Source organism: Prochlorococcus sp. MIT 1303 (assembly GCF_001631965.1).
Taxonomy (GTDB): domain Bacteria; phylum Cyanobacteriota; class Cyanobacteriia; order PCC-6307; family Cyanobiaceae; genus Prochlorococcus; species Prochlorococcus marinus_D.
Window position 1 is genome coordinate 1 of the sequence record NZ_LVHK01000029.1, and the last position, 50,404, is coordinate 50,404.

The window sequence follows — 50,404 nt, forward strand, 5'->3', positions numbered from 1 at the left end:
TTCTTTTATCAATCAATCCACGATCACAGTGATGGGAAACTACTGGTCTACTTTTTCCCCAGGGCCAGGATTGTCTCTTTTTTGAGTAGATTAGTTTTATTAGCCTTAATAAAAAAGGCTTCTTCCTGAGCAGAAGAAACCTTGGATTGAGCTTGTTTGTCTTCGTTTAGAGTGGTTCTCGTGAAAACTATTTCAGAATAGGTTTACCAGCAGTTTTCTCCTTCGCCGATCGGGACGCAAATATTTGATTTCTTTGCCTTTTTGGCAGCTTTCTTTGCCTCTTCATCAGGTTTGCTTTCAGCATCGATGTCTTGATCAGTGGTCCACTCTTTCAGTCCTCCCATATCACCTTCACCGCCTTCGCCAGCGTGACTAAGATTTGGCTGAAGTGCGTTTGCCGCAAGCAGTGCAGAAGCTGCAAGAAATATTGCTACAGGAGACTTTTTACTCATGCTTTGCAGATAAGCGTATCTACATACATTTTGACTCCCCTACTCAACCATTGCTTGGCGATTCGATACTTGGCCTAGTATCAAATGATTCAGTCTTCAGTTGCCGAGGCGCCTGAGCAGGTTGGTGTACGCCTGAAAGATCAAGTCCAGTTCTGGTGAACGGCCATGTTCGGCAAGAAGGGCGCGGGCACCAGCATTGAGGCCAAACAGAATGGTGCGGTCTTCATTGCTGCTGATATAGCTCTGGATCCAGCCAACACAAACCAGCCGCTCACCAGCAGTGACTGTTTCCACTGCATGCAGGCTTGTGCTGGGATAAATGATCACCTGGCCAGCCGGCAGCTTCACTTGCTTGCTGTCTTGCAAGGTTTGAATGCACAGAGCCCCTCCCTCGTAGCTTTCGGGTTCGCTGAGAAATAGCGTGAAGGAGAGGTCGCTACGCCCTGAGCTCATGTAGGCATTGTCGACATGCATTCCATAGCCCTGGCCAATACCGGATCGGCTGAACATCACTCCGTGGATGTGCCTTGGCAAGACAAAGCTCTTCACAAGCGGATCTGATTCAAGCTTCTCAATCACCAACTGACTGTTTTCTTTGGCGGTTTTTGAGTTGCGATCCAGCTGGAGGTTGTTCTTGACTTCGGCTGCTTGATATCCCGCTGTTTTACGTCCGTCCTGCCATGAGGTTTCGTCAGCCAAGAGAGTTTCACGCAATTGGCTCACAGTTGCCTCATCAAGCAATGGATGGGTCAGGGGCTCCATAGAGATTGCTGGGTAAATCCCACAATAACCAATACCTCGACGTTATAAAAGTCTGGATGACTCGTATAAATAAAACTGTAAACTTCCTAATCTTCGCTTTACTTCTAATTCTTCTATGCGAGACAAACTTTATCCCAATCCCTTAGTGAATGAACGGTGGGAGTTTCGAATAGTTAATACAGAAGGACTGACTGTTTTGTCTTAGAGGTTCAAATCCTTTATTTCACTATTCCTTATACCCAAACCAATACCTATAACTATATGAAGATTAAGAAAAGTAGTACTAACCAAAAAGAATAACTCAAAGTCAATCAAACAACAAGTTATCTAATGCCTCCTTGCCAGAAACCCTCCCAGGAGGAAATGAACAGGTGGAAGGAGAGTGAACAACTATCAATACTACCTGTTCTTCAACCAACACCTAAGGAACTACTTCAACACCAAGAGGTACAGAAACCCAAACAAGTAGTTAAATCAAAACCCACGACCAATCTATCTCCTATACACAAACACGGAACACTCCCTCTGCCTACACCGACTCCAAAGAATTCAAAGAAGGATCTAAAGAAACAGATGATGGAAATGAAGGAGTGCTTGGATAAGGTTCGGATTCAATATGCTTATCGATCTTTATTATCCGTCCTGTTGTTCTGGAGATAAAACCACACCAATATGCTCCCGACGATGAAAATACTTACAACAGTTGTATTACCCGAGAGAATAGTAAACATAGATTACTCAGGCCTCTTGTTATCAAACGTTTCAACCTCTCCTTCAGTTGAATCATAGTATCGGACTTCATCATATTCTTCTGTTATTAACTCCATGTCGAAACCTTTGTAATCGTCATCGTTAACGTATTTATTAAACACACGGATACCTTCCTCCAGGTTTTCAATCTTCTCGTGGTTTGTAGGAGGGTGTCCAGGAGTATCGTAGACATTCAGTAAGTAACTCATAAGTTAGTTAGGGTCATAATGACGAATGACTTTGTTGGTTCCATCCTCAACTAACTCTATAACCTCATCATTGAATTCATCGTCATCAACATAGAAGTGAAACATCTCCTCTCCCTTCTCTAAAGACAACTCAGTTTTTAGTTTCGTAGGAAGAGCATCTATGTAATACAACAAGTGGTAAGTCATATAAGGTGGTTGTTTATCAGTCCTGTAATTTGCCCTACTTTTCCACACTTGGATTGACCATCACCCTCCACCTCAAAACTTCTTTGTGCTTCTCTTTTCCTCTTTCAACAGACCAGCTGTAACTACAACCACAAAGAAAGAAGGCAATCGGAGTAATTCCTAAGGTCTCCCATTTGTAACTAAAAAAGAATAAAACAAGGAGCAGAATGAACCACATCAATAACTTATTTATCCTAAGTTCCAATTCTAAATCTCTCAACTTCTTCATTTTTTCAGTCGGAACTGGTCGTAGAGGTGGTTCTTTCATCAGTCATCTCCTGATGTTGGCTGTTCAATAGTCCAAGCTACCGTTTGAATAAGTCGTTGTCTTTCCTCCTCCTCAACGGTTTTCGTCCTTTCTAGGGGTAGAAAACACCAGTCCAAGTTGGTTTACGGACTCTGTGTGACGAGTGAAACGTTTTTCTTCTACGAGAGGACATTGGTAGAGTGGAGAATGAACCGATTGATTCCCCCTTGAACTTAACAAGATCAGATAGAGAAGGAATTTTTATGGGTCTATTGGTTGTTTTGATTGTCACCCAAATCCCAACATCACTAAAAGACCATAAGATAAATGTTTGTAGAGATACAATAGAGACATATAATCAATCACTTTATAAGAAATACAAAGAGAGGAAGTATAGTAAAAGAGATTATCAAGAGGTCTATAACTGTCGAGACCTTCTAGGTCTTGAATCTGATAATGTGTTGTTATATAGAACCCGTGAGGGGTAGGAATGAAGTGTCCGAATCATTCTCATTCCCTTTACATTATTCAGTTGATAGAGGGGTAATTGTTTCAGAGTTCTCGAAGATGTAGTTCTCTACTGTCTTGGTCTCTTAGTGGTTAGCAATTAGGTTTAAATACTCTTGAAGTTGTCTAATCATTCATAGAGGTTTCTTTCAGAAAAAAATAAAATAAATCTCTGAAAGTTCTTATCGTATGTAGTCCGACCAATTTTACCCCGTATTACCACCTTCGGATGTTGGATAGACTGTAGAAAAGGGTACATACACCTACTTTCCACTTGATTGTTCCAACCCTATTAAGTAACTGTTCTAACTACACCTCCACATCCCTTCCGAATACTGGTTTGTTAGTAGTTGTCTGTAAGGTTCCTACAGGTACAACCTGACTGTGGACCTTTTCAGTCATCATCCTGATAGGTATTAATTCTAGTTTTCTTATTTCGATTCGTCGCGATCCGCCGCATAGATTTTCCTTCGATCCTTCACCAACTCAGACCAGGACTGAATTCTTCCCTGAGCGGTTCTAACGTACCACTGTTCCAACTATGTTCTAGTCCCATAAATAACCATTTCCCTTAGTTCTATTGCAGATGATAAGAATTGCTGATGAAGTCCCCTCATCAGCGCGTTGGCTCTCCCGGGCCGTGGGTGCATCATTTGTTACCGCGGCTGGTATTGAATGCGCAAGGAGGCTTTCAGTGCTCTCAATAGGGTGAGGCTTGCAACGTTAATGGTTTGTTGGCAATGGGTTTGAAGGCGCGTCTTACGTATTCAGGCTTGGCGGCCATTCTCGCCCTTAGCACTGGATTCAGTCAAAACGGTGTTGCGAATGCTCGAGAAGTACGTGTTTATTCAGGTCGGCACTACAACACTGATCGTCAAATTTATAAGAAATTTTCTGAGCAAACAGGGATCAAGGTTCGGCTGATCGAATCTTCTGGTATTTCATTGTTAGAGCGTCTTAAACGAGAGGGGGCAAACTCTCAGGCAGATGTGATCATCCTTGTTGATGCGGCACGCATTAGTAATGCAGCAAAAGAGGGGCTTTTGCAACCTTCGCGTTCAACAAAATTGGATAGCGAAGTGCCTAGTGCCTATCGCGATCCGCAAGGTCGTTGGTATGGACTGACCCGTCGCGTGCGGGTGATTGTTGCCAATCCATCGAAGGTGAACGTTGGCAGTATTCGCAGTTATGCCGATCTGGCTAGCCCCTCACTTAAAGGGAAGGTGTGTCTACGCAAGCGCAACAACGTCTACAACCAATCTTTAGTCGCTGATCAGCTTGTGTTGCGCGGTGAGACGGCAACCAAGAGTTGGTTGCAGGGAATGATCTCTAACGTTTCCCAGCCTTACTTTGGCGGAGATGTCTCCCTGGCTCGTGCCGTTTCACAAGGCATCTGTGGTGTTGGCATCGTTAATCACTACTATGTTGCGCGGATGCGTGCTGGTGTGAGCGGATCGAAAGACAAGGCTCTTGCTAATAAGATCACGGTTATCACACCTGATCCCGCCCACGTCAACGTGAGTGCTGGTGGGTTGGCTAGGTATGCAAAGAATAAGAAGGAGGCGATTCAGCTGCTTGAATTTCTTGCTTCACCCGATGGCAGTCAAGGCATGGCTGGCCCCACCTATGAACATCCGTTGAATGGCTATGGCACGTCGTTAGAACTCAAAAAGTTCGGCACTTTCCGCCCCGATCGGGTCACGATTAGCCAGCTCGGAGCGAATAATGCCAAGGCGATTCAGTTGATGGCTCAATCCGGTTGGAAATAGGGTTTTAGGCTTGTGGGTTCAGGGCTAGAGCCTTTCTTAGGGAGATCCTTTGTAAGGCTCTCCCTCGAACCCTGCAGACTGCGAAGCGCAGAGAGGGGAATTCTCGAGATAGTCGTTTGAGTTTGTTTGCGAGGGTTTTCTTCGCCTTTGCTTGTTGCAGGCTTGGCCCTTACAGCACTAGTGCTTGGTGCCCAGCCCTTTCCTTCTCAAGCAATGGTTGTCGTTGCTGTGGTGTTGCTGATCACGGCTCGTTTCTGGCTGATTCGTCTCGGCATTACCCAAAGCAGGGCTACAGCATTGGCGTTGATGTTGCCATTGTTGTTGGCATGGGCTTGCTGGTGGGGGCAGCCGAGGCCTGGACCTTTGGACCCTGTGCGTTTGTTGGCGAGTGCCGGTTCTTTTGATCGTTCCTCGCGCCTACCGCTTCGAAGCAGCCTCGAAGGCCGGCTGCTGAGTGATAGCCGATTGCTTCGTGATAACAGGTTTGTGGCTGATAGTTGTCGTGCCTTGTTGGCCGTGGATCGGCTTAATGGCTTGTCGCGCCATGGCCGCAGTGAAGTTCAGCTACGACCTTGCCCTCAGCTTTTGCAGCAGGGTTGGCGAATCCGTGTGCATGGTCAGTTGCGCGCTCCGGCTCTAGGGCCTCATTCGCTACTGCCTGGGCCAGCGGAGCGGCTTCAGCAGCAAGGAAGTTGGAGCCAATTCTGGGGTGATCAGGTTGAGGTGTTGCAACGTCCCTGGACGCCCATCGCCGATGCTCGTCGTGTGGTCGCCATGCGCTTACAACAACTGGCAGGTCCACGTTCGGGAGGATTGCTGGCGGCTTTGGTGTTGGGTCGTGCCCAAGTTGATCTGCCGCTTGATTTGGTTAAGGCGTTCCGCGTTGCTGGCCTTTCCCATGCCTTGGCGGCCTCAGGCTTTCATCTTTCTGTGCTGTTGGGAGCGTCGCTGGGGATCGCTCGGTTGCTGCCAAGGCCCTTTCGTTTGACGTTTGCTGCAACGGCACTGATCAGCTTTTTGATGCTGGCCGGACCACAACCGTCGGTTGTGAGAGCTGTGTTGATGGGTAGCACGGTGTTGTTGATCAACGAAGGCGGAGGCCGCAGTCGTCCTCTAGGGGTGTTGCTAGCGACGTTGGTGCTGATGTTGTTGGTGAATCCCGCCTGGGCGCGATCGATTGGTTTTCAATTGAGTGCGGCAGCTACTGCCGGATTGGTCGTCACAGCAGGGCCCCTAGAGCGGGCTCTATCCAAGCGTCTACCTACATGGCTTCGAGGGTTGGCACCGGCGCTGGCTGTTCCTTTGGCCGCAATCGTCTGGACGCTGCCACTACAGATTGTTCATTTTGGATCCACTCCTGTCTATGCCCTAGTGGCGAATCTGCTGGCTGCTCCTTTGTTGGTGCTGCTCACCCTCTCAGCGATGGCGTTGGCCTGGTTGTGTTTGCTCTTGCCTGCTGGCTGGTTGACTCCATTGCTGCACTGGATCAGTTGGCCGATCCAGCAGTTGGCTGGGTTATTGATTGCTCTGGTGCGTTGGATCTGCACTTGGCCAATGGCGCAGTTGTTCACCGGTCATCCCCAGCCTTGGTTGGTGCTGTTGTTGGTGTTGGGATTGCTGCCTTGGTTGGTAACGGGATTGCGTCACTGGCGTCACTGGGGAGTGGTTGCGTTGTTGTTTTGTTCGTTATCGCAGGCTGTTGTACAGATGGGCGATGGACTCGTGGTGGTGCATCAACGCAGTCGTCAATGGTTACTAGCTAGGCATCGTGGGCGGGCGGTTTTGGTTAGTACGCATGGAGATGGTCGTAGCTGTTGGCAGGCTCGTCGGCTGAGTGAAGCGTTTGGGCATGCTCGTCTTGATTGGGCGATGGTCTTGGATCCGGTTGCCAGTGAGGCGGCGTCCTGTTGGCGAAATCTGGCCCATACCGTGCTGGCTGAGCATCAGGGTGTGATGCCTTTGCAGGTTGGACAGCGGTTAGTCAGTCCTGGCCTGGAGGTGAGACCAATCGCTGCAGCAGAGCAGAGTTTGCAGTTGCGAGCTGGTCGTTTGCGTTGGCATCTGCTGCCAACGCGTCAGGCCTATTGGAGTTGGCGCGATCGTCAGGGTTTGGATGGCGTGGAGCGTCAACCTTTAGTCAAATCAGAGGATTTGACAGGTGTATGGCTTGGCTTTGTCCCAACCTCTCTTGAGCGGCGATGGTTGCTACAACACACTGCAGGGCGGCTTTGGGTCAGTGGTAGAGCCAGCGGCTCCTTCAGCATGGTGGCCTCAGCGTTTTAAAGTTGCCTTGCGTCTTTACGGGCGTCTGGAGAGGTGGCTGAGTGGTCGAAAGCGAACGACTCGAAATCGTTTGACGGGCAACCGTCCGTGGGTTCGAATCCCACCCTCTCCGTTTTTAGTTTGTGCTGCCGGGACCTGACAGGTCTCAGAGTGCTTTAATAGCAAGAGATCTAAGGCATGACGCTGTCCTGAGAAGTCCTCGACGAACCTCTCCGGAGCGCTTGGTTTGTTGGTGGATATGTTGGTGGATATTGTGGTTGTGTTGGTGGATGAAATATGTGTTGGTGGATTTCGTGAGATGGGTCTGACAGAAAGGGAAGTCAGGTCACTATCAGTCAAGTCAAAGAGGTACAGCAGGTCCGTGGGAGACTCCCTATATGTATTGGTAGAACCTGTAAAAGGCAGTGGTGGTAAGAGTTTTGTAGGAAAAATGCGTTCTAATGGCAAGCAAATTGATGTTCGTATCGGCGTTTTTGGCAAAGGTCCAGGGCAGTGGACTCTCAAAGCAGCAAGAGATGAATGGTTTCGTTTGCGGAGTTGGTATAGAGAGACAGGCAGAGATCCAAGAGAATTGCAAAAGGATGAGAAAAGGCAATTAGCAAAACAATCTTTTGATCAAACACTTACTGAGTTGGTTGATTCTTATTTGATTGCATGTAAGACGAAATACAAACAGTCAGAGACCACCATTAGGGACAAGAAAAATAAGTTGTCCAATGAAATCATCCCTGCTTTAGGTGGAAGTACTCCTGTTAGTCGTTTGGGATGGGATGAGAAATCAAAAGGTAGGACTGGCAGAGAAGCGGTCTTTGAGATCACTGACTCCATAGAGAAGAGGGGGTCTCTGAATCAGGCAAGGAAGGTGCTTGGGGTGATGAGGCACCTCTTTGACTACGCCATAGAACGGGGATGGATGGAGAGAGGTCAAAACCCTGCAGTGCAAGCAAGGAGTGTTGGTGCAGGGCATGAGGTCCAACACAACCCTTGTTTGTCGTGGGATGAGTTGCCGCAGTTATTGGATGACTTAAACCGCAATAAGGGGAATGGGTCACAGGTGGTTCTTGCTGCGATCAAGTTGGATTTAATGACTTTCTTGCGTGTTGGGTCACTGGTTCCAATGCGTTGGGATGAAGTGGATTACGCAGCAAACCTATGGACTGTGCCTGGAACCAGGATGAAGAGCGGCAAGAATCATTGGGTTCCTCTTACTGATCCAATCAAGGATCTGCTGGCACATCTGAGGAGAATCAATGGTGACCAGGAGTATGTGTTCTGGAGTCCAAGGGGTAGAAGCAAACCCCATATCCACGAGTCAGCATTGAACCAACACCTCAAAGTGCGCCTTGGTTATGGAGGAAGGCAAACCGCTCATGGACTTCGTTCTTTGCCACTAACAGCAGGGCAGGAAGTCCTTAAGTTCTCTGCTGAGGTCATTCAACGGCAGATGGACCATGCCGTTGGGGACAAGGTTCGTCAGGCATACGACAAGTCCCAACTTCTTGATGAGAGGTGGAAGTTCATGCGTGCCTGGTGTGATGCGCTACTTGATCAAGGACTTGAGGTCTAAAAGAAGCGTCAGGCAGTTCTAACGGCAGAGGAACCCTTCTTGCACCTGCTCTTAATTGGCAACCAGTCTTCTGAGTAGGTACTGGTCCATCTCGCCTTACGCCACTCATCAAACATCTGAGTGCCTCCATAACGCTTGATTAGGTCATGGAGCACAACACCATTGAGAGTGCATCCATCCACGGGACATGCCAGCACATAGGTGTCCTTACTGCGTGCATAACCCATCACTGCCTTGTGCTTCTTGCAGTTGGGGCACTGAACCCTGAAGGTTTCTTTACTGTTGAAATTATCTTTTCTTTTGATTCCACCTAACCTTGATGCCATTTCAATGAAGAATGGATATTCAATATTGAGATCAGTTTTAAACTCATAACCCATAAGATTATCTCTCTACTTGCTATTATAACTTAACACAATATCAACAATTAGTCAATAACTTGTATAGATAGAGTGGGTATGAAATTTTGGACTTCTTGAGTTCGCTAAGTTCACTTTAGTGTTCTCAAAGTCATCTTAAGGAGTAGAGACGACTTTAAAGGTATTTATAAATATAAGTACGCTTACTACCTAAGACTGCTTTCTAGCGATAAAGCATCAATTGACAATCAAGATCATCTTTACTTTATTTACAAGAACTATGCAAGCAATTCAAGAACCAAAGCAACTAATCAAATCAGTTTCCTATAAGAGAACAGAACACAAGGTACTAAAGATGGAAAAAGAACTACAAGATTATTATGGATATGACTACAGTGGATTACATAAGACTCTTGTAAGAGATGCTTTCGCAAAGATCAGAATGATTTAAAAAGGAACAATAATGAACACAATCAAACTATCAGCAGTCCATTATCAGATGCTATTAGAACTATCAAAGAAGAAGCACATTAAACCAGTTGATTACCTAGAAGAGTTAATACAAGAGGTTTTCAATAGAAAGTAGATGAGTAATCCAATAGTGGGTTTATAAGGTTCCATAAATCTAATCTATATGCGGACCAGATCGACCTTTGAATACACTTCGGATTAAAATTTTTCTGAGGTAAAAAAATGGTCTATCAAGGTCGCACATGAATAGTAAAATGGTTGTCTAGTTATCATAATAAAAAGGAGCAGAACAGTTGGCATCACTAGTTCAGTGTGTGTACTAAAAGGCAAGGGCGAGGTCCTCCCGTGTTATATTCTTTATCTTCGAAACGAAGAGAGTAGTCCGATCTGACTGCATCTCATTGATTGATTTGTATGGCGAACGCAAACCGCCTAATTAACCCCTGGAACTATCAGGGAAATTGCGTTACGAGCCCTTCGATTTACTTTTTCTATGTGTTCAGTTGTTTCTCCTGCTCCACTACTTAATCGTGTACAGTTAAAAGCAATTTTGCGTATCAATAGCGAACCCACTTTTCAAGATCTACTGCGAACTGAACAGATTCCTGCTCCTTCTGGTCGTTATAAGCGTACTCATCTGTGGACTTCTTCTGAAATTTATTCAATTGCAGAGAGCGATCTTGCAAATAGGTTTTCTATTACCACGGAAGTGAAGGTTGATGTCCGTATTGATGCTACTGACAAATAAAAAGACAAGGATTAAAATTACTACTCTTTAATTTGCTTTAAGACCATTACAGCACCATCGATTATTCGGTGGTGCTTTTTCCTCACTCTTCTACTTCTCAGTTGTTCTTATAACTCCAGAAAATCTATAAAGCGATCAACCCCACAAGCGCTTTGCCTACCAGAAGCACAAATACACCTTCTGCAAAAAGCAACCAGGCAATCGTGGAGTTGTTCAGACCCAACTTCCTATAACGATCCAACGTTGAGTCATGCACTTGTCGGATACGAGCAAGCATTTACTGTGCTCCTATAACTTTGACTTGATTTCCATCTTCACTTAATTGTATCCAATTCTTTAGATCCTCCTCGGCATAGGTTTCTATTCTTTTTGCATATACAGCATCTGCGTCTAAATCTTCAATCATTTCATAACCAAAAAAATCCAATAATTCTTCTTGGCTCTTAAAGCATCGATCACTCCATTCGTAATTTTTATTACCCTTAGCATACTCATATTCATAACATTCATAGAAATAAGCAGTCTCATAATTTGCCACTAAAGCAAACTCATTTTTCTTTTTTTCAGTCAGTTTGTCGTAGACACCCCAACCAATGATCAAGACTGGCATTACTTCTTACTTCTGTTCTTGTAGACAATCCATCCCACAATCGCAGTAAATAGAACTGCATCAACTACTAAATGCCAAGCAAAGAAGTCCATAGTTAAGACACTGGGTTTATTAAGACAAACTGTTTATCCATCCAAAGAAACTCCATCCACCCATTCAGGTTTAAACCCAATCAGTTCAGTCACACCTTCCTCCCAACCATCAGGAAAATACTTCTCGTAGTACAGATCAATTTTTTCTCTCATCAGTAGTCCCCCATCTAGACAATTGGATTTTGTGCGATCACTTTTGCCGTTGGGTTTCGAGCAAGAGCAGTCTTCTTGGCACCCTCAAATTTGGAGACTACTACAATCTCCTTAAGAGTTTGACCGCCTTGATAGAGGGTGACTTCAACTTTCATCACACTTGCCCTCTATATTTCTTGAACTCATCTAAGTCACTTGTAACTATGCTCTTGTAATCATCAGGGAACCTTGCCTTCATTATCTCTGGAATTGCCAAGCAATCTGGATAGGGATTATGCAAATAAAAAATAACTTCCTTCTCTTCCTTCAAAACAATGTAATCAGATAACCCCCCTATGTTTTTTTTAGTCATACTGCCACGACCTCTTGCTCCACGATGATCCTTCTGATGGTGGAGAGAGCAAGACCTGTTTGCTCTCTTATAGATCTGTAAGAGCACCCTTCCTTTCTTAGGCGTAGGACCAGACCTTCTTTGACTCGACTGGTCTTAGGTCTACCTCCCAAGTTCCCGCCACTGTCTTTGCGGTGTTGGATGCTCTCAATGGTTCTCTCTCTGGTCAGTGAGCGCTCTACTTCTGCAAGACCCGAGAGCAGACCAATGAGCACAGGAGCGAATTTCCCAAGTCCTCTGGTGTTGATCAAACCATCCAGGGTTCTGATATGGATGCCACTCTGCTGCAGGTCATGGATGCGATTGACCACCTCGACCTGGGTCCTGCCTAAACGATCCATCTTTGTGACCACCAACTCATCACCTTTATCGAGTGCACTGAGTGCTGCCATCAGTTGAGCTCGTTCTTTCTCTTTGACTGTTGTGCTGATCGTTTCTTGGAAAACCACGCAGCATCCTTCTTTTTTCAGATCAGCAACCTGACCTTCAGTGGTTTGCCCTGAGGTACTGACGCGGGCATAACCAATCGATTTGTAGTTGGGTTTATCCATGAATGATGGTCTCTCGAACTTGCGCTTTTGGAATTTGCCCATGCGTGTTCCAAAAAGAGGGGTGTTTCACCTGTATTTCTACCTTAGCAACCAGAACGCCTTAATGGAACACATGTGAGATTGATTTTGCTTGACTTTGAGAGATGACCACTTCTTTGCCACAATGATCGTTAACCGATCGTTTATTGGAACACAAGAAATAGGCACTACTGCTCATACCCCTACTCAATCTCCGTGCTTAGACCTGTATTAGGAGTCCGAGGACGTAGAGACCCTGAAAACTAGTCCTGGACTTGAGGGCATCCAACGCGGGTGCCCTTCTTCATGTCTTGCAGTTACTGACGGAGGGGAGAGAAAGAACGCCTACCTACCCTTAAAGGCAGCAGCACCAAGCAGATGTCCCGCAGAAGAACTGCTCTTGCTGCTGCCCTGTCATTGCTGCCACTGGGACAACCACTTCTCCTAGGCACCGTTGGCATCACAACAGCAACCACAGCAGTTCTTCTTCTGACCCAGAGGAATGGCAGTGCATGGATGACGGCACTCTCAAACCCTCGCGATCAGGAGCGGTGTGCATGACCTGTAACCACTTCCGCTATGCCGTTGGGAAGCAATGCCAGACCTTATTGACCTTGTCCTATCCATCAACGCCTGATTCCTCAAGGAGAGCACCTCAACAGCAAATGCCCTCAATGGATCATGAGAAGGGAACTGGAGGTTGGATGGGCGCCTGAGGTTGCTTAGATCGCCCAAGAACCATTCAGAGGGGCACAGGGCGACTGGTTGACTCAAAGCGCTGCCTCCTGAATTTTCTGATTCATCCAATCCTGCAGGGCATGCTTGGTCCAAACAACCTGTTGAGGTCCAATCTGGATTTGCCTTGGGAATTTCTTTTCGGCGATCATCTTGTAAATCGTCGACTTGGAGAGCGATGCCATCTCTTTTACTTGATTCAATCGCGGAAATTTTATTTCATAAGTCATTAGATAGATATCCTAATCCTCCTTCTTATTATATCGCATATTGCTAGATTTAACAACTTTCGTTATAGATAAATGTATGGTGGAAGTGTTGGTGGATATTGCTTATCGATCTTGCTAAGTGGTCCCGATTGGTTTGCTGCAGTGTATATTCCATTCAGATCGACGGACACCCTCGCCGTCGCTTGATTCTTCGTCTCTGGTGCAAAATATGAAAATTGCTCGAGGTATTTCAAAATGAATAAATTGCGTAAGTTTTTCCTGATTGCATTTTGGGTAGGAGCATTTGTTGTTCTGGTTTACCTCATACAGACATATGGCATTGAGCCGCTTCGTAATGCGGTGGAAAGTATGGGCATCTGGGCTCCTTTGGGGATAATGCTACTTCGAGGGATTAGTATCATTTTACCTGCCTTACCTAGTTCTGCATATTCACTTTTAGCAGGTTCTCTATTGGGGTTTAAAACAGGATACGTAACAATTGTTTTAGCCGATCTTATCTTTTGTCAAGCAGCATTTTTTATCGCTAGAAACTATGGAAGAGAGCCTGTTCGCCGCTTGGTTGGAGTGAAAGCAATGAAGAGAATCGAAGGCTTCAATCAAAATCAACTGGAGGGAAACTTTTTCCTGATGACCGGACTCTTAATGACTGGACTTTTTGATTTCCTGAGTTACGCCATTGGCATAGGTGGAACACGTTGGCGTCTTTTTACTCCAGCATTAATTGTAAGTCTCTTGATTAGTGATTCCATCATTGTCGCTGTCGGTGCTGGAGTAAGTCAGGGGGCGGGTTTGATGCTTGGAGCTGCTCTGCTTGGGATGTTTGTACTTGCTAGTGTTGCTGGTCTGACTAAGAAGAAGGTCTCTAGTACTAATCAATAGGATTCAAAATAGTCTTGTTTCCACTATTTTTCTGAAATCAGTCTTTAGTGAAAGAGGCTTGGCAGAGATGTTTCAATGTGCATGGATTTTTGAACCACTTTGAGCCAATTCTCACCATAGATCCCCCCTTTGTTCTCTCGTCTCCCTCAGTGCGAGGATGCTCTCTCAACTTTTTGGCCTTTCAGGAGTGTTTGCTAGAGATCGGCACTGCCAAAAGGTTTTGATTGCTGCTGGGCTCTTAGCTTTTGTTCCAGCCGAGGTTTGTTCTGCGTATGTCAGGAGATTCTGGCAAAAGCTTTTATCAGGCCAAAAATGGCCTAAATGGAATTACTTGATTTCTGCTGACCTTCCTGTGACAGGCAAAGAAAAGTCCACTAATAAAGGGGTCTCTAGCCTGGTTCAGGGAATCCAGCAACGCTTTCAAGCCTTTGTCACTAAGCCAAAGGGGGCGTCCAAGGCCACGCCCCAGGCTTCTGCTAAGCAGCCCAGCAGGACCGAGGATAAGGTCCAGGATCTCAGCCATGTTTCACTGCAGCCCAAAGACTCAAAGTGGGCACGCTGCAGCTGGAGCATCAGCAAAGCCGATCAGCAACGGGCAAAAAAATCAAAGGCAAAAGCCTTATGTCTGCGGCTGGTCGATCTGTACAGCCACGCCGATTCCTTGATCAGTAGGCATGCCATCAAAGAAATTCTTGTCGATAGCGAGGCACATGAGTGGTTCCTTCCTGTGCCGATGGGTGGCCGTGACTATCTCCTTGAGCTGGGCTATCAGCTTCCTAAGGGAGGTTGGCTTTCACTAGCGTTTTCAGAACCGGTCTATGTGCCGCAGAGCGATTCTTCTGAGCAGAGTTCTGATCGCTCATATAGCTCTTTCCGCCATGAGCAAGACTTCGCCTCCCAACCTTTTTCTCCAACTTCGTCTGTTGCTGAAGTTGCTGATTTTGGTGATGACGGAATGCACGAGCAGATGTATCAGCGTGCAATTTCAAATCTTCCCAACCCCAGCTTTGGCATTGGCTCGGAGACTCTTCAGGGCGATGGTCTTTCCGATCGCACCAGGCGGTTGAGTAGTGACTCTGGCTCTGGATGGATGGACAGTGGTCGTGGACAGTTTTTACGTCGTCGCCGTGAATCTCAGCAGAATGATCCCGATAATGCCTCTGATTCTGATTGGTTCTGAGCGGTTGGTGAGCACTTCGCTCATTGTTTGCTTCTGACCTGTACTTGTTAATTGGTTGGTTCATATAGACCAGCGATAGGTGTATGAGTTGATGAATCGCTAATGAGGGTTAGTCACGCGGTGTGCCGTAACCTCCACCGCCTGGAGTGCAGATCAGCAACGCCTCTCCGGCTTCGATATTGATTGTTGCGCATCCTTTGAGGGGCTCTCTTTTTCCATTGACGTGTTCAAGTTGGTTTGCTCCTAACGCCCCCGGCAGGCCGCCTGATAGCCCGAATGGTGCAATCCGTCTGGATCCAGAGAGAATCGACGCTGTCATTGGCGCTAGGAAGCGAAATTGTCGCAACAGCCCATCACCACCACGCCATCGCCCAAGGCCGCCACTACCGTGCCTTAACGCAAAGAGCTCCAGCCGTACTGGATAGCGCTGTTCAAGGATCTCTGGATCCGTGAGGCGGGAATTGGTCATATGCGTCTGTATGCCATCAGCACCATCAAACCCTTTGCCAGCACCGCTGCCGCCGCCAACCGTTTCGTAATACTGATGGTCGCTGTCGCCGAAGCTGAGATTATTCATCGTGCCCTGGCTTGCTGCCATAACCCCTAGGGCAGCGAACAATAGATTGCAGAGTGCTTGTGAGGTTTCCACATTTCCTGCAACGACTGCTGCAGGTGGGTGCGGGTTGAGCAAGCAGCCATTAGGAACGATCAGTTCAAGCGGTTCAAAGCAACCGGCGTTGAGTGGGATCGTCTCCTTCACTAAACAGCGGAAGACATAAAGCACCGCTGCTTTTGTTACGGCCAGAGGAGCTTGGAAATTGTCAGAGCCCTGGGCTGAGGTGCCAGTGAAATCAACCTTTGCTTTGCGCTGATGCTTATCAATTGAGATCTTCAGGCAAAGCTTTGCGCCATTGTCGAGCTCTACTGAGAAGGCGCGATTGTTCAATGTTTGGATCACCTTGCGCACCGCTTCGGCCGCATTGGCCTGTACATAGGCCATGTATCTGTTGACTTGTCGATCACCTGTTCTGGCGACAAGAGCCGTCAGCTCTTGAACGCCTAACTGGTTGGCGGCGACTTGCGCTTGTAGATCGGCGAGCAATTCGGCTGGGTTTCGTGGCGGCATGTTGCCGCTGTGAAGCCTTTGCTCCCAGCTCTTGCGGTCGTGGTGACCATCGATCACAAAAGACACGTTACGGAGAAGAAGCCCTTCGTCTTTGATGCTGCGACTAAAGGGCGGCATCGAACCGGGCGTGAGTCCACCCACATCGGCATGATGCGCACGACAGGCGACGAAATAGGTTGGTTTGTCGCTTGTGGTGAACACAGGTGTGATCGCTGTGATGTCTGGCAGATGGGTGCCGCCGTGGAAGGGGTCGTTGCTGAGTACTGTCTCGCCTGGGCGCAGTGGTCCGCGTTCGCCAGCGGTAATCTGTGCGAGAAGATCGGCGACTGATTCACCCATCGAGCCAAGGTGAACCGGAATGTGAGGGGCATTGGCGACGAGTGCACCCTGATGATCGAATAAGGCGCAAGAGAAATCTAGTCGTTCGCGGATGTTCACTGAACGACTGGTTTGACGTAGTCGTTCCCCCATCTGTTCGGCGATGGCCATGAAGCGATGATGGAATAACTCCAGCAATACTGGATCTGGCGTTTGCTTGACGAGTGCTACAGGGTGTTTGGTAATCATTGAATCTGCAGCGATGGCATCGAGTACAAGAGCTCCTTGTTGATCCACGCTTGCTCGCCAACCGGGCTCTAGCACGATGCAACCTGTAGCTTCTAAAATCAACGCTGGCCCTTCTAGTACAGACTCTGCTATCAGACGATCGCGATGATGGAGGGGCACCTGCTGCCAGCCAAGATCTGGCCAATGCACCTCAGCATGTTGATGCTCGCCCCGTGGTGGAGGCGTATGCAGTTGGACGTCACCTCGTCTTGATCGGCTTTGATCGCTTGGGGATGCGGGGGCTACTACTGCGACTTCGAGCCTTTCCACCACTAAAGGCTGATTGTGAGGAGGGATATAGCTAAAGCGCTTTCGATGAGCGTGATCGAAGGCTTTCAACAAATCCGTGATGCAAGTTGTTGGCTTCAGAGAGAGCATCAAGCCTTGTTCGCTGGATGCGTAGCGCAGTTCTATGCGGGCCCAACGCTTTGGTGGAGCTGAATCAAAAGCACTTGCAAGGTCTCCTGATTCCTGTAGGAGTTGTTCTGCTTGCGTTTGTTCCAGCTTGATGAGCTGCTGAAGTTTGTCCAATAGGTCTTCGTTAAGGGGTTCACGCACAGACCTTTCGCGTAATTGACGTTGACGGGCATGGCCCATCCCATGGGCTGAGAGCACACCCGCTAAGGGGTGAAGCAGCACTCGCTTCAGTCCTAGCTGAGCTGCTAGCCGGCAGGCATGTTGCCCACTGGCCCCTCCGAAGGCCACAAGCACGCCTCCACGGATGTCATGACCGCGTAGTAACGAGACCTGTTTGATTGCATCAGCCATGCGTTCGATAGCGATTGCTAAGGCACCTTCTGCGCTGTCTTCTGGTGTGCTGCCGATCGTCTCCGCTAGCTGCCTAAAGCGCTTTTGCACAACTGATAAGTCTGGGGGCTGGTTAGCCGATGGGCCGAATAGCGCTGGAAATTCGTTCACCTGTAGGCGACCCAGCAAGAGATTGGCGTCCGTGATCGTCAGTGGACCGCCACGGCGGTAACAGGCTGGTCCGGGGTCAGCACCAGCTGAGCGAGGCCCAACCTGTAGCCGTTCGCCATCACTGCTGATGATTGAGCCACCCCCTGCTGCCACGGTGTGGATTGGTAACCTCTGCGCCATTAAGCGCTGGCCAGCCACCTCTGTTTCAGGGCTGCGTTGCCAGTCTTCCTCCTGTTGCCCGGCAGGAACATGAAACACATCGGTGGAGGTTCCGCCCATGTCGAAGCCCAGTAGAGGTTGTTGGGCGAGGCCTGATGCTCGTGCTGCGGCGACAGCACCAACCATCCCCCCTGCCGGTCCGGAGAGAATTGTGTCTTTAGCGAGTAACCATTTAGGTGTCAGCAATGCACCGCTTGAGCCCATCATGCGTAGACGTGTTGACGGTCCGAGCTCCTTGCGGACTTGGTTTAGATACTTGAAAAGTACTGGTGAAACAGTCGCTTCCACCAGGGTGGTTTGTCCTCTGGGCACCAGGCGTGGCAGGGGGCAAACCTGATGGGAGCAAACCACGGAGTTAAATCCCAGCTGATTTAACCAGTCCTGCAAGTGCAGTTCGTGTTCGGGGTTGCGGTAGGCATGTAGGAGAGCAATGGCGCAGCTTCTCAAGCCTGCCTTGGCATGCCGCCGCACTTCATCTTCGAGGGCTGCATCGAAGCTGATCGGTTCGATCTCTTGCCCCTTGGCATTGAGGCGGCCTGGCACCTCGATCACGGCTCGTGCCAGGAAGGGCGTGCGGTGGATCTGTAGAGCAAATAATTCAGGCCGATGCTGATCGCCGATGCGGAGCAGATCTCTGAAACCACGATTGCAGAAGAGAAGAACCGCTTCTCCTGCATTTTCAAGCAAGGCATTGGTGGCCACGGTGGTGCCGAGGCGCACTTCTTCAATCAAGCCGATGGGAATTGGTTGTCCTGCTTTGAGCTCCAACACCTCCCGGATCGCTCTGACGGCTGGATCACCAGGTTGGTCTGGCTGTTCCGAGAGCACCTTGCGGACAATGCATTCTCCAGCGGGATTGATTCCGACAAGATCTGTGAAGGTTCCGCCGCGATCGATCCAGAACTGCCAAGGCATGCAATTGAGCCAGTGGCTTGGCGGAGAATCGTGCCTCCATTATCGAGCCTTGCGGGAGTTGCTTACTAGGCCTGGCGCTCAGGAGTGAAACAGAAGCACAAGGCCTTGGCTAACTTGGTGGAATTCTCTCTCTTCGCGACTTAGGTCCAAACCGACTTGAAGAGCTTCTTTTAGTGCATCTTCAAAGGGGGGGGTGAGTGGGGCATTTTGTTGTCTACATAAAGCTGCAATGCCCACGGGAGTGGCATGCCAGCGAAAGCGCCCAGTTTCACCAATCGCAGGTTGATTGAGGGCATCTTCAAGGAGGGAATTGATCGGCATGCTTCAAGTGGGCTTAACCCAGCTTCGGAACGCAGCACTCTTGCTGCAATCGGCTGAGAGACTTCGTGATGAACTGAGGATCAATCCGCTTTGGCTGGCAAGGCCCCAGAAGACTTGCCCAAACGGATTGCTTTGGTGCATGAGTGGTTCACGCCCCGTGCCGTGGGGGGTGCTGAGCAGGTCGTGCAATCTATCGATGCTCTGTTGATCAGATTGGGCTGTCAACCAGACTTGGCAGCTCTGGTTGATGGAGAAAGCCTTAGGCCAGGAAGCTGGCTGGAAGGTCGCGCCATTCAGACCAGTCCGATTCAACATCTCCCTTGGGGAGTGAGCCATGTGCAGCAATACCTGCCCTTATTGCCCCTTGCGATTGAGCAGTTAGATGTGGGTGATTACCCCTTGGTCATCATCAGCCATCTTATGGGCAAGGGGGTACTCACCTCTCCTGAGCAGCTCCATGTGAGCTACGTGCACACTCCCGTCCGTTATGCATGGGACAGATGCATGCCTATTTGCGTCGCTCGGCCTTGGCACAAAGCGGTTTAGGGCCGTTGATCCGTTGGTAATTGCCTTTTCTCAGGTAGTGGGATCAGCTCAGTGGTGCGCGCGTGAATCATCTGTTGGCCAATTCCCGCTTTACAGCGCGGCGGATTGCTTGCTTCTGGGGGCGTGAAGCGGAGGTGGTGCATCCACCAGTGAATGTGGATCGCTTCCGCTGGGATCAGCCTCGCAATGATGTGTACCTCTGTGTTTGTCGCCTCGTCCCTTACAAGCGAGTGGATCTTGTGATTGAGGCCTTCAATCGATTGCGCTTGCCACTGTTGGTGGTTGGCGATGGACCGGAGCGGACATTCCTAGAAGAGTTGGCAGGTCCCACAGTGCAGTTGATAGCTCGTCAAACCCAGGCGCAGGTTGAGGCCTTGATGGCAAGTTGCCGAGCCTTCGTTTATGCCGCTTTGGAGGACTTTGGAATTGCACCAGTGGAAGCCATGGCAGCGGGTGCTCCAGTGATTGGCTTGGGGAGGGGTGGCTTACTCGATACCGTGCGTTGTGCGGCGGCGGGAAGGCCTTACTCAACAGGGGTCTTGTTCCCTGAACAGACAGTCGCATCAGTCGCGCAGGCGGTTGCCTGGTTTGAGGAACGTCAGCTTTGGCAGCAGTTGACCCCTGAAGTCGTACGCCTTTGCGCAGAACAATTCCGTCCGGAAGCTTTTGCGTCGCGTTTTGAGACTGCACTGCGTCAGGCCTGGCAATAACATCAGCAGGCCTGTGCCGTTGCTGCGAGTGACCCTGTGGAGCTTTTAGCGTTTCGATCCTGATCTTGAGTAGAAGAGCAGCTTGGAGAGATCTTGAGATTGGCCTCCAGGCGGTTTGTGTTTCATGGGGGTAGCAGAGCCTTGGGCCGAGGGGCTTCTCGTCGTCATCTTGAGGTGCTTGCAGCCCCAGCCTCAACATTGCCTGCGAATGCATTGATTGGGCAGCAGAGTCGCTTGGGGAGATCGATTAAACGATCTGGAGATGTGGTGTTTTCCCTTGCTGTCATCAGCCTCGGCTCTCCGGTCTTTCTCCTTTTGGCGTTGCTGGTCAAACTCAGCTCACCTGGGCCTGTTTTTTATGTGCAGCGACGGGTAGGTCGTGATTATCGACGCTTTGGCTGTATCAAGTTCCGCACGATGAGAGCAGATGCCGACGACATCCTTGCAAATTTGCTTGTTAAATCTGCTTCGATGAGGGCTGAGTTTGAGCGTGATTTTAAGCTTCGTAAGGATCCTCGGATCACACCAATTGGTCGATTTTTGCGTCGTTCCAGTCTTGATGAACTGCCTCAGTTTTTGAATGTGCTGCGGGGTGAAATGAGTTTGGTTGGTCCCAGACCAATCGTTGATAAAGAACTTGAACGCTATGGGGAGTTTATGCATGAAGTTGCATCTGTACGCCCTGGGCTGACTGGTCTGTGGCAGGTGAGTGGTCGCAACAATCTCAGCTATGCCAAGCGGGTTCGCCTTGACCTTGCTTATGCCCGGGGGCGCTCATTCATGTTGGACTTAGCGATCATTCTGCGCACCTTTGGTGTGCTGTTGCTGCCTATGGATCGCGGTGCCTACTGAGGCGAAGGGGTCAGTCTCTTGCCCAGCGCTGGTTGCAACGAGCTGAACACTTCATCTCGCTTTCCGGATAGCTGTAACCAGCCTTACGAGCGTTCTTCTCCACTTCGGCGGGATTGGAACCGCTGAAGGTTCTGGTGGTTTTTGCCTGAGCAGGGATCTGCACCGACAGCAGCAGCAGAGCTGTGGCGGTGATGGTGATCATTCGCATTGGCTTGCTTAGAGCAGAACCAGCGCAATCATGATCCAGACCAGTTCAAGCCAACTGGTGAGTGCCAGGATGCGCTGCAGAGCATCTGGGTCTGCCGGCGGTTGATCGATTGCTAGCAAGGGTTTGTCCACCCATCGGTTGCCGTATCGGTTGCGTCCGCCCATTCGCACCCCGGCACAGTGGGCATAGATCGCTTCGGACCGTCCGGCGTTGGGTGAGTGATCCAATGCTCCGTCCTGTTCCGCTGCCATCACCAGAGCAGGTAACTGGCGCCAAGGCTTGCTGATTAGAGGAAGGGTGAGCATCACCAGGCGGCAAGGGAGCCAGGTGAGGAGATCATCGAGTCGTGCTCCGGCAGTGCCCAGCCATTGCAGCGTTCCCTGCCGATAGCCCAGCATCGAATCAAGGGTGCTGGAGGCCTTGAAGCTCCAGGCCAGGGCTAGAGGGCCTGGCCATGTATTGGAGACATGCCAGAGGCCAGCACCGATCAGCATCCAAAACAGCGGTGCAAACACGCCATCCACGGCGTTTTCGGCTGCGCTTTCAGCGGTAGCCCGCAGAATCTCCTGCTCATTCAACTGGGTTACATCGCGTCCCACGATCCAGCTCAGCTGCAAACGGGCGATAGACAGGTCTCCTCCAGCGTCTGTGGGCAGCGCCGTCAACACCTTCAAGATGCTGTGGCGGAGGCTGCCGGCGGCGAGGGCACTGGCCAGAGCGATCACCAGCAGGGGGATCCCGAGCCAGGCTGGGGCGATGCCCTCCTGCAGGGCGAGGCGTTCGATCGCCCAACCCAGTGCACCGCTGCCGCTGATCAGCACAGCTGTGATCAGAACGCCGCTAACACGCAGCAGCAAGGGGCGATTTCCGGCGATCGCTTCGGCAAGATGACGCAGATGTTTGATCACAGATCCCATCAACTCAACGGGATGTGGACACCAGCGCGGATCACCGATCAGCAGGTCGAGACCTGCTGCAGTGATGACTAGCAGAATGGCCAGGTTCAGGCTGTTTTCAACCAGCTGAACATGGCGCGGAGACCTTTGCCGACCTGCTCAATTGGATGGGCGGCATCGCGATCGCGAATCTTCTTCATTTCAGGTTTGCCTGATTCGCATTCGGCGACAAAGTTTTTAGCAAAGGTGCCGTCTTGGATGTCAGCGAGGATGCGCTTCATCTCAGCCTTGGTATCAGCGTTGATCAGTCTTGGCCCACTCACGTAGTCGCCGTATTCGGCAGTGTTGGAGATTGAATCACGCATGGCAGTGAGGCCGCCCTTCACCATCAGATCCACGATTAACTTCACCTCGTGAAGGCACTCGAAGTAGGCCAGCTCAGGCTGGTAGCCAGCTTCTACAAGGGTTTCAAAGCCTGCTTTGACGAGCTCTGAGAGCCCGCCACAGAGCACGGCTTGTTCTCCGAACAAGTCGGTTTCGGTTTCTTCCTTGAAGTTGGTTTCGAGGATGCCCGCTCGGGTGCCGCCGATGCCCTTGGCGTAGGCCATGGCCAGTGCACGTGCTTGGCCGGAGGCATCTTGTTCAATTGCGAATAGGGCTGGGACGCCCTGCCCATTCTGATATTCCCAGCGCACGGTATGGCCGGGTCCCTTGGGAGCAATCATTACCACGTCGACATCAGCTGGCGGCTGAATCAGCTCAAAGCGGATGTTGAAGCCGTGAGCGAAGCTCAACACTTTCCCTGAACTCAGATGAGGGGCGATCTCTTTTGCATAAACATCTTTTTGGAATTCATCCGGTAGTAGCACCATGATCCAGTCCGCTTTGGCGGCGGCTTCAGCGACGCTGAGCACTTCCAGTCCATCGGTGCGGGCTTTCTCGGCGGAGCGGCTGCCTTCATATAGGCCCACTACCACATCTACGCCGCTGTCCTTGAGGTTGAGGGCATGGGCATGGCCCTGGGAGCCATAGCCAATGATGGCGACGGTCTTGCCGTTCAGTAGGCCGAGATCGGCATCGGAGTCGTAGAAGAGCTGGGCCATCCTGGCTGGATTGCGTTCAGGGCAAGGTCAGAGCTTACGCAAGGGCCCTATGGATTTGGCTGAAGGCCCAATAGTCCTTCTCGGTTGTCAGTGCCATCAACGCATCAAGCTTCGTTCGGGTGGGCAATCACACGATCGATGAGGCCATAGTCTTTGGCCTCGGCTGCACTTAAGAAGTAGTCGCGGTCGGTGTCTTTTTCGATTTTTTCAAAGGTCTGACCTGTCAGCTCTGCCATGGAGTGGTTGAGCATGTCTTTGATTCGCAGAATCTCACGGGCTTCGATTTCGATGTCGCTGGCTTGTCGTTGGTTGGTTCCACCCAGCGGTTGGTGGATCATGATTCGGCTGTGGGGCAAGGCGAGTCTTTTCCCTTTGGTTCCTGCAGTGAGAAGGAAGGCGCCCATCGAAGCTGCCAAGCCAACGCAGATTGTTACGACATCACTTTTGACGTATTTCATCGTGTCGTAGATCGCCAGGCCAGCAGTGACTGATCCACCTGGGGAGTTGATGTACAGGTAGATCGGTTTTGTGCTGTCTTCAGAATCTAGGTAGAGCATCTGGGCTACCAAGCTGTTGGCAACACCATCACTGACTTCCTGCCCAAGGAACAAGATCCTTTCCACCCCAAGGCGGGTATAGATGTCGACCCAGCGCTCCATCTGGCTGCCGGGCAGACGGTAGGGAACGCTTGGGGTACCAATCGGCATGGTGAAAAAAGAAAGGAAGAAATCAGAACTGGATTAGGAATGATCTGAGATTGAGCCTGGAAGGGTTTAGTCCAGGGTTGCAGTGGATCGTTCAGTTCAGTGACTCTGAACTGGATAGCTCTTTACGGCTGCTGAGAATCCGATCGATGATGCCGTATTCGACAGCGTCCCCAGGGGTGAGATAACTCATCCGATCAGAATCCTTTGATAACTGCTCAATACTGCGGCCTGTATTGCTGGAAAGAATTTTGAGCATGGCTTGCTTGTTATGCAGCACTTCCTTTGCACGGATCTGAATGTCGGTGGCTTGACCTTGGGCACCACTGCGAGGTTGGTGTAGCACGATTGAGGCGTGGGGAAGGGCGGCCCTGTGGCCTTTGGTGCCTGCCGAGAGAATCACCGCTGCCGTGCCCATTGCTTGGCCGATGCAGATGGTGTGGACAGGGGGTTTGACGTAACGCAGGGTGTCACAGATCGCAAAAGCTTCGGTTTCAAAGCCGACGGCATCACCCGTATACCAGCTGGTACCAGTGGAGTTGATATAGAAGTAAATGGGTTTTTCTGGGTTGTCGAACTCCAGATAGAGAAGTTGGGCAATGATCAGTTCGGTCACATCCATGCCCAGCTGCCGCTTGGCATCGTCGTCGGAGAACAGGGGCAGTCCTAGGTAGACAATGCGTTCCTTGAGAAGTAGCGATGGCAAATCCGGAGGCGGTGTACGCATCACTGTTGATTCGCCGTAGTAGGGAGCGGACACCGTCATCTGCAGCACATCTTTGGCGGAGTTTGGAGACTAGCGAGGGTTGGCCGGTGGGCGCTCGCTGGTCTTACTTGATTTGCGGGTTGGCTGATTTTTCTCGAACCGACCAAAGACCATCCTGCCGGTAGGGGTTTGCAGCGCTCCAGTGATCACAACGGGTAGCCGCTGTCCAATGGCCTCTCTGCCGCCCTCCACCACTACCATCGTGCCGTCTTCTAGATAGCCCACCCCCTGGTTGTCTTCCTTGCCCTGTTTGACGATCTTGAGCTTCAGTTCGTCGCCGGGTTGTACGTCAGGTCGCAGGGCGATCACGATTTCGCTGAGGTTGATGGCTTTGAGGTCTTTGACCTTGGCGACTTGGGCGAGGTTGTAATCGGCAGTGATCAAGATTCCGCCTGTATCGGCGGTGAGTTTGAGCAGTCGCTCGTCAGTGCCGGATCCCTCATATCGGGTGCTGTTTAAAACCAGCCGCCTTCCATAGCTTTCGCGTAATTCAGTGAGCAACTTCAAACCGCGTCGACCTTTGGCTCGTTTTTCGGCATTGCTTGAATCGGCCAGCTGTTGCAGTTCATCAATCACGGTTTGGGCCACGATTGCCTGACCTTCCAGCAGTCCGCAGGCCAGTAGTCCACGAATGCGGCCATCGATGATCACGCTGGTGTCGAGAATCTTTGCAGTGGCAGGTGTTAGAACCCCATCGGCGACCAGTAACGCCTCGGTACTGTTGGGATTGAACAGGCGTAGCAGGGTGCGACCGTGGACCTCCGCCAGGTTGTATCCAAGGACCCCAAAGAAGACATTGCTCAGTACTGCGGCCAGAGGCTTCACCAACACCACCTCAAATGGGAGGGGCAAAAGCAGGATTGGTGCCAGCAGCAAATTGGCAACCAGTAGGCCAAGAATGAGGCCTACGGCTCGACTGACCAAGAGGTCGGTGGGCATGGTGCGCACCTGCTGCATCAGCCTTTGCCGCAGTCGCTGGAAGAAGAATCCAGCCAAAAGTCCAAAGCAGGCGCTCAACCCACTCAGGGCCAACCTCAGTCGATCGATGTTGATCGTTTGCTCCAGAAGCCGTTCGGGCAACAGCTCAACTCCTAGCCAGCCAGTGGCCGCGCCAGAGATCAGAAACAGCACCAGGATGAGCAGGTCAACCATGGGGTTAGATCGTGTCTGCTCGCTCCGGATGCAGGCAGCATGCACCATCCTCTGGAGCTTGGCCCGGGCAGATGTCCGCACCTTTGCGGATTGATTGATGAGAGACGGTCTTGCTGTGTTGCCACCTCGCAGTGCCTATCTGCACATTCCTTTCTGCCATCGGCGTTGCTTTTATTGCGATTTCGCTGTCGTGCCCCTTGGCGATCATGCCAATGGGGCTAAGGGCTCTGGCAGCGCCTCGATTCAGTCTTATCTGCAGCTATTGCAACGGGAGATTGCGCTTGTCAAGCCTGGGCCAACTCTGGCCACGGTTTACATCGGCGGCGGAACACCATCTCTGCTCAGCTCAGCTCAGATTGGTGCCCTGTTGGATCAGCTAAGGCAACGGTTTGGCGTTCAGTTTGGTGCAGAAATCACGCTGGAAATGGATCCAGCTAGTTTCGATCAGGCTTACCTAGAGGCCGTACTAGCGGTTGGTGTTAACAGGGTGAGCTTGGGGGGGCAGAGTTTCGATGATGCAGTGCTCGAGACGCTTGGGCGCCGTCATCGTCGCCACCATTTACTGGAGGCTTGCGGATGGTTGCATCAGGCTCATCAGTGCGGAGAGCTGAAAAGTTGGAGTTTGGATCTCATCCAGAACCTGCCCGGACAGGAGTTGGTGGCATGGAAACAACAGCTTGTTGAGGCCATTGATACTGGTTCACCTCATCTTTCGATCTATGAGTTATCTGTTGAACCAGGCACGGTATTTGCTTGGCGTCAGCGGCGGGGGGAGTTGGATTTGCCCGATGATGATTTGGCCGCCGAGCAGATGCAGACCACCAGTGTCTTGCTTCGTCAGGCAGGATTTGGCCGCTATGAAATTTCTAATTACGCCTTACCAGGGCACGCCTCACGCCATAACCGCGTGTATTGGAGCGGGGCAGGGTGGTGGGGGTTTGGTCAGGGTGCGACCAGTGCGCCCTGGGGCCAGAGGCTGGCTCGTCCGCGTACAAGGGATGGTTACTGCAGCTGGATTGAGGTTCAGGAGGCAGAAGGACTGGATTCCTCTCTAGTTGCGGCTCAGGCAAGACTCTTACCTCTGGATGAACAGTTGTTGGTGGGTTTGCGTTGCCGTGAGGGAGTTGATCTTGAGGCCCTCAGTAGGGCTTGGGGCTGGACTCATGAGCAGTGCAACGCTCTATTGCCGTCGTTGCAGGTGCGCTGGCAGGCGGCGTTGGATCGGGGCTGGTTAGAGCTGCATGGACGACGTTGGCAGCTCAGTGACCCCGAGGGGATGGCCATCAGCAATCAGGTTCTGGTGGAGATGTTGTTGTGGTGGCAGTCTCTGCCTGCTGATGCAATTGCTTCACCCAACCTTGAAGGGCTTCTACGCACAGCTGGCGACCTTGGATCAATGGCGGACTGAAGGGGGGTTGGCTGGGAGTTAGTCCCAACAGGTCAGCGGTGACCCTTACCTGTCCATCGCAATCTTCGCCAGCGCCGATACCGATCACGGGGATGGTGAGTTGTTGACTCAGGCAACGAGCGATGGAACTCGGCACATGTTCGACCACCAGGGCGAAACAGCCCGCTTGCTCAAGTTGTTTTGCTTGTTGCTGCATTTGCGCTTGGCTGCGAGGGTCCTCCGCCTGACGGCGGTAGCCGAGCTGATGTACTGCTTGTGGAGTGAGGCCCAAATGCCCCATGACTGGGATCCCCATCCGCACCAGACGCTCAATGACTGTTAGGACCTCTGGCTCTGCTCCTTCTAGCTTCACGGCGGCGGCACAGGAGTGCTTGAGCAGGCTTCCGGCGGCAGCTACAGCCTTGTCTTCTCCGCATTGGTAGCTCAGGAATGGGAGGTCGCAGACGACGAGGGGCTGTTGTGACAGAGGGCGAGTGAAACCCCTACCCACCGCTTGGGTGTGGTGGAGCATCTGCTCCACAGTCACAGGCAGGGTGGTTGCATGGCACAGTGCGACCATCGCTAGCGAGTCTCCTACTAGAACCACATCGGCTCCAGCGGCCTCAACCAAGGCCGCGCTTAAGCCATCCCAGGCTGTGAGGATGCTGATCGCTCGCCCGTCCTGCTTGAGTTGAGTTAATTCGCTGGGGCGCATCTGCTTCTCCAGGCCCTCGAGGGTCCATTGCTAGCATCGTGTTGACTCGGACCCATGCGGCCGCGACGCCTAAATCTGGTCAGGACCGGAAGGTAGCAGCCACACGGGATGCTCGTGACAGGCGTGGAATCCGGGTCACCCACATGGACGAAGGTTAGATCTCGTTATCGTTACGAGGTTGACGCTTGCGCAGGAATTCGGGAATTCGTGCACCCGATTCGTTGGCTTCAGGCTGGCTATAGATCGATTGAGAGGCAATCTTGTTGATTGAGCGTTCGCTCCGGTAAGGCTGGTTGCCTTCAAAGCCTGTGGCGATAACGGTGACGTGAACTTCACCTTCGAGTTTCTCGTCCACCACAGCTCCAACAATGATGTTGGCTTCTGGATCTACCACGTCGTAGATCACTTCCGATGCGGAGGTCATGTCCTCAAGGGTCATGTCGCGACCGCCGCTGATGTTGATCACGCAACCTTTGGCTCCGTCGATGCGGGCCGCCTCCAGTAGCGGACTGCTGATGGCAGCCTGGGCTGCTTCTATCGCCCTGGAACGTCCTGAACCTTCACCAATCCCCAGCAGGGCCGTGCCGGCTTCGGTCATCACCGAACGCACGTCGGCGAAGTCCACATTGACAAGGCCAGGGCAGGTGATGATGTCGCTGATGCCTTTAACACCCATACGCAGGATGTCATCTGCACTTCGGAAGGCTTCTTGAAGCGGAGCTTCGGAGATGACGTCTTTAATGCGGTCGTTGGGGATCACAATCAAGGTGTCCACATGATCGGCCAGGCGGCTAATGCCTTCAGCGGCCTGCCGCATGCGACGACGTCCCTCAAAGCTAAAGGGTTTGGTGACGATGCCCACAGTGAGCGCGCCGCTTTCCTTGGCAACTTCGGCAACCACTGGAGCGGCTCCAGTGCCGGTCCCGCCACCCATGCCAACGGCGATGAAGACGAGATCGACTCCTTGCAGAGCTTGTTGCAGTTCTGCTCGAGATTCCTCCGCCGCCTTCTGACCGATGCTGGGATTACCGCCAGCTCCTAACCCCCTCGTAAGGGTCTGACCCAGCTGCACGCGGTTACTGGCTGCAGACTGAAGCAGGGCCTGAGCGTCAGTATTCATGACCCGATAGTTCACACCATCGAGGTCACTGAGAATCATGCGGTTGACGGCATTGCTGCCGCCTCCGCCGACGCCAATTACTTCAATGCGAGCTGATTGGCTGGGAAGGATCCCTGAGGTCTCCATGGAGGTGGACACGGACATGTTTTTGATCGCCATCTCCATTGTCGATGTCGAACCATTGAGGTGTTGATGCATTATGTCCGTGTTGGAGCTTTTCGCTGAAAGTTTCAACACAGTTGATTGTTTGCTCCATCTCTGCAACGGACAGTTGGCGATTTCAGGTCATCTGGCATTGCTTTTGCTTGGCATGCCTTGCAGGACGATTGACCTCACTTAGAAGGTTGGGGCATTTGCAGTTCCGGTTTGGCGGGATCGCTGATGTCGATGGTTGTGCCTGTTTTATGGCGAAAACTTGACGGCAGGGTTTTGCTCAATTGGGCCAAAGTTTCTAGTTGCTCCTTCAGCAGGCTGCTATTGCTGCCTAGTTGGATCAGACCAAGGGTCTTGGTTTGCAGGCTGAGCTCTCCATCAGGAGCCACGAGGATTCGCTCTAGGGGACTACCAAGCTGATTTCGTTGCTCAAGCACCTGGGAAATGGCTTGCCGTTTGCTGGCCGTCCAGCCTTCCACCGTCAAGTTTGTAGAGGGACGCTCGCCTTGTTTTGCCACGTTGAGTGGTATCCACATCGCAGTGCTGTCGACCATGCCCTGCTCTTGGCCATAGGCGCGTTTTCGTAGTGCATAAGCAACGGGTTTTCGTTCTTGAAGAGCCACATCTATTCCTGGAGGGAGTAGGCGCCTTTGCACGACGACCGAGTTGAGCGGCAGTTTGCGTAGCAGGGTCTGCTCTAGTTCTTTGGGGTTGAAACCAAGAAGTGGCTGAGGGAAGTGGAGCTCACCGGCCTTGATCACGGTGTTTGTTTGGATGTTGCGGCTGCCTTGCACATGGATTTGCTTGGCGTTGTTGAGGCTCCATCCTTGGCTGAGTAGTACCCATCCCAGGCCTGCGGCAATAGAGATGAATGTCAACATTCGCCAGAGGTAGATCAGTTGCTCTCGGCGGCGTTGTTGGCGCAACCGGCGCCGCCTCTCTACCCCTGGGCCGTTTGCAGGCCGTCGATCAGGGGTGGATGAGCTCACAGGTCACAGCGTGCCCGGGCCATCAGCTGATCCACCCAACGGCGAGCCTGTTCTGCATCGGCAAAGGGCACATCCATTTCTTGGCCATTGCCGATCAGCCGAAGTCGACAACGGCCCTGAGATTCTTGGGTGAGAGGAGCTTCCCCTGAGGTCAGGGCCATCAGTTCCAGCATCTCCAGCTTGGTGACTTCAAAGTTGCCCTGCTCTTGAAAACGGCCTGCTTCAAAGCTGCTCCAGCTGAGCATGCCTTGTTTCAGTCGAGCAGCTCCTGAGCCGTCAAGTTTAGATAGCTCAGAGTCCTCCGCCCAGACGCGGAAGAGGTTTTGCCGCCGCCTCTCTAGCCACCCGAGAGCAGTGAGAAGCACAAATACCAGGAGCAGGGGGAACCAGAGCAGACCGTGAATCATTGGCAGGTCAAAGATGGAAGTCCGGAATGCCATCAAGTTGGAACTTGTTTATTCTCCCGCTGTGATCACAAGTTGGCTCACGAGCTCTTCGAGCGTTACACCAGAAGCCTCCCAGAGCATTGGATACATGCTCTGAGATGTGAAGCCTGGCAGGGTGTTGATCTCATTGAGCCAAATTTCATTGCGTGGAGCGTTGTAAAAAAAGTCGACCCTGGCCATGCCATGGGCGGCTACGCAGCGACAGGCTTGTAACGCAAGTGTGCGGATTTGTGCTTCCACTCCCTCTGGTAGAGGCGCTGGAATGAGCGTATGGCTGCAATTCTCGCTGTATTTGGTGTCGTAGTCGTACCAGTCCGCATCAAAGCAAATCTCCCCTACGACAGAGGTTTGCAGCTCACGCTTGCCTAGGACAGCGCATTCAAGCTCTCTTGCGCTCACTCCCTGCTCCACCACAATGCGCCGATCAAGGCTGGCAGCCTTGTCGAGACCGATAAGCAGCTCGTTGCGGTTTTGAGCTTTGCTGATACCGACTGAAGAACCCAGGTTGGCGGGTTTGACAAAACATGGGTATTTGAGTTTGGCCTCCAAGTGTTTGGCGACGTCTTGACGCGATTCAGTTTCGAGGAGATCTGCGGCATCAACGGCGGCGTAAGGCACCTGGGGTAACCCTGCTGCTGCGAAGGCGGCTTTCATGGCCAACTTGTCCATGCTGAGGGCCGAGCCGAGCACGCCTGAACCCACAAAAGGTTGTCCCATCAGGGTGAATAGGCCTTGCACGGTGCCATCTTCGCCATTGGGACCATGCAGAACTGGATACCAGACCTGTACCCTTTCGCTCCCCTCAGGCAGTTTGGTAAAGCCCTGCGGGGCAAGGGGTGTCGACAGTTGTTCCGGTTTGGTGGGTTGTCCTTGCTTCAGCACTCCTTCGGCAACGCCAGCTGGCCACCAGCGGCCTTGTTGGTCGATGTAAATCGCAATGACCTCGAAGCGATTGTTGTTCGCTCCACTGCGTAGGGCACCGACCACGGTGATGGCTGATCGGATTGAAACGGCATGTTCCTCGGACGCGCCGCCGAACACCACGCCTACACAGGTGCGGGAGGAAGGCATGGAGATGCTGCAAGGCCGTGGGGGTTAGCGACCAAAGTTATCAGTGCCGACTTCTGGTTTGATCACAAGGGGTTCCGCTCAGTGAGAAAGCACGCACACTGTTGATCTGAACGTCGACGAGATCGCCTGGGCTGTAGCGGCAACCTTGGGGTCCTTCGGCCGCAAAGAATGTGAGTCGGTTGGTGCGGGTGCGTCCCATCAGCTGTTGTGGTTTTTTTGGATTGATCCCTTCGGCTAGCACCTGCTCAACCTTGCCGGAGTAGCGGCTATTGCGCTGCAGGGCTACGCGTTCCACCAGCGCATTGAGTTGCTTGAGTCGCTCCACTTTCACCACTTCGGGGAGTTGGTTGCGCCAGGTGGCTGCAGGCGTATTTGGACGGGGTGAGTAAGCCGCGGTGTTCACCTGGTCGAAACCCACTTCCTCGATGAGGTTCAAGGTGTTTTGGAACTGGGCGTCGGTTTCGCCTGGGAAGGCCACGATCACATCAGTACTGATAGCGGCATCGGGCATAAGCTCCCGGATTCGGTTCACGATGCGTCGATAACGCTCCACTGTGTAACCCCTAGCCATGGCCTTAAGCACATCGTTATCACCGCTTTGGAAGGGGATGTGGAAGTGTTCGCACAATTTGGGTAGATCAAAGCAAGCTTCGATCAATCGTTCCGTGAAGTAGCGCGGATGGCTTGTCGCAAAGCGGATGCGCTCGATTCCTTCCACGTCATGAATGTGATGGAGAAGATCGGTGAGTGTGTTTTGGCGGCGGCCTTCAGGGGTGATCCCTGGCAGATCGCGTCCATAAGCATCAATGTTCTGGCCAAGCAGGGTGATCTCCCGAAATCCACGGGCGGCCAGGCCCTCGATCTCCAGTCGGATCGCCTCTGGCGATCTTGATTGCTCCTTCCCCCGAACGGAGGGCACCACGCAATAGGTACAACGCTCGTTACAGCCGTAGATCACATTGACCCAGGCGCAGATTGTGCTTTCCCGTCGAGCTGTGGTGAGGTCCTCGAGAATGTGGTTGTCATCTGTGGCGACAACCTGCTGACCATTGTCCACCTGTGTGAGTAGGGCTTCAAGGCGGTTGGCGTGTTGGGGCCCCATCACAAGGTCGAGTTCAGGGATTCGTCGCAGTAGCGCTTCTCCTTCCTGTTGCGCTACGCAACCGGCAACGACCAGCTTCAGATGGGGGTGTGTTCGTTTGCGGCGGGCCTGGCGTCCTAAGTAGCTGTAAACCTTCTGCTCGGCGTTATCGCGAATTGTGCAGGTGTTGTAGAGCACGAGATCCGCTTCTAGTTCTGCTGGCGCCTCGTGGTATCCCATCGCCTCAAGAATTCCGGCCATGCGCTCTGAATCGGCCTTGTTCATCTGGCAACCGAAGGTTTGAATCCAGAAACTGCCTTGATGCTGTGCGGTTGTTGCCGGATTAGTAGCGAGGGCGGAGGTGGCGACCAAGGCAAGAGGCGAGGCGAACGATCGAAACAATCTCATCAACTCCTTCAGTGTGTCGAGCCCTGATGGATTGTGTTGATTTGGAGATGAGGGCTGTGAGCGTTATTTATTTGGTTGAGTTGTTCAGCCGTTGGAGTGTCTTCAGCATTGCTGGTAGATGCTGTTTGCCACCTATATGCAGCTTAATTTGGCTGCCCCGAGGCCTTGATGATCAGCTGGCCTTCTTCTAGCAGTGAAGACTGCCATCACACCGGTTAGCAGGCTTCGTAGAGCTTCTAGGCGTTGCAGCTGTGGCTTGCTCGTTGTGGAGGCTTTGACTCTTGTGAAGCCATGGGAAGAGTTGAGGGCGAGCGAGGGGATTCGAACCCCCGAATAGCGGCGCCACAAGCCGCTGCCTTAACCACTTGGCGACGCCCGCCGCGTCGGTAAGAATTTACCAATTCGCCTTGAAGCCATCCTGCAGAACCCATTTGATCAACGTTGCTGGCCATCCGGACCATGGCTGGCTGGTGTTTTAGTCCTTGCAGGTTGTGGTGCGCTGTTGGTTTGGACCAACCCTTCCATGGAGGATTACAGCGATTATGCAGGTGATCAGTTGGTGGAACTTGCGACAGAGGAGTTATGTGAGCAGAAGGGGCTACCGATGGTGTTGAGGCTTTGGATTAGAAATTGTCCAGAGCTGATCGCAGCACAACAGCCGGTGCTGGCATCCGTTGCAGGAGAGTTCACCACAAGACTCAATTTTGGTTTGGGCAGTATTTACACGACCAAGTTGGATGGTCGGAATTTGCTCCCGCAGATGCGTCTGCCCTCCTATACCGTGACAACCATTGCGGGCGCTGGGCGTTTCCTGACCATTCAGACTCGGACGGATCCGGGCAATGTGGAGTGAGCCAGGAGCGCAAGGGATGCCTCGAGGCTTGGGTGCCGCGTGGTTTGTTGACAAGGGAAGTGGATGTCTTATCAGCACGGGTCACCGCTGAGGGTCTATGTCCTCTTCGCATTTGTTGGCAGGACGGGCGCCTCTGCTCTTTTGAGCTGATTGATGCTGATGTTTTATCGCCGAAGCGGCTGCTCTTGCCGAGGTTGGCAGAGCCCCATGCTCACCTCGACAAGGCATTCACCTGGCTTGAGTTTCCCAACCTGCATGGCACCTATGGCGGTGCCATGGTTGCGAACTTTAAGGAGCGTCAAAGCCGCACCTTGATTGGGGTGAGGCAGCGTGCTGAGAGATCTCTCAAGCTTGCCTTGAGGTATGGCTTGAGAGCCATGCGCAGTCATGTCGACAGCCTTGGTCCAGCTACCGATAGCAGCTGGGAGGCTTTGCTGGATCTACAGCGTCAGTGGCAAGAGTGGATGGAGTTGCAATGGGTCGCTCTGGTGCCGATTGAGCACTGGAGCACCCGCGAAGGCGATCAGCTAGCGGGTCGGGTCGCAGAGGTAGGAGGTCTGCTGGGTGGTGTGGTTGTGCCCCCTTTTGATCCGAGGAAGACGCGAGATTCATTGCGGCAGATGCTGCAACTTGCCGATCGCTTGGGCTGTGGCATTGACCTTCACATTGATGAGTCGCAAAGCCATCCTGCGGCTGGCTTAAAGCAACTGCTGCTGGTGCTTGATCGCATGTCAATCACAGTGCCGATCACTTGTAGTCATGCCAGCAGCATGGGGTTGCTGCCGCCGGGAGCCGTGCGTCGTTTGGCTGATCGGATGGCTCATCATCGACTCAATGTGGTGTCTCTGCCGCTGACCAATGGCTGGTTGTTGTCGAAGCAACCTCGTCGCACTCCTGTGGAGCGACCTCTGACACCAATCCATCAACTCCAGCTGGCAGGTGTAACGGTGGCTGTCGGAGGCGACAACGTTCAAGATCCCTGGTTCCCGGCTGGCAACTTTGACCCTTTGGCATTGATGGCTTTTTCGTTGCCTTTGGCTCATCTGGCACCTTGGCAGCGCTTAGGGCTTGCTCCTTTCACCACAGCTGCGGCCAGGGTGATGAACCTGTCGTGGGACGGAACATTGCAGCCAGGCAGGCCAGCCAACCTGCTGCTTTTGGAGGCTGGCAGCTGGGCTGAGGCCCTAGCTGCTCCACCCCGCCGTCAGGTGATTGTTGATGGAAACTGGCTGCAAGACCTAGACCAATAAGCGTCTTTCCTCAATCAAGAAAGAGTAGGTATTTTATTGTTTGAATGTTGAAGTCTTTTGAGTTGGTATTCACATTAGTGTTTCTTTGATCCTTGGCTTGAGCGATTGAAGAATTAATTAAGAGATATTTATTTGTAACGCTGAAGGGTGCATGGCTTCGTGGCAATGACGGAATTCAAGGTATTAAGCCTTTTTGAAAGAGAAGATTTCGCCCTAAAAGTTGTGAGCCTATTAAGGCTGATGGACTTTAACGGAGAAGCTAGTATTGATTGTGGAACTTGCACATGTAACTATAATTCTATGGGTAGAGATATTGTTTAGATCTAGTCACTAATAATGGCTTTGGAAGTCTAGGCAGGGGCTGGTTTGCTTGTACTTTTAAAGTTGATTAGCTGCTAGGTCTTGAGATTTAGCCGCTTTGGAGGCTTGCTTGGCTGCTTAACGTTTGCTCTGTCGATGGATTGCCGCTATCAATTTGTCTTAGCGGTTTGGCCGATGACCAGCACCAGACTCCTTGCCGATTGTTGTGCCGAGCTGACGGCCGTTGCTGATTTGGAGCTCATTGATGCGCCGGTTGAGTTGAAGCGCTTTTCAAGGGATGCCTATGACTTCTCGCCTGTATTGCGTGAGCAGCTGGAGGGCTGTTGCGCCGATGTTGTTGTCCGCCCCCATTCGGTGGCGGCGGTGGCGGTTGTGGCTGGTGCTTGCACGAGGCATGGCATCCCTTTAACCCTGCGAGGTTCAGGAACAGGGAACTACGGCCAGTGCGTTCCTCTCCAGGGGGGGGTGGTCATGCTGATGGGTGCACTTTCTAAGGTTCGGCATCTCGATCCCGACACGGGAGTAGTGACGGTGGAGTCGGGCTGTTTGCTGCGCGATCTAGATCAACATCTTTCTCGCCATGGTCGGCAGCTGCGTCTGCTGCCATCTAGCTGGCGAAGTGCTTCGGTGGGTGGATTCGTGGCTGGCGGCTCGGGTGGGATTGGTTCTGTGCGCTGGGGTTTCTTGCGGGATCCAGGCCATCTGTTGGCTTTGGAGGTCGTGACCTCTGAGGATGCGCCCCAACAGTTGCAGTTGGATGCGGCTGGATCGGAGGCCCTCAATCATGCTTACGGCAGCAATGGCATCATCACGGCCTTGAGCTTGGCAACCGCTCCGGCTGTGCCCTGGCAGGAAGTGATGATCGATTGTGAGGATTGGTCAGAGGCCGTGGCCCTTGCGCTCCGCTGTACTCGTGCAGCGGTTGATCTGCATCTTTGTAGCTTGCATGAACGACCAATCGTCGATCAGCTGCCTCACTGGTGTGGTGCTTCTAATGGTCAGCATCGCCTGCTGCTACTCGTCGCTCCCGATGGTGTTAGCACCCTGAAGCGTCTGGCAGCAGAGGCAGGAGCTCATTGCAAGGTATGGGGCCCAGAGGCTTATCGGGGTGGCACAGGGTTGCGTGAGCTCACCTGGAACCACACCACGATGCACATGCGTGCTGTAGATCCTGACTGGACCTACTTGCAGATGCTTTTGCCACAGCCTGAGTTAGCTGCCATGCAGGTTCTCAAGCAGCAATGGGGCGATGATCTTCTTTGGCATCTGGAGGCGGTGCGCCAGCAGGGTGTTCAACGCCTGGCTGCGTTACCGATCGTCCGCTGGCGCGGTCGGCAGTCGTTGGAGCAGCTTATGAACGATTGCCGGCAGCATGGGGCTGTTTTGTTCAACCCGCATGTGATCACTGTTGAGGATGGCGGGCTTGGGGTTGTTGATGCCGATCAGGTGGCGGCTAAGCGTCGTTATGACCCCAAGGGTGTGCTCAATCCAGGCAAGCTGAGGGGCTACTTGTAGCAGCCATTCCTTCAGCAATTCAAGCTCTCGAAGGTTGCGATGCCGGTGATCTGGTTGATGCCGTCGGCATCAAGGCAAAGGCGGCGCTGGTCATCAAGATCGAGTAGCGCATCACTGAAGTCGGCACCATCAATCTGCGCTCCTGCGAAGCTGCTGCCTGAGGCAATCACCCCTTTGAGGACACTATTGCGCAGATCCGTATCGACGAAGTCGACACGATCCATCAGTGCATCAGAGAGGTCAGCGCCGCTGAAGTTTGATTGGGTAAAGGTTCCTTGGGTGAGGATCGCGCCACGCAGATTGCTGTTGCTGAAGTCGGCAGCTCTTGCAACGGCACCAGCGAAGGATGTGTTGGAGAGGTCTTGTGCGTGGAAGTCTTTCCCGTTTTGGTTGGTGAGGGTGTAGTCCAGTCGTTCTTGGAATAGAGCTCGATCCTGTAGCCCAACCCCTGAACTGGTGTCGAGAGCCTGCGCAGGGATAGCGATCAGCAGGCATAGCATCCAGCCCAGAAACGTCATCAGGGTTTGACGTTGCGACAACGAGCTCGGCATCGGCTTTACGGCAGCACCTCTCACTCTGCCTTGATGGTTTGCTTTGCGAGAAGATCACCTAATAAATAGAGGGAACCAGCTACAACTGGAGGTGGATTTGGCCATCGATTCTGTTTGAGCAGGATGGAGAAGACCTGTTCAACATTGTCAGCAGATTGGAGTTGGCTTGATAGGTCGGGGCAGTGTGCTGCGAGTTGGTGCTGCGTCCAGCTGCAGTGTTCCGGCACCGGCACGATCCAAGCCAGATCGCTTGGCTTGAGTAAATGGCGAAGCATGGCTGGTGCTTGCTTGTGGGCCTGTAGACCAAGCACCCAGCAAACCCCAAACTCTTGATTGCTCCACTGCTGCCGCTCGTGGGCCAACCGTTCGGCTGCTGGTGGGTTATGGGCACCATCAATGAGCACTGGCTGGCTTTGCCAGTGAACGGTCTGCAGCCGTGCAGGCCAGTAGGCGTGGGCCAGCCCTTTGCGAATGACGTCTTGATTGAGTCGCCAGCCAAGTGGGGCCAGAGATTCAAGAGCACCCTTGGCTACCGCCGCGTTCTGCCGTTGCAAGACTCCTGGTAGTCCCAAGTCCCAGGTTTCTGGGAGGGGTGAAACCCATTGCAAGCGGGCCTGTTGATGTTTTGCTTTGTCTTCAAGAATGCTCGCCACTTCAGCTTGTTGACGAGCACTGATGACAGCAGACCCAGGACTGATGACGGCGCTTTTTTCTGCTGTTATCTCTTTAAGGCTGTAACCAAGGTGTTCGCAGTGGTCGAGGCCGATGTTGGCCATGGCAATGATTGGTCTGTATGGATGAGCTGTGGTGGCATCGAGGCGTCCTCCGAGGCCCACCTCAAGCACAAGCAGCTCTACCTCGCGGGATCTGAAGTGATCAAAAGCCGTGGCCATCAACAGCTCGAAGGGGGTGAGTCGGTGGGTTTGGGCAAGGGGTTGAAGGGCGGTGAGTCGTTGGCGTAGCTCAACGATTGAGATCAGCTCACCATCGCTGCTGATCCGTTCACACCAGCTCACGAGGTGAGGAGAGGTGGTCAGCCCCACGCGAATGCCAGCAGCCTTAAGGCTGCTGGCAATGAAGCTGGCGATAGACCCTTTGCCATTGGTCCCTACGACCTGAATGGCTGGAATAGAGGCACAGGGGTTTCCCATGGCCTGCAGTGCTTGTTGCATGCGCTCAAGGCCAAGATCCATCCCCCGCTGATCAAAGCGAGGGATTAGATCGCTTAAATCTTCCTTGCTTGGACTTGTGGGTTTAGCCACTTAGCGGAAGTGCGCCAGGGTGGCCTCCAGACGTTGGAGCAGTTGGCGGATTTCGCTTGGTTTGATGATCAGCGGCGGCACCATCCGCACAACCTTCGGACCTGCTGCTATCACCAGTAGCCCTTCTTCAAGGGCGGCTTGGGCGACATTAGGGGCTGTGAATGTGCTCTCGTCTTGCAGCACCAATCCCTGCAGTAGCCCCCAGCCTCGTACTCCTTTGAGTTGCCTCGGGAAACGTTGCACCAGCTCAGTGAGGCCTTCGCGAAGCTGTGCGCCTCGTTGCTGGACCTTTGAAATCAAACCCCGTCGTTCGATCTCCCTCGCAACTGTGAGAGCTGCCTTGCAGGCAAAGGGATTGCCGCCAAACGTACTGGCGTGGTCACCTGGTTCGAAAAGATCAGCGTGCTGTTTGACAAGCAACGCTCCGATGGCATGGCCTCCCCCGAGTCCTTTGGCCAAGGTGAAGGCATCTGGTTCGATCCCAAGCTGCTGATACCCCCACCAGTGACCACAACGGCCCATCCCGACCTGAACTTCATCAAAGATCAGCAGGATCTGATGCTGGCTACAGAGTTCTCTAAGGCGCTGGAAGAAGCTTGCTTCGCCTGGATTGACGCCACCCTCACCTTGCAGTGGTTCGATTAGCACGGCGGCAACAGAGGGCCCCTGAGCTTCGAGGCGATTTAGCTGCTGCTCGAAGGCTTGGAGGTCATTGAACGGGAAAAATTCAAAGCCCTCAACCATGGGTTCGAAACCTTTGTGGTAGTTGGGCTGACCTGTGGCACTGATGGTGGCAAGTGTGCGGCCGTGGAAACTGGAATTGGCGGTGAGAATGATTGGCCGATCAATGCCGCGACGGCGATGACCGTGTTTGCGAGCCAGCTTGATGGCGGCTTCGTTGGCTTCTGCACCGGAATTGCAGAAGAACACGCTGTCTGCACAGCTGTTTTCTACTAACCAATGGGCAAGAGCCTCTTGTTCAGGAATCCGATACAGATTGGAAACATGTTGAAGTTGTTTCAGCTGCTGGCCAAGACAGCGGCGCAGGGCCCGGTCACTGTGACCGAGGGCGCAGGTCGCGATACCGGCAACAGCGTCAAGGTATTGATGACCATGGTCATCCCATACCCAGCATCCTTTCCCGCGTAACAGAGTGACGGGAAAACGTTTGTAGGTGCCCATCACAGCAGTGGGAGCGGTGGGACTTGAACCCACATGCCCGAAGGCGCTGGATTTTGAATCCAGTGCGTCTACCAATTCCGCCACGCTCCCGTGGAGGTGATGTTATGCCAGGGTCATCCTGAGGGCTGATGCCGAAGGATATGGGCTCCAGATGCATTCAATTTGGTTTCAATCCCGTCATAACCGCGATCGAGGTGGTTGAGGCCATCAACTTGACTGATACCGCGTGCGGCAAGACCTGCTAACACGAGCGCCGCTGCGGCTCTTAAGTCGTTACCACTGACTGGTGCAGCACTGAGCTGGGGTATGCCTTCGACCACAGCCGTGTTTCCTTGAAGACGAATCGAAGCGCCCATTCGTTGCAGCTCAGGGACATGCTGCATGCGGTTTTCGTAGATCTTTTCTGTCACCACGCTTGTGCCTTTGGCTGTGGTTAACAGGGCCATAAAGGGGGCCTGCAAGTCCGTTGGGAAGCCTGGGAAAGGTTGGGTGATGATGTCAACGCCATGAAGATCTCCCGGGATAAGCGTGATTCCGTGCTTGGCAATCTCAAGGGTGCAGCCGCAATCTCTCAGTTTCTGGAGCACGGCATTGAGATGCTCAGGGATGACTGGAGACACTCGAACAATCGAGCGGGTGATTGCCGCTGCTATCAGGAATGTGCCTGCTTCAATGCGATCAGGGATCACCGAATAGTTGCAGCCGTGTAAACGTTCAACGCCTTCGATGGTGATGATTGGACCACCAGCACCGCTTACACGAGCACCCATGGCATTGAGCATTTTGGCCAGGTCTTGAACCTCAGGTTCCTGGGCAGCGTTTTCGATGGTGCTAGTGCCTTCCGCCAACACAGCTGCCATGAGAATGGTCTCGGTTGCACCGACACTTGGGCAGTCGAGCACGATTGCAGCACCTTTAAGTCGTCGTGACGTTCCTGGTACTGAAGCTGTGACAACGCCATGCTCAACTTTCACCATGGCACCAAGAGCTTTAAGCCCTCTGATGTGCTCAACAACAGGCCGGGCTCCGATGCGGCAACCACCCGGCAGGGGGACTTTGGCGTGACCGAGTCGTCCTAGTAGTGGGCCGATGCAGAAAAAGCTAGCTCTAAGGCCATTGACTAGATCGTAGGGAGGTTCGGAGTGATGAAGGTCATCAGCCTGTAGCCAAACGGTCTCCTGACTCCGTTTTACACGTACCCCCAAGGAGGAGAGGATGTCTGCCATCCCCTGGATATCTGTGAGCTGGGGAACATTGTGCAGCTCAAGAGGGCCTTCGCTGAGAAGGGCTGAGGTCATCAGCACGAGGGCAGAATTCTTAGCTCCGCTGACTTTCAGCTCTCTGGAAAGAGTATGTCCGCCTTGAATCTCCAGATGCGGCTTGAGAATCTCTTGAGATATGGATACCGCTGCGGGCATGTCCCGTTAATTATTCTTGAACGAAGACATATTGACAATTACACCCGAGACAGTCTAGACGTCCAGACCTCAAACTGGATCAAAACTGCCAGGTTGAGATAAAGCTGGTAGGCAGTCGATGTCTTATCGTCATGATGTCGCTTGCGCGACGCACGCCAGCGGATGTGGCGGAATTGGTAGACGCGCTAGTTTCAGGTACTAGTGGCAGCAATGTCGTGGGAGTTCAAGTCTCCCCATCCGCATTATTCTTTATTGAGTAATCGACCTCAAGCTGGATTCATGATTGTGCTCAAGATTACAAATGCCTCTGAGTTGGTGGCTTCAAAAGTGGGTCGCTTTCTTGAACGTCTAACTCCTGATGATTTGGACAGTTCAACTGTGGAAGATCAAGTCATCAAAAAGATGATTGAAAGCCTTGCTGCTGAAGGCTTGAAGGGTGAAATTGCAGCAGTCAATGGGCTTGATTTGGATGGCGAACAGATTGTCCTGAATGAAGGTTTGAAGGTGCGTCAGCAAACAACATTCTGAGGTTCTGTAGATCGGATCTCATGCCTCGCTATTGATTTCAAGTCGCCGCAATCCTCTTGTGCGGAGATTGAAATTCCTCGCCAGCAAGGAAGGACGTCAAGAGCAGTCTTTGCTGCTGCTTGAGGGAACACACCTGCTCCAGGAAGTGTTGCGAACTACACATCGTCCTCAAGAGATTGTGGCGACCAACTTTTGGTTGGAGCGCCATGGGGATCTTCTCCAGGCCTTGCCTGCACAAACCTTGATTCATTTGGTCACTCCGAGTGTTTTGGAGGCTTCGTTGACGACAGTCAGCCCCGATGGTGTGGCGAGCCTTTTGCCTCTTGATTCTCTTCCGCAGGCTGCTAATCAAGCCAAGTTTGTGTTGGCCTTGGATCGGCTGCAGGATCCTGGCAACCTTGGCACCTTGCTGCGAACAGCCTTGGCGGCAGAGGTGGAGGAGGTTTGGCTTGCGTCTGGGGCGGATCCGCTCAGCCCCAAAGTGCTGAGGGCTTCGGCGGGGGCCATCTTGCAGTTGCCCTATCAGCGCTTCGGGTCATCAGGGCAGGAGGCCGTGGAGCAGTTGGCTGAGCAGCTTGAATGTGCTGCTAGTCGCGGTTTACAGGTCGTGGCCACCATGGTGCCGGGCTCTTCTGCAGCCCATTCTTGTTTGCCTTATTGGCAGCTGGACTGGAGAAAACCGACTGTGTTGGTGCTAGGCAATGAGGGATCCGGCCTGCATCCGCGTCTGCAGGCGTGTTGTACTGATTGCGTCACCTTGCCGCATAGCGCAGCAGTTGAGTCGCTCAACGTGGCGGCGGTGGCGGTGCCACTATTGCTTGAGCGGCGACGAGCCACAATGACCTTCTCCACGCAGTAGTTCGGGTGAGCGAAGCCAGTTTCGACTTCGATGTGATCGTGATCGGTGCGGGTTACGGCGGTTTTGATGCCGCCAAGCATGCCGCTGATGATGGCCTCAAGGTGGCGATTGTGGAATCAGGTGATATGGGCGGCACTTGCGTGAATCGAGGCTGTGTGCCCTCTAAGGCATTGCTTGCTGCCAGTGGAAAGGTGCGTGAGCTGGCTGATGCTGAACATCTATCTGGTTTCGGCATCCATGCTGCACCGGTGCGTTTTGAACGGCAGAAGATTGCTGACCATGCCAACCAGTTGGTGGCCACGATTCGTAGCAACCTCACCAAAACGCTGCAGCGGGCTGGTGTCACGATCCTGCGTGGCCATGGACGATTGGAGGGAAGCCAGCGAATTGGCTTAAGAGAGAAAAGTGGAGTGGATAGGCTGCTCACTGCCAGGGATGTGATCCTTGCCACAGGCTCTGATCCATTCGTGCCCCCTGGGATTGAAACCGATGGACGCACGGTTTTTACCAGTGATGAAGCCGTGAACTTGGAATGGCTGCCGCGTTGGATTGCAATTATCGGCAGTGGTTATATCGGCCTTGAATTTGCCGATGTTTATACGGCTCTCGGCTGTGAAGTCACGATGATTGAGGCGTTGGATCGGGTCATGCCAACCTTTGATCCCGACATCACCAAGATGGCAGCTCGGCATTTGATTGATGGACGTGACATCGATGCACGTGCTGGTGTGCTGGCTAGCAAGGTGATCCCTGGCTGCCCGGTAAGGATCGAACTGGCGGAGATGAAAAGCCGTGAGCTGGTGGACAGCTTGGAGGTGGATGCGGTGCTCGTCGCTACTGGTCGGGTGCCAAGTAGCAAGGGGCTCAATCTTGAGTCGGTTGGTGTGGAGACCAATCGCGGCTTTGTGCCGATTGACGACAGCATGAGGGTATTGGTCAACGGAAAGCCGCTGCCTCATCTTTGGGCCGTCGGTGATGTCACTGGCAAGCTGATGTTGGCCCATACAGCCGCAGCACAGGGCACGCTGGCTGTTGACAACATCCAGGGACACTCCCGCACGATTGATTACCGCAGCATTCCAGCCGCGACCTTCACTCATCCGGAGATCAGTTCAGTGGGGTTGAGTGAAGCTGATGCCAAAGAGCTTGCCGCCAAGGATGGGTTTGAGTTGGGGAGTGTGCGCAGCTATTTCAAGGCCAATTCCAAAGCCCTAGCAGAGCTGGAGAGTGATGGATTGATGAAGTTGTTGTTCCGCAAGGACAGCGGTGAAGTCCTTGGTGCTCACATCTATGGATTGCATGCCGCCGATTTGATCCAGGAGGTAGCCAATGCGGTGGCACGACGTCAGAGCGTTGCTCAATTGGCAACTGAAGTGCATACCCATCCCACCCTGAGTGAAGTGGTGGAAGTGGCCTATAAACAGGCGGCCAAACAGCTGGCTAAGGCGGTTGTTGCATCGGCCAGTGCTTCCTAGGCCGCTGTTCTTCAAGCAGGTCTTAGCCCTGCGGTTCACTGTTTTTAATTGCACTATCACCCGATGGAGATCCGCAGACGTCCGCCCAATCCAAGCGTCAAGGTGGCGCATTTGCAGTACGCCATTCCCCACGCCGATGCTGAGCCGCGCCACATTCTTGAGAAGATAGTTTGGGAGAAGGACCGTGAAGTTGAGACGGCAAGACAGCGCGTACCTCTAGAGACGCTTAAATCTCAGATCGCAGACTTGCCCATCCCTCGAGATTTCATTGCTGCCTTGCGTCAAGCTTCGGTGGCTCCGGCAGTGATTGCTGAAGTGAAGAAGGCCAGCCCAAGTCAAGGTGTGATCCGTGCGGACTTTGACCCTGTTTTGATCGCCAATGCCTATGCGGAAGGTGGTGCTAGTTGCTTGTCTGTGCTGACCGATAAGAGCTTCTTCCAGGGTGGATTTGAGGTGCTTGTTGAGGTGCGGCAGACGGTTGGACTACCACTGCTATGTAAGGACTTCATCCTGACGCCATATCAGCTTTATCAGGCGCGTGCTGCAGGTGCAGATGCTGCCTTGTTGATTGTGGCGATCCTCTCTGATCAGGATCTGACGTATTTGAGCAAGGTGGCCAACAGTCTGGGACTCACTGTCTTAGTGGAAGTGCATGATGCTGAGGAACTTGAACGGGTTCTCAACCTTGGTGGTTTCCCACTGATTGGCATCAATAATCGTGATCTCACCACCTTTGAGACAGACCTTGAAACCACTGAAACACTGAGCAAGCAATTCGCTACTCGATTGCAGCAGCAGAGTGTCTTGTTGGTGAGTGAATCGGGCTTGTTTAACCGTGCTGATTTGGACAGGGTTCAGGCAGCAGGCGCTGAAGCTGTGTTGGTAGGAGAAGCCCTGATGCGTCAGTCGGATGTTTGTGCTGGCTTACAGCAGCTGATGATTGGAGACGAAGGAACAAGCAACGGCTGATCATTTTTTCTCTTTTATTTGAGCAATCGTTGCGATGAATTGCCGCATTAAGAGGTTGATCTGAGCTGGCTGTGAGTGAAGGCTGAGCCGTTGCTCTTTGAGCTTAAGACCCGCTTGGTTGAGGTCTTGGTGAGTTTCTTGAAGGCCCTTGTTTTGGTTGGCGGTTTCTCGAGATTTGTCGCCGCTTGGTTGATGCGTTAATTCTGTTTGTTTCTCATATGTGTCATCCTTCTGTTTTTGATTGTCTACATATTTCAGACATTTTCCAGGGGGTGTCCTGTTGTTTCGATTCAACAGCCTTGATGTGATGACGACACAAATTGGCGATGCTCGAGGTTCGTGAGTTGCCTGAGCTGATTGCCTCTTTACATGTAGATCATGTTGAGAAACCAGTGCGCTTGCTTGCAGACGACGACTTTGCTAATCAGATGCGAGCTCTGATCAACGAGCGCTCTCAACGCTTGTTTGCTGAGCAAGAGGTAAGCCGATCGGTTTGTTGACTTCCTTGCTTCTCTGCGTGACGAACAGCTCAAGGCCCATGCATGAGCAGAGCTTGCCCACAATGCTTATAGCGCCTGATCTGTTCAGCAGTGGCATCAGCGCAATTCCATTCTCAATCCGCCAGACTTCCTCTTGACTGTTTCGATTTCATGCTGATCAGCATCCTCACGGGCTTCGCTGCTGGGGCCCTTCATGTGGTGGGTGGTGCTGATCATCTTGTTGCCATCGCACCCAGTGCCTTGCGTAAGCCGGCTACGGCATTACGCAGTGGCCTTGCTTGGGGGATTGGCCATTCAACAGGTGTTCTGGTTCTTTCAACCATTGCCATTGTTTTGAAAGACCTCGTCCATATCGAGCGCATGTCCTCCTGGGCCGAATTCTGCGTGGGAGTGGCGTTGCTTGTGGTTGGAGCGATGGCGATTCGTACTGCTCTTGGCCTGGATATCCACACCCATCAGCACACGCATCAGCAAAACTATGGTCACGCCCATGACCATCAACATGTGCACCTGCATCTGAGAGGGCGACACAAGCACGGGCGACATGCTCATGCAGCAACCAGTCTTGGCCTCCTTCATGGCTTGGCTGGGGCCAGCCATCTGCTTGCAGTTATTCCCGCGCTGGCCTTGCCTCCTCTCGGGGCTTTGATCTATATGGCGGCTTATCTGTTCGGTTCCATAGCAGCGATGGTCGCGGTTGTTTGTGCGATTTCATTAGCCACATTGCGAGTGGGGCGTCGTGCCCTGCCCTTGCTGGTGGGATCAACCGGTGGGCTATCGATCATCACGGGCTTCGTTTGGTTGCAGAAAACATCCCCTCAGCTTCTTTGATTGCCTAATCTGCTGGGCTCTTATGCGCTGAAGGGAACACGCCATACGCATTCAGCAATGCCAAGCAGGCTGTCGCGATTCACCAAACCGAAATGCCGGCTGTCTGTGCTTGCTTGCTCGTTGTCACCACGTAGTTCCAGCCCTGAATTGTTGATTGCAATCAGGCGTTTGATCAGCAGGGTTGCTGGTTGCAACGGATGACGCACAACCACAACACAGCCTGCCTTTAGCCGCCTGTCATAGCTGGTGATCGGTTGAAAGATCACCAGGTCGCCAGGGGCAAGGCTGGGGCTCATTGAGTCTCCATCGACACGAGCGTGGCGACGAAGACCTGAAAGCAGCAGGAACAGCGAACGCCAGTTCGCTGTTGGCATCATGCTTGTTGGCTTAACTGGCTCTCACCCAGGCGTCATTGCGACCCTTGGATTTCCAGAACATCGTGTGAATGGCTTCCACAGCTTTGATCAGTTCATCTGCCTTGGATTGATCGATGTTGACCTTGCAGGCGCTGCAGAGCTTGGCCGCTTTCCAGAAGATGTCATGCAGATTCGGGAAAGTTGCCAGATGCTCTGGCTTGAAATAATCCGTCCAGAGGATCAGCAGCTCGTTCTTGGTTTGCTGAGCTTGTTCTTCCTTGATGGCGACGAAGCGGGAGAAGGTGTTGTTGTAAGCCGCCCAAGCAGCCGGATCGTTCCCTGAGGGAGGCTGCAGTTCGAGCAGCTTTTTGGTCATCGATACGACGGCTTCAGCTGAGACTCTTGCCGAGGCGGGATCGTAAACGCCGCAAGGGCCATCACAGTGAGCCTGGACCGAAGAGGCCGGCAGGTTGCTGTGAAGTGTGGAAAGTGCCGAGCGCAACATCTGGCAGTTAGAGAAAGCCAAACTGAGCCTACCCAGGCTGATTACTAATTGGGTTTGCTTTTGATTTGATTTTCTATTCAGTCTTTAGATCATTTGATGCCAAGTAGTTCGACTTCGAAAATCAACGTGGCGTTGCCAGGGATGACACGGCCTGCGCCGCGGCTTCCGTAGCCAAGCTCTGGGGGGATGACCAGCTTGCGCTTGCCGCCCACCTTCATGCCAGCAACGCCTTCATCCCAGCCTTTGATCACTCGTCCAGCACCGAGGGGGAACTCGAACGGCCCCCGTTTGTAGCTGCTGTCGAATTCCTGGCCGTTTTCCAGTGTGCCGCGGTAGTTCACGGAAACGGTTTGGCCTGCTGTGGCCTCCGGGCCATCGCCGATCTTGAGGTCAGTGATGCTTAGACCACTGGCTGTTAGTTGGGATGGTTCTGCTTCGATTGGGCCGCCAAGGGCGGATGCATTGGCTTGCGCGGCATCGATTTCAGCCGCATCTGCCTTGGAGCTGTTGATTGCCATCTTGAACAGTGTTGGGTTGGGATCGTCGGGATCGAGTTCAAGCACTGCCATGCTCAAAGCAGCTGGCTCGCTAGTTCTCACCTCCGCCTGCACGGCGTTCAAATTGCTGTCGGCGACCACAACTGAGGGTGACACGATCTGGCTGACAAAGGCCACAACCACGCACACCACAAAGACGGCTGCACTGATGAAGATGTCGCGCACTGAATCTCAATGATCAATCAACATGATTCTGGCAGGAGATGCAGCTTTCGCCTGTGCTTGGGTGATTTCTGCAGTTTCAGTTGCCTTTGCTGTTGCTCCTGCTAGTTGAGCGTTCAGTGCATTTCATTGACGACTTTCCGGCTGGCTAAGTCGAAATCCTGGAAAAATCTTGTCGCGATTACGTTCAAGCTTGAGAGCAATTGATTGTATTGGCTCAAGAGTTTCACCACGCAGGACCAAGAATATGGCTGCCAATAGGGCAGAAGCTTGTGGTTGATTTAGGCCTCTAAGATTTACCCATTCTTGAAGGCATAGATATAAAATTGCTCTCTTGATGTGACTGAGGTCTCAGCGAAAATTGAAGATAGAATGAAGCCTTAATAGTGGTTGATCTGTGCCATATTTTCTTTTGTTTCAGTTCCACCTAATAGTTGTGGTATTTGCTTCAGCATTGCATCCCGACTCCAAGGACTGTGTTATTAGCTTGGCGAGATTAATTGTTGAGGATGTTAGTGCAGCCAACTAAGCGTCCGGGTTGAGGAAAATGGACTTTTCCGTTTGACACCAGCAAGCATGACATGGCTAAGTGAAACCTTGATTCAATAGCTTAACTCTGCCCCATAAAATCTTCTCAGCTGTGCTCGTTGTTAACTTCATTATTCATTCATTCGTTTCTTTATTAGTCATCTTTGTTGATAGCTTTACATCTCTCTAATAAATGATTTGTCATTGGTTTCATGCTCGCAATAAAAAGCCCCGTAGTTTTTCGGGGCTGTATCTAATACGAAGCGGCTAGTTGTTACACGATGCATTTTGAACGGATCCTATTGGTTCGTAATCTCACTAATTAGGAAATCTAGTTGCAATAGGCAGGCAGGGCTTATTGAATTCTTCCCATTTTGGGAATTTAATACATCCACCCTCTTTTACACCGCCAGAGCAAAGCGATAACTGAGCACCTGTCAGTTGATGGTCTTCCTTGGTTTTCATGGTTAAGTAGTGAATTTGATGTTAATTTAAAAACAAGTGGAATTATTCATTTCACTTGCGTAGTTTTGATGCTCCGTATGCAATTGCAAGGCCAGCTCCAGCGACAGCAGCGCCGCCGAGTTTAACTGCAGCTATAAATGCAAGAGGAGCGAGGCCACCAGAAATATGCTGTAGTTGATCAAGAGAAATCTCTTCATCAATAATTTCGCTTGTGAGAGAAGAAGTGGAATTAGTCATGGTAAAAGTTAATCGGTTTGTGAGCATCGGGATTTTGTTTCCCGATGTCTCAACAATGCCTGAACTATTCATCTTGCTCAGTATTTCGGATCACAGACTTTTGTGAGCTTTCTCACAGCAGTGCTTGCTTTAGATCAATGCTTTGAAAGCTGATAAATGTGATGGTATGTGCAGCGAAGGCAATCAAGCCGTCGCTCTTAAACATCCAATCAACCTTAAAACCATGGCGAATCTCAGCACTGACTGCGACAACAGTGAACTGCTTGACCAAGAGCTGACTATTGAAGATCTATCAGATGTTTCTGGTGGCCGCCGTGCACGGGCCTGGGATGGTCGGTGCTGGTATTGGGCTTTTTTCGCTGGCTACCTTTCGGGACAGCGGCCAAGAGTGCCCTACGGTGCAGTCTGACCTTTTTATATAATCCCCGTGGCCAAGAATCCCTTAATCCTTCTATTCACGTCTGTTAGGTAATCCCTGCC

General features: G+C 52.2%; 50 protein-coding genes, 4 tRNA genes, 1 other RNA gene and 2 pseudogenes. 23 read left to right on the plus strand and 34 right to left on the minus strand.

Annotated elements, in window-relative coordinates; genetic code table 11:
* Positions 1–203: 203 nt before the first annotated feature.
* From PMIT1303_RS01560 to PMIT1303_RS01585, 4 genes are all read right to left on the minus strand, one after another.
* A complete protein-coding gene (locus tag PMIT1303_RS01560) occupies positions 204–452 on the minus strand; it encodes a hypothetical protein (RefSeq protein ID WP_063397247.1) in 249 nt (82 codons plus the stop codon).
* Between the two features lie 96 nt (positions 453–548).
* Complete coding sequence (locus PMIT1303_RS01565) at positions 549–1,214, minus strand: Fe2+-dependent dioxygenase (RefSeq protein ID WP_063397248.1); 666 nt, start codon at positions 1,212–1,214, stop codon at positions 549–551.
* A 734-nt stretch (positions 1,215–1,948) separates the two neighbouring features.
* A complete protein-coding gene (locus tag PMIT1303_RS01575; protein WP_063397250.1) occupies positions 1,949–2,173 on the minus strand; it encodes a hypothetical protein in 225 nt (74 codons plus the stop codon).
* A 220-nt stretch (positions 2,174–2,393) separates the two neighbouring features.
* The gene (locus PMIT1303_RS01585; RefSeq protein WP_063397252.1) at positions 2,394–2,666 is read right to left on the minus strand and encodes a hypothetical protein; all 273 of its coding nucleotides are present in this window, start codon (positions 2,664–2,666) and stop codon (positions 2,394–2,396) included.
* A 1,226-nt stretch (positions 2,667–3,892) separates the two neighbouring features.
* Here PMIT1303_RS01585 and PMIT1303_RS01590 point away from each other — a divergent pair.
* From PMIT1303_RS01590 to PMIT1303_RS01605, 4 genes are all read left to right on the plus strand, one after another.
* Entirely contained in the window at positions 3,893–4,921 is a 1,029-nt protein-coding gene (locus PMIT1303_RS01590) for a Fe(3+) ABC transporter substrate-binding protein (RefSeq protein WP_063397253.1), read from the plus strand.
* A gap of 126 nt (positions 4,922–5,047) precedes the next feature.
* A complete protein-coding gene (locus tag PMIT1303_RS01595) occupies positions 5,048–7,204 on the plus strand; it encodes a ComEC/Rec2 family competence protein (protein WP_231901215.1) in 2,157 nt (718 codons plus the stop codon).
* Positions 7,205–7,231: 27 nt separating this feature from the next.
* A tRNA-Ser gene (locus PMIT1303_RS01600) sits at positions 7,232–7,316 on the plus strand.
* 186 nt (positions 7,317–7,502) lie between these two features.
* Positions 7,503–8,771: a site-specific integrase gene (locus tag PMIT1303_RS01605; RefSeq protein ID WP_063397284.1), complete on the plus strand. Its 1,269-nt coding sequence runs from the start codon at positions 7,503–7,505 to the stop codon at positions 8,769–8,771.
* An 8-nt stretch (positions 8,772–8,779) separates the two neighbouring features.
* Here the strand turns inward: PMIT1303_RS01605 and PMIT1303_RS01610 are convergent, their stop codons facing one another.
* The 5 genes from PMIT1303_RS01610 to PMIT1303_RS01625 form a co-directional block, all read right to left on the minus strand.
* Positions 8,780–9,097: a hypothetical protein gene (locus tag PMIT1303_RS01610; RefSeq protein WP_231901219.1), complete on the minus strand. Its 318-nt coding sequence runs from the start codon at positions 9,095–9,097 to the stop codon at positions 8,780–8,782.
* Between the two features lie 1,376 nt (positions 9,098–10,473).
* Positions 10,474–10,626, minus strand: a complete 153-nt coding sequence (locus PMIT1303_RS13185) for a hypothetical protein (protein WP_156486868.1) — start codon at positions 10,624–10,626, stop codon at positions 10,474–10,476.
* Entirely contained in the window at positions 10,627–10,959 is a 333-nt protein-coding gene (locus PMIT1303_RS01615; RefSeq protein WP_063397255.1) for a hypothetical protein, read from the minus strand.
* A 399-nt stretch (positions 10,960–11,358) separates the two neighbouring features.
* A complete protein-coding gene (locus PMIT1303_RS01620) occupies positions 11,359–11,556 on the minus strand; it encodes a hypothetical protein (protein ID WP_063397256.1) in 198 nt (65 codons plus the stop codon).
* Complete coding sequence (locus tag PMIT1303_RS01625) at positions 11,553–12,188, minus strand: recombinase family protein (RefSeq protein ID WP_082824415.1); 636 nt, start codon at positions 12,186–12,188, stop codon at positions 11,553–11,555. Before PMIT1303_RS01625 ends, PMIT1303_RS01620 begins: the two co-directional genes overlap by 4 nt.
* Positions 12,189–12,542: 354 nt before the next feature.
* Here PMIT1303_RS01625 and PMIT1303_RS01630 point away from each other — a divergent pair, with 354 nt between their 5' ends.
* Positions 12,543–12,725 carry a hypothetical protein gene (locus PMIT1303_RS01630; RefSeq protein ID WP_063397257.1) on the plus strand — a complete coding sequence of 61 codons (183 nt, stop codon included), beginning with the start codon at positions 12,543–12,545 and terminating at the stop codon, positions 12,723–12,725.
* A 209-nt stretch (positions 12,726–12,934) separates the two neighbouring features.
* Here PMIT1303_RS01630 and PMIT1303_RS14310 read toward each other — a convergent pair whose 3' ends face one another.
* The gene (locus PMIT1303_RS14310; RefSeq protein ID WP_074159185.1) at positions 12,935–13,129 is read right to left on the minus strand and encodes an AlpA family transcriptional regulator; all 195 of its coding nucleotides are present in this window, start codon (positions 13,127–13,129) and stop codon (positions 12,935–12,937) included.
* 234 nt (positions 13,130–13,363) lie between these two features.
* On the opposite strand from PMIT1303_RS14310, the gene PMIT1303_RS01640 reads away from it, so the two are divergent.
* Positions 13,364–14,008, plus strand: a complete 645-nt coding sequence (locus PMIT1303_RS01640) for a TVP38/TMEM64 family protein (RefSeq protein ID WP_063397258.1) — start codon at positions 13,364–13,366, stop codon at positions 14,006–14,008.
* A 331-nt stretch (positions 14,009–14,339) separates the two neighbouring features.
* Positions 14,340–15,188: a DUF4912 domain-containing protein gene (locus PMIT1303_RS01645; protein ID WP_197459732.1), complete on the plus strand. Its 849-nt coding sequence runs from the start codon at positions 14,340–14,342 to the stop codon at positions 15,186–15,188.
* Positions 15,189–15,297: 109 nt separating this feature from the next.
* Here the strand turns inward: PMIT1303_RS01645 and PMIT1303_RS01650 are convergent, their stop codons facing one another.
* Positions 15,298–18,972, minus strand: a complete 3,675-nt coding sequence (locus PMIT1303_RS01650; RefSeq protein WP_063397260.1) for a hydantoinase B/oxoprolinase family protein — start codon at positions 18,970–18,972, stop codon at positions 15,298–15,300.
* A 78-nt stretch (positions 18,973–19,050) separates the two neighbouring features.
* Entirely contained in the window at positions 19,051–19,293 is a 243-nt protein-coding gene (locus PMIT1303_RS01655) for a hypothetical protein (protein WP_011826631.1), read from the minus strand.
* A 90-nt stretch (positions 19,294–19,383) separates the two neighbouring features.
* Here PMIT1303_RS01655 and PMIT1303_RS01660 point away from each other — a divergent pair.
* A pseudogene (locus tag PMIT1303_RS01660) lies at positions 19,384–20,549 on the plus strand (glycosyltransferase).
* A 93-nt stretch (positions 20,550–20,642) separates the two neighbouring features.
* A complete protein-coding gene (locus tag PMIT1303_RS01665; RefSeq protein WP_063397261.1) occupies positions 20,643–21,401 on the plus strand; it encodes a sugar transferase in 759 nt (252 codons plus the stop codon).
* Positions 21,402–21,411: 10 nt separating this feature from the next.
* On the opposite strand, the gene PMIT1303_RS01670 is transcribed toward PMIT1303_RS01665, so the two are convergent.
* The 6 genes from PMIT1303_RS01670 to PMIT1303_RS01695 form a co-directional block, all read right to left on the minus strand.
* Positions 21,412–21,609, minus strand: a complete 198-nt coding sequence (locus tag PMIT1303_RS01670; RefSeq protein ID WP_041374865.1) for a hypothetical protein — start codon at positions 21,607–21,609, stop codon at positions 21,412–21,414.
* A gap of 8 nt (positions 21,610–21,617) precedes the next feature.
* Complete coding sequence (cbiB, locus tag PMIT1303_RS01675; protein ID WP_369818695.1) at positions 21,618–22,610, minus strand: adenosylcobinamide-phosphate synthase CbiB; 993 nt, start codon at positions 22,608–22,610, stop codon at positions 21,618–21,620.
* Positions 22,611–22,612: 2 nt separating this feature from the next.
* A complete protein-coding gene (ilvC, locus tag PMIT1303_RS01680) occupies positions 22,613–23,608 on the minus strand; it encodes a ketol-acid reductoisomerase (protein WP_063397263.1) in 996 nt (331 codons plus the stop codon).
* Between the two features lie 104 nt (positions 23,609–23,712).
* Positions 23,713–24,315 (minus strand): ATP-dependent Clp protease proteolytic subunit, encoded by a 603-nt coding sequence (locus tag PMIT1303_RS01685; protein ID WP_011826624.1) that lies wholly within the window; start codon positions 24,313–24,315, stop codon positions 23,713–23,715.
* Between the two features lie 91 nt (positions 24,316–24,406).
* Positions 24,407–25,078, minus strand: a complete 672-nt coding sequence (locus PMIT1303_RS01690) for an ATP-dependent Clp protease proteolytic subunit (RefSeq protein ID WP_063397287.1) — start codon at positions 25,076–25,078, stop codon at positions 24,407–24,409.
* A gap of 30 nt (positions 25,079–25,108) precedes the next feature.
* Entirely contained in the window at positions 25,109–26,278 is a 1,170-nt protein-coding gene (locus PMIT1303_RS01695) for a PIN/TRAM domain-containing protein (RefSeq protein ID WP_063397264.1), read from the minus strand.
* A gap of 49 nt (positions 26,279–26,327) precedes the next feature.
* On the opposite strand from PMIT1303_RS01695, the pseudogene hemW reads away from it, so the two are divergent.
* Positions 26,328–27,440, plus strand: a pseudogene (gene hemW, locus PMIT1303_RS01700) (radical SAM family heme chaperone HemW); the annotation flags it as partial.
* 73 nt (positions 27,441–27,513) lie between these two features.
* On the opposite strand, the gene panB reads toward hemW, so the two are convergent.
* On the minus strand, positions 27,514–28,332 hold the full coding sequence (gene panB, locus PMIT1303_RS12725) for a 3-methyl-2-oxobutanoate hydroxymethyltransferase (RefSeq protein WP_074159187.1): 819 nt from the start codon (positions 28,330–28,332) through the stop codon (positions 27,514–27,516).
* Between the two features lie 43 nt (positions 28,333–28,375).
* Here panB and ffs point away from each other — a divergent pair.
* An RNA gene (ffs, locus tag PMIT1303_RS01710) (signal recognition particle sRNA small type) lies at positions 28,376–28,472 on the plus strand.
* A 14-nt stretch (positions 28,473–28,486) separates the two neighbouring features.
* Here the strand turns inward: ffs and ftsZ are convergent.
* From ftsZ to PMIT1303_RS01740, 6 genes are all read right to left on the minus strand, one after another.
* Complete coding sequence (gene ftsZ / locus PMIT1303_RS01715; protein ID WP_231901221.1) at positions 28,487–29,596, minus strand: cell division protein FtsZ; 1,110 nt, start codon at positions 29,594–29,596, stop codon at positions 28,487–28,489.
* Positions 29,597–29,784: 188 nt separating this feature from the next.
* Complete coding sequence (locus PMIT1303_RS01720) at positions 29,785–30,594, minus strand: cell division protein FtsQ/DivIB (RefSeq protein WP_063397268.1); 810 nt, start codon at positions 30,592–30,594, stop codon at positions 29,785–29,787.
* Entirely contained in the window at positions 30,591–31,001 is a 411-nt protein-coding gene (locus PMIT1303_RS01725; protein WP_036911846.1) for a hypothetical protein, read from the minus strand. The genes PMIT1303_RS01720 and PMIT1303_RS01725 overlap by 4 nt, the downstream gene beginning before the upstream one ends.
* A gap of 48 nt (positions 31,002–31,049) precedes the next feature.
* Positions 31,050–32,111, minus strand: coding sequence for a D-alanine--D-alanine ligase family protein (locus tag PMIT1303_RS01730; RefSeq protein ID WP_063397269.1), 1,062 nt, complete (start codon positions 32,109–32,111; stop codon positions 31,050–31,052).
* Between the two features lie 40 nt (positions 32,112–32,151).
* Complete coding sequence (gene miaB / locus PMIT1303_RS01735) at positions 32,152–33,594, minus strand: tRNA (N6-isopentenyl adenosine(37)-C2)-methylthiotransferase MiaB (RefSeq protein ID WP_063397288.1); 1,443 nt, start codon at positions 33,592–33,594, stop codon at positions 32,152–32,154.
* A gap of 312 nt (positions 33,595–33,906) precedes the next feature.
* Positions 33,907–33,979 (minus strand) — tRNA-His (locus tag PMIT1303_RS01740).
* Between the two features lie 39 nt (positions 33,980–34,018).
* Between PMIT1303_RS01740 and PMIT1303_RS01745 the strand changes: the two genes are divergently transcribed.
* The 3 genes from PMIT1303_RS01745 to PMIT1303_RS01755 all read left to right on the plus strand — a co-directional run bounded on the left by PMIT1303_RS01745 (position 34,019) and on the right by PMIT1303_RS01755 (position 37,539).
* Positions 34,019–34,453, plus strand: coding sequence for a DUF4359 domain-containing protein (locus PMIT1303_RS01745; RefSeq protein ID WP_063397270.1), 435 nt, complete (start codon positions 34,019–34,021; stop codon positions 34,451–34,453).
* On the plus strand, positions 34,450–35,703 hold the full coding sequence (locus tag PMIT1303_RS01750; protein ID WP_063397271.1) for an amidohydrolase family protein: 1,254 nt from the start codon (positions 34,450–34,452) through the stop codon (positions 35,701–35,703). The genes PMIT1303_RS01745 and PMIT1303_RS01750 overlap by 4 nt, the downstream gene beginning before the upstream one ends.
* Before the next feature lie 495 nt (positions 35,704–36,198).
* Positions 36,199–37,539 (plus strand): FAD-binding oxidoreductase, encoded by a 1,341-nt coding sequence (locus PMIT1303_RS01755; RefSeq protein WP_063397289.1) that lies wholly within the window; start codon positions 36,199–36,201, stop codon positions 37,537–37,539.
* A gap of 11 nt (positions 37,540–37,550) precedes the next feature.
* On the opposite strand, the gene PMIT1303_RS01760 is transcribed toward PMIT1303_RS01755, so the two are convergent.
* The 5 genes from PMIT1303_RS01760 to murA form a co-directional block, all read right to left on the minus strand.
* Positions 37,551–38,090, minus strand: a complete 540-nt coding sequence (locus PMIT1303_RS01760; RefSeq protein ID WP_063397272.1) for a pentapeptide repeat-containing protein — start codon at positions 38,088–38,090, stop codon at positions 37,551–37,553.
* A gap of 20 nt (positions 38,091–38,110) precedes the next feature.
* The gene (locus PMIT1303_RS01765) at positions 38,111–39,352 is read right to left on the minus strand and encodes a folylpolyglutamate synthase/dihydrofolate synthase family protein (protein ID WP_063397273.1); all 1,242 of its coding nucleotides are present in this window, start codon (positions 39,350–39,352) and stop codon (positions 38,111–38,113) included.
* On the minus strand, positions 39,353–40,534 hold the full coding sequence (locus PMIT1303_RS01770; protein WP_063397290.1) for an aspartate aminotransferase family protein: 1,182 nt from the start codon (positions 40,532–40,534) through the stop codon (positions 39,353–39,355).
* 8 nt (positions 40,535–40,542) lie between these two features.
* A tRNA-Leu gene (locus PMIT1303_RS01775) sits at positions 40,543–40,624 on the minus strand.
* A 23-nt stretch (positions 40,625–40,647) separates the two neighbouring features.
* Complete coding sequence (murA, locus tag PMIT1303_RS01780; RefSeq protein ID WP_063397274.1) at positions 40,648–41,952, minus strand: UDP-N-acetylglucosamine 1-carboxyvinyltransferase; 1,305 nt, start codon at positions 41,950–41,952, stop codon at positions 40,648–40,650.
* A 158-nt stretch (positions 41,953–42,110) separates the two neighbouring features.
* On the opposite strand from murA, the gene PMIT1303_RS01785 reads away from it, so the two are divergent.
* The 8 genes from PMIT1303_RS01785 (at position 42,111) to PMIT1303_RS01815 (ending at position 47,114) form a co-directional block, all read left to right on the plus strand.
* Positions 42,111–42,194: transfer RNA gene (locus PMIT1303_RS01785), tRNA-Leu, on the plus strand.
* 37 nt (positions 42,195–42,231) lie between these two features.
* On the plus strand, positions 42,232–42,480 hold the full coding sequence (locus tag PMIT1303_RS01790; RefSeq protein ID WP_063397275.1) for a hypothetical protein: 249 nt from the start codon (positions 42,232–42,234) through the stop codon (positions 42,478–42,480).
* 31 nt (positions 42,481–42,511) lie between these two features.
* Positions 42,512–43,339 carry an RNA methyltransferase gene (locus tag PMIT1303_RS01795; protein ID WP_063397276.1) on the plus strand — a complete coding sequence of 276 codons (828 nt, stop codon included), beginning with the start codon at positions 42,512–42,514 and terminating at the stop codon, positions 43,337–43,339.
* Between the two features lie 5 nt (positions 43,340–43,344).
* On the plus strand, positions 43,345–44,814 hold the full coding sequence (lpdA, locus tag PMIT1303_RS01800) for a dihydrolipoyl dehydrogenase (RefSeq protein ID WP_063397277.1): 1,470 nt from the start codon (positions 43,345–43,347) through the stop codon (positions 44,812–44,814).
* 63 nt (positions 44,815–44,877) lie between these two features.
* A complete protein-coding gene (gene trpC / locus PMIT1303_RS01805) occupies positions 44,878–45,783 on the plus strand; it encodes an indole-3-glycerol phosphate synthase TrpC (RefSeq protein ID WP_063397291.1) in 906 nt (301 codons plus the stop codon).
* A 75-nt stretch (positions 45,784–45,858) separates the two neighbouring features.
* Complete coding sequence (locus PMIT1303_RS14190) at positions 45,859–45,984, plus strand: hypothetical protein (RefSeq protein WP_255359751.1); 126 nt, start codon at positions 45,859–45,861, stop codon at positions 45,982–45,984.
* A gap of 125 nt (positions 45,985–46,109) precedes the next feature.
* Complete coding sequence (locus PMIT1303_RS13035; RefSeq protein ID WP_231901223.1) at positions 46,110–46,283, plus strand: hypothetical protein; 174 nt, start codon at positions 46,110–46,112, stop codon at positions 46,281–46,283.
* Between the two features lie 150 nt (positions 46,284–46,433).
* Positions 46,434–47,114 (plus strand): hypothetical protein, encoded by a 681-nt coding sequence (locus PMIT1303_RS01815; RefSeq protein ID WP_063397279.1) that lies wholly within the window; start codon positions 46,434–46,436, stop codon positions 47,112–47,114.
* 20 nt (positions 47,115–47,134) lie between these two features.
* Here PMIT1303_RS01815 and sodX read toward each other — a convergent pair whose 3' ends face one another.
* The 4 genes from sodX to PMIT1303_RS01835 form a co-directional block, all read right to left on the minus strand.
* Positions 47,135–47,491: a nickel-type superoxide dismutase maturation protease gene (gene sodX, locus PMIT1303_RS01820; RefSeq protein ID WP_082824417.1), complete on the minus strand. Its 357-nt coding sequence runs from the start codon at positions 47,489–47,491 to the stop codon at positions 47,135–47,137.
* Positions 47,492–47,501: 10 nt separating this feature from the next.
* Positions 47,502–47,975, minus strand: coding sequence for a superoxide dismutase, Ni (sodN, locus tag PMIT1303_RS01825; RefSeq protein ID WP_063397293.1), 474 nt, complete (start codon positions 47,973–47,975; stop codon positions 47,502–47,504).
* 89 nt (positions 47,976–48,064) lie between these two features.
* Entirely contained in the window at positions 48,065–48,697 is a 633-nt protein-coding gene (locus tag PMIT1303_RS01830) for an FKBP-type peptidyl-prolyl cis-trans isomerase (protein WP_063397280.1), read from the minus strand.
* Positions 48,698–49,738: 1,041 nt separating this feature from the next.
* The gene (locus PMIT1303_RS01835; RefSeq protein WP_063397281.1) at positions 49,739–49,996 is read right to left on the minus strand and encodes a class IIb bacteriocin, lactobin A/cerein 7B family; all 258 of its coding nucleotides are present in this window, start codon (positions 49,994–49,996) and stop codon (positions 49,739–49,741) included.
* Between the two features lie 151 nt (positions 49,997–50,147).
* On the opposite strand from PMIT1303_RS01835, the gene PMIT1303_RS01840 reads away from it, so the two are divergent.
* Positions 50,148–50,333, plus strand: coding sequence for a hypothetical protein (locus PMIT1303_RS01840; protein WP_156486869.1), 186 nt, complete (start codon positions 50,148–50,150; stop codon positions 50,331–50,333).
* Positions 50,334–50,404: the final 71 nt, after the last annotated feature.

Bases quoted from the DNA above. Each gene is read 5' to 3' on its own strand.
- PMIT1303_RS01685 (WP_011826624.1), bottom strand. From the start codon at position 24,315: ATGCCGATTGGTACCCCAAGCGTTCCCTACCGTCTGCCCGGCAGCCAG.
- sodN (WP_063397293.1), bottom strand. From the start codon at position 47,975: ATGTTGCGCTCGGCACTTTCCACACTTCACAGCAACCTGCCGGCCTCT.
- PMIT1303_RS01605 (WP_063397284.1), top strand. From the start codon at position 7,503: ATGGGTCTGACAGAAAGGGAAGTCAGGTCACTATCAGTCAAGTCAAAG.
- PMIT1303_RS01585 (WP_063397252.1), bottom strand. From the start codon at position 2,666: ATGAAAGAACCACCTCTACGACCAGTTCCGACTGAAAAAATGAAGAAG.
- PMIT1303_RS01575 (WP_063397250.1), bottom strand. From the start codon at position 2,173: ATGAGTTACTTACTGAATGTCTACGATACTCCTGGACACCCTCCTACA.
- PMIT1303_RS01630 (WP_063397257.1), top strand. From the start codon at position 12,543: ATGTCCCGCAGAAGAACTGCTCTTGCTGCTGCCCTGTCATTGCTGCCA.
- PMIT1303_RS01790 (WP_063397275.1), top strand. From the start codon at position 42,232: ATGATTGTGCTCAAGATTACAAATGCCTCTGAGTTGGTGGCTTCAAAA.
- PMIT1303_RS01690 (WP_063397287.1), bottom strand. From the start codon at position 25,078: ATGACGGTGTCCGCTCCCTACTACGGCGAATCAACAGTGATGCGTACA.
- PMIT1303_RS01640 (WP_063397258.1), top strand. From the start codon at position 13,364: ATGAATAAATTGCGTAAGTTTTTCCTGATTGCATTTTGGGTAGGAGCA.
- PMIT1303_RS01730 (WP_063397269.1), bottom strand. From the start codon at position 32,111: ATGCCTTCCTCCCGCACCTGTGTAGGCGTGGTGTTCGGCGGCGCGTCC.
- PMIT1303_RS01590 (WP_063397253.1), top strand. From the start codon at position 3,893: ATGGGTTTGAAGGCGCGTCTTACGTATTCAGGCTTGGCGGCCATTCTC.
- PMIT1303_RS01725 (WP_036911846.1), bottom strand. From the start codon at position 31,001: ATGATTCACGGTCTGCTCTGGTTCCCCCTGCTCCTGGTATTTGTGCTT.
- PMIT1303_RS13185 (WP_156486868.1), bottom strand. From the start codon at position 10,626: ATGCTTGCTCGTATCCGACAAGTGCATGACTCAACGTTGGATCGTTAT.
- PMIT1303_RS01815 (WP_063397279.1), top strand. From the start codon at position 46,434: ATGCTGATCAGCATCCTCACGGGCTTCGCTGCTGGGGCCCTTCATGTG.
- PMIT1303_RS01625 (WP_082824415.1), bottom strand. From the start codon at position 12,188: ATGGGCAAATTCCAAAAGCGCAAGTTCGAGAGACCATCATTCATGGAT.
- PMIT1303_RS01560 (WP_063397247.1), bottom strand. From the start codon at position 452: ATGAGTAAAAAGTCTCCTGTAGCAATATTTCTTGCAGCTTCTGCACTG.
- murA (WP_063397274.1), bottom strand. From the start codon at position 41,952: ATGCCCGCAGCGGTATCCATATCTCAAGAGATTCTCAAGCCGCATCTG.
- PMIT1303_RS01620 (WP_063397256.1), bottom strand. From the start codon at position 11,556: ATGACTAAAAAAAACATAGGGGGGTTATCTGATTACATTGTTTTGAAG.
- PMIT1303_RS01655 (WP_011826631.1), bottom strand. From the start codon at position 19,293: ATGCCGATCAATTCCCTCCTTGAAGATGCCCTCAATCAACCTGCGATT.
- PMIT1303_RS01695 (WP_063397264.1), bottom strand. From the start codon at position 26,278: ATGGTGCATGCTGCCTGCATCCGGAGCGAGCAGACACGATCTAACCCC.
- sodX (WP_082824417.1), bottom strand. From the start codon at position 47,491: ATGATGCCAACAGCGAACTGGCGTTCGCTGTTCCTGCTGCTTTCAGGT.
- PMIT1303_RS01565 (WP_063397248.1), bottom strand. From the start codon at position 1,214: ATGGAGCCCCTGACCCATCCATTGCTTGATGAGGCAACTGTGAGCCAA.
- PMIT1303_RS01835 (WP_063397281.1), bottom strand. From the start codon at position 49,996: ATGAATAGTTCAGGCATTGTTGAGACATCGGGAAACAAAATCCCGATG.
- PMIT1303_RS01770 (WP_063397290.1), bottom strand. From the start codon at position 40,534: ATGGGCACCTACAAACGTTTTCCCGTCACTCTGTTACGCGGGAAAGGA.
- panB (WP_074159187.1), bottom strand. From the start codon at position 28,332: ATGCGCCCCAGCGAATTAACTCAACTCAAGCAGGACGGGCGAGCGATC.
- ftsZ (WP_231901221.1), bottom strand. From the start codon at position 29,596: ATGTCCGTGTCCACCTCCATGGAGACCTCAGGGATCCTTCCCAGCCAA.
- trpC (WP_063397291.1), top strand. From the start codon at position 44,878: ATGGAGATCCGCAGACGTCCGCCCAATCCAAGCGTCAAGGTGGCGCAT.
- PMIT1303_RS01615 (WP_063397255.1), bottom strand. From the start codon at position 10,959: ATGCCAGTCTTGATCATTGGTTGGGGTGTCTACGACAAACTGACTGAA.
- ilvC (WP_063397263.1), bottom strand. From the start codon at position 23,608: ATGGCCCAGCTCTTCTACGACTCCGATGCCGATCTCGGCCTACTGAAC.
- PMIT1303_RS13035 (WP_231901223.1), top strand. From the start codon at position 46,110: ATGCTCGAGGTTCGTGAGTTGCCTGAGCTGATTGCCTCTTTACATGTA.
- PMIT1303_RS01610 (WP_231901219.1), bottom strand. From the start codon at position 9,097: ATGGCATCAAGGTTAGGTGGAATCAAAAGAAAAGATAATTTCAACAGT.
- PMIT1303_RS01755 (WP_063397289.1), top strand. From the start codon at position 36,199: ATGACCAGCACCAGACTCCTTGCCGATTGTTGTGCCGAGCTGACGGCC.
- PMIT1303_RS14310 (WP_074159185.1), bottom strand. From the start codon at position 13,129: ATGACTTATGAAATAAAATTTCCGCGATTGAATCAAGTAAAAGAGATG.
- PMIT1303_RS01840 (WP_156486869.1), top strand. From the start codon at position 50,148: ATGGCGAATCTCAGCACTGACTGCGACAACAGTGAACTGCTTGACCAA.
- PMIT1303_RS01670 (WP_041374865.1), bottom strand. From the start codon at position 21,609: ATGCGAATGATCACCATCACCGCCACAGCTCTGCTGCTGCTGTCGGTG.
- PMIT1303_RS01650 (WP_063397260.1), bottom strand. From the start codon at position 18,972: ATGCCTTGGCAGTTCTGGATCGATCGCGGCGGAACCTTCACAGATCTT.
- PMIT1303_RS01760 (WP_063397272.1), bottom strand. From the start codon at position 38,090: ATGCCGAGCTCGTTGTCGCAACGTCAAACCCTGATGACGTTTCTGGGC.